Below are 57,062 nucleotides of genomic sequence, written 5' to 3' on the forward strand. Positions count from 1 at the left end.
TTTAGTTAAATAAGACAAAACCTTCCAATCATCAGTTAGTGGAAGGTTATTTGGCATGCATAATTTTAGTATATCATGACTAAATTTTATTTTTTATTGAAAAATATTGACAAACTATTAGCTGGTTTATTTCTATCAACTGCGGAGCTATTCCTGAAACGTTATTTGAAAGCGAATTATTCGGCTATGAACGCGGTGCCTTTTCCGGTGCTGATCATAGAGGAAAAAAAGGAAAAATTGAACTCGCAAAAGGCGGCACTCTATTTCTTGATGAAGTTGGCGAAATGCCTTTAGACATGCAGGTCAAAATGCTTCGAGTGCTTCAGGAAAGAAAGTATTACAAAGTTGGCGGCGAAAAGGAACTGGAAGCTGATTTCCGGGTCATTGCCGCAACCAATAGGGATTTAAAGGAATCAATAAAAGAAGGTCAATTTCGCGAGGATTTATATTATCGGCTCAATGTTGTCAGCTTAAAGCTTCCTCCATTAAGAGAACGCAACGAGGATATCGTTGAACTGATTCATTATTTTTTAAAAGATTTTTCACTGCGCTATCAGCGCCCTATACATCAGTTTCCACAGGAAGTGATGAAGGAATTGTTTCAATATGATTGGCCAGGCAATGTCCGGGAGCTGCGTAATGTCGTAGAACGTCTTGTTGTTTTTGCTACAGATGGCGTCATTCGAAAAGAATATTTACCATTTCATTCGGGATTGATCCACTCGGCTGGGGCTGATAAGGACACTCAGGAAAACTCTATGGAAATGGACACAGAGATTTTGCCGCTTCAGGAGGAAATGGACCAGTATGAGAAGCAGGTGCTTGAAAAAGCATTGACATTAACCCATGGCAACAAATTAGAATGCGCGAAAAAACTGAGAATCACCCGAGCGACCCTCTACAATCGTCTAAAACGTCTCGGCTTAGGCTAATTTTAAATAAGAGCTTCAAAGTTGGTACGATTCTTGCATTATATTTTTACATATAATTAAAGAGGGGGATTTTCCAAATGACTAACAAAGAAGCACTTGTGATCTGTCGTTGTGAAGAAGTTACCTATGGTCAGCTTTTCGCAACAGCGGATGAATATCAATGCACAGCCAGGGAACTAAAGCTTAGAACAAGAGCAGGAATGGGTTTCTGCGGAGGACGTACTTGCCGAGTAACGGTCGATCGGATCATTGATAGTGTCGTACCGGATAAAAAAGAAGCCGAAATCCCACTTAAATATCAGCCTCCAATTCGCCCTGTAACTTTTGGAACAGTAGGTGAAAATAATGACTAGAATTATAGATCATCCTATTTTAGGAAAATTAGACGATAGAAAAAAGATTCCTTTATCATTTGATGGAAAAGAATATGAGGCACATGAAAATGAAACAATCGCAGCAGCCATGCTGGCAAACGGTGTGAGAACACTGCGTGTTCATGAGGAAGGCGGAACACCAAGAGGGTTCTACTGCAATATCGGTCATTGCATGGAATGCCGTGTAAATGTAAACGGTCAGGCCAATGTAAGAGCTTGTTTAACTGTTGTGAAGGAAAATATGGTTATTAACAGTGGGAAACAGCATCCTAATATTGTTAAAAGGATGGTGGAGAAGCAATGATAGATGTAATCGTAATAGGAGCTGGACCAGCTGGTTTAGCTGGTGCCATATCCTGTGCTGAAAATGGCTTAAAAGTAACCGTCATTGATGAATTTGTTAGACCAGGTGGCAGATTACTCGGCCAATTACACCAGGAACCGTCTGGTGAATGGTGGAATGGAATAAAAGAATCAGAGCGTCTGCACAATGAAGCTCAAAAACTATCAATAGATATCCGCTGCGGCGTTTCTGTATACAACCTAGAAAAAGATGAGGTTTCATGGAATGTTCATACCAATATAGGAACACTAACAGCTCCTTATGTGCTAGTGGCAACTGGTGCAGCTGAGTTTCCAATTCCTGTGCCAGGTTGGACTCTGCCAGGCGTTATGTCCATTGGCGCTGCACAGGTCATGACCAATGTACATCGTGTCGAGGTCGGAAAAAAAGGCATCATCATTGGTGCAAACATTCTAGCATTTGCGATTTTAAACGAGCTGCAATTAGCTGGAATTAATGTGGAACGCATTGTTTTACCTGAAAAGAGCCCGCTAAGCAAAAATGCCGGAGAACCAGAGGAAGTCATGAAGTCGCTTCTAAATGCAGCCCATCATGCTCCGTCAGCAATGTTGCGTTTTGGCAGCCGCTTTATGAAGAATGAGGGATTCCGCAAATTAGCAATGAAGTTTTTCCCAAAGAGCGGTGTTAAGGTAAATGGCACACCATTGCAACTTAGAAAAGCAGCTCTTGAAATTCTTGGCAAGGAGCACGTGGAAGGCGTCCTCACTGCAGATATTGATGTGAATGGAAATGTAATCAAAGGTACGGAAAAAGTATATGAAGCCGATTTCGTTTGTATCGCAGGCGGCTTGTATCCATTAGCAGAGCTTACGGCGGTTGCCGGTTGCCCATTCGAATACGTTCCGGAACTAGGTGGACATGTTCCGCATCATTCTGAAAAAATGGAAACTCCACTCGAAGGATTATTTGTTGCTGGAAATATCACTGGTATCGAAAGCGGGAAAATCGCCATGGCCCAAGGAACAACAGCCGGCATTTCGATTGCTAAACACGCTGGAAAAGGTAGCACTGTTATCAACGAAAAGCTTGAACAGGCAATGAAGAACGTTCATACTGTCCGTCAAAACGCTGCCATCCAATTTAATCCTGACATTGCAAACGGCCGCAGAAAAATTTATTTGCTTTGGGACAATCTTTATAGGAAAGAACAGGATTCCTTACAGGAGATAGGATGAATAAAGTGATTCTGGAATTACGAGCATATACTTACCACAAAAAATCTAACCGATAGATGTTACTAACCCACCACGCCTCTTATCAAAGCGGACAAAGGTGGGTCATTTTGTTTTTAGAAGAATGCACAAGAGAGGATTTCTTTCTCTAATAAAACTTAAGTTCTTTTGTTGTTGTAAGTTTGATTGGGTATTTTGCAGCTAATTTTTTGTATTCATCTTCTGTAGCTTCTTCAAAACCTGCTATGGACGATGTACAATCTTCTAAAACATAAATTATATAATCATTGTGATTGACCTTCTCAAACTCTTCTACAATCTGTTTAACCGTCTCTAGAACACAGTGAGACTTAGCCTCTCCACCAATAACTAACCTTTTATAATTCATCAATTGACTTAGCAGATTTTTATCTGTTAAATCTGTTTTTGAATATTCGGGTTTCACAATCCCATACATTTCGGATATAGGATTTAACCCTTTTATCACGTAATGTACATCCTTCTCTTTGTATAAAGAAAAGGCAAATAACAAATTAGATAATTGCGTTTCAATTGCGGCACCAAATGTACCTTGGAGGCAATGGTAACTCCAAATGATTAAGGATTTCTTTCCGGCTGCCTCAAGTTCACGTAGATACTCTATACTTTCCTTTTCTTGGTAAATAGGTTTCCAATTACCTTCCAACGCATCTTGATAGGTAATAACTGTAAAGGACTCTGGGTGCTGTCCTTTATCATTTATCCACCAAGCAGGATGGAATATTTGCTTCGGCTGATGAATATCTAAGCTCATAAATATGTCATCAATCACGTCAATATTTTCATAAACAAACTTGGCAAAGTTTCTTACGTCTTGATAAGAGTTTGCAACACCTAAATTCCCTTCTTCCAAGAAATCATTTTGGAAATCAATACCTATTACAGCCACTTCTTTATTAATTGTTGGATTAGACTTTAAACGAGCTAAATTCGGTTTATTTGTATTCGCCCTCCCAACTTGGTTAACATCAAATAATTCTTCAAATAAAATATTCAATTAGTTCACTCTCCTTAAAAACCTAATGTTATTAACTTCTTCACTTTGCGCCGCTCTTCAACCATTTTTCGCCCATGATACAAAATATTCTAGGGATCTTACACTTTTTCCTTTTTTAAAAAGCTTTGTTATAACTGTTTGTTGATTGCAATATTATAGCGTCCTTTTAAAAGAAAAAGCCCGTCCCAATGGAACGAACTTTCTTAACTATATCTTTTCCCTGCTTCCCAATCTGTTGGGCGGTCATTCGGGCGAATATCTTCAAGTGGCACAAACACCTCTAGGTGGCGATAGAGGTTTTCAAACTCAGCCGGTAACAATCCGCCAAATTCCCCATCCAAGTTTAATTGAACTTTTTCCGTCGCATGAACTTTAATCCGGTTTGCCTGTGTATAAATGACATTTGGATCATGAATATGCTCCCCTCGAAGAGCTAAGGTCGCTATCCGAATAAATTCAGCAAGATTTGTCTTCTTCAAGATCAGAAGCGAAAATAATCCATCGTTAATGGAGGCATCGGGTGCTAGTTTTTCAAAGCCGCCAATGGAATTGGTCAGCCCGACAAGAAACAGCATCGCTTCGCCTTCAAATAACTTCCCATCATACTCAATCGACACCTTCGACGGTTTAATGGAAGGAAGCATTTCCATCCCTTTTAAATAATAAGCCAATTGACCGAGCATTGTTTTTAATTTACTTGGTACTTCGTATGTAATCTCGGTGATTCTACCGCCGCCAGCAATATTAATAAAATACCGATCATTGATGCGCCCAATATCGACTGGAATCATTTCCCCTTTAGTAATGATATCTACTGCCGCTCCAATTTCTCTTGGAATTTGCAGAGCACGGGCAAAATCATTCGTCGTTCCTGCAGGAATAATCCCTAATTTTGGACGATATTCCTGCTCAGCGAGACCGTTAACCACTTCATGAATAGTTCCGTCACCGCCAGCTGCAATAACAATATCATACTTTCGCTCAACAGCTATCCGTGCTGCTTCCGTCGCATCCCCTGCACCTGTAGTCGCGTGACATGATGCTTCATATCCAGCCATTTCTAGCTTTTGAAGAATCTCTGGAAGATTCCGCTTTAGAATTTCACGTCCTGAGGTAGGATTGTAAATCAGTCTTGCTCTTTTCATCGTTTCATCATCCTATTTTTGAAATCAACATCGGTAATAGCTATCCGCTCACTTCAATATTCTACCAATTATTATTCTTACTTACAAACTTCAAGACATGCGTATATACTAAATTACCTTCAAACATCCATCTTATATCATAACGTTTTTTTATTTATTTGCAAAAATAGACTCAAGATTTTTACTGATTCGTTTGCAGACTAATATCATAGGCATCCGTAATACTGATGTGGTACTTTCCTGCACCAGACTGATAAACAGCATCTTTCCGGCCGTTATCTATACCATCAGCTGTCTTCACCTCTGTCACTTTCCAGTCTCCATCTTTCCCTCTAACCTCACCTACACCCACTGCAGCAATCTTTAAATTACCTTTTGCGGGTACATTAATCGCAAGGGATGAGGCTCTCTCGATACTCCAATCGTTCACAAGAGAGCGTGGTTTTAAGATAAGTGAATTATCACTGCCAATCACTTCAAGCTTCACATCATTTGGAATCAACAGTGTCGCCGCAACCTCTCCATTTGCATGGAATGGACCAATTTCGTTAGGAAGTGACTTCATGCTTAAATAAAGTGTATCCCCCTTTTGATTAGCGGAAACCATATCCTCTGCATTTTTTAAAAGTTCTCCTTTTTTGGAGGTTTGCACCCGATAGGTGCCGAACATCGAAACCTGTTTTTCATTAGTGGACTCGACCGTCATCTGATGGTCAACCGTCCTAACCACCACTCGTTTGATACTATCATTCATTTGATAGGAAAAAGCAGGCAATTCAAACGAGCGCTCTTCCCTTGCCATCACTTCTTCCGCTTTATCCAAGATGCCTGTCGTACTGACGATAGCAAATGCAATTCCCGCCATTCCGATGACACCTACAAAGAAGATACTAAGGAAATCATACTTTAGCACCGGCTTTTCCTGTCGCGACAAAAATAGGTAAAGGAGAATCTCTATCCCGAGCACGACCAATAATAGCGGCCACCAAGCCGTCATCACTTGGACAAGTTCTAACCCCAAAAACTTTGAAAAGAAGAGAAAGAGGCCAAGAAATACAAGCGAGGCCCCCATTGAAAATGTCCCAACACGCCAAGTTCTCATGCTTCAATCCCACCCTTTCTTTTTCTAAAAAGGAACCCAATCCCCAATCCGATGATTGCTGCGCCAGCAATGGCTTTTCCCCACTTACTCATGCTTTTTTGCCTCCCGTTTTTGTTTGCTCCCAGATAAAAGCTTAATTCCCCCGCCAATCAATAAGATACAAACAAGCCCTGTTTGAAGATATCCTTGTACCCAATACATTACATCGATATTCACCAGCCTGTTAAGGAATGATGAAAAAGCAGGCAGCAGGACGTTCATCACGAGATAGTAAAGCCCCATTAAGACTAGGCCAATCCCAACCCATTTTTGATGATTAATGAAATACGAAATAATGGGGACATCTTCAATCGTTTCTTCGCCGTACCTTGATACCTTTTGCATCGCATCAAAAAAGCTATAAAACCAGATAATCGGAATTAAAAATAAAAAGATCCCAAGTCGTAACGTATCTAAAATATAAATAGAAAACAGAAACGCGGCCATTAATTGGATTCCGCGGCGCTGTAAGCCAAGATACAAATGTCCTGCTCCCGGAAAGATGGCAAGAAAGGTGGCAATCGATTTGCTCTTTTTACCATCTTCACGGCGCATCTCAAAGTCTTCAAATATTGTACGGTCAACAAGTTCCTCTCCGCGTTGTTTTTTGTTTACCTGCTGGACGGCATCAAAAAATCCATACACCCAGATAATTGGGAGAGCGGCCAGAAAGACCATAAATTCAGCTCGGTTGGATAAGGCTGTCACAAATATGACCATGACTCCTAATCCTAGGAATGTCGCCAAAAGCGTTAATCCCCTGGTCATTAATCCAATTTGGAAGTGGCCTAAGCCCGGTATAAATGATAGAACAATCGTATAAAACCGTTCTGAATCTTGGGTAGCCTGGTTCGGCTGCCCTTCTAGATTAACTGACTTCAGAGCCTTCTTATGTTTGGAAACCTGCACCCCCATATCAATAAAACTGACAAGATAAAGGAATATTCCTAACATAAAGGTCACGATAGCAACTTCCTCGTTATTTGTTAATAACCCAATAACAGTGACGAACGCTAATCCAATCACAGTCAATAGATAAAGTACGCCGCGAAACATATTACCGAAATAAATATGGCCAAGACCCGGAAATAGGGACAAGGTCAATGCCTTTGTCGGATTTTTCATTTCTTATTTGCCTCCTTTTTTTCTAGTGAATCCATCCATGCAAAAGTTTTATTAATAACGCCCTCCGTCACCGAAGGCTTCTTTTCCTGAATTTGCGGCTTATCAATCGAATTCGCATACGCCGCTAGCGACTGAAAGACCCCTGAAAAAGTTAATAATAATGTCGCAGCCGCGGCCAATAAATAATGAAACACCGCTTGCTGATAAAAAGGTTTTTCCTTCATTTTGGTGTCAATTTTGGTGTCAGGCACCGAAGGAACTATTGAGATAGTGTTTAGGTTTCTAACGGTGTCAGGCACCATAGTTTTCTGCTTCGAAACCTCTGCCATGACCAATTCGGTAAAGCCACTGCTGTCTGAGAGAGTTGGAAGGGATGGTTCACCGGCTTCTACAGCTAGTAAATATTGGGTAAGGCATTGATCACACGTGTATAAATGGTTTTCTAAGTCCTCTTTGGTCTTCTCATTGACTTCGTCATTAACGTATTGCAACCACTCTTCAAAACTGTAATGCTTCATGAAAAATCATCCTCCTTCCAATTCTTTCTCATCCAATGGCGGGCCCGGTACAGCTTCGTTTCAATTGTTTTCACCTGTACGTTTTGTTCGTCAGCCATTTGCTGATAGCTCTTTTCAGCGATGTAAAATCCGTATATCACATCACGGTAATTTTCGGGCAGTTCATCAAGCTTTTTCCTAACGAGCCTTCTCCGGTCTAGTTCGAAAATCTCCTCCTCCACACTGTCTTTCGGCGACCCTGCTGACTGCTGCTCGAGGTCTTCTGCCACTTCCTCTCGTCTTCTCACCTGTTTTCGTTTTACATCTATCGCATGATTAACCGCAATTCGCGTTATCCACGTTTTAAATCCTTGATTTTGGTATTGGGGGAGAGAAGTATAGATTTTCATAAATACTTCCTGTGCGGCATCTTCTGCTTCCTTTTGATCACGAAGCACAGCAAAGATGGTCCGGAACACATCGTTGCTGTATTTCTCAACCAAAAGTCGAAAAGCCTGGTCACTGCCGTCCAGCACATTTTCTATTAAGGCTGTATCATTAATCGTTCTCTCCCCCTTTCTTTTTTTTGTTTCTACATAATAGACGAGAGGATCGAAACCTACCCCTACACTATTTTTAAAAAAATTTTTTTCAATTCTCTTCATCATACCATGAGATTGAACCTAAAAACCGTGCGGGCAGCGCCCGCACGGTGTTATCAAATATAAAAGGAGATTACTCCTTAATTTCCAATCCTAACAGCCTCGCAAATCCTATCGCCTGATCGGCAGAAACTTTGCAACCGGCCACACTATCCAGTGATAGATTTAAACGGTTAAACGTACAAGTACTCAGGTCCACACCAGACAATGTCGTTCCAGTAAAATTCACATCATCTAGATCGCAATCTTTAAAGTCAAGTTTATTAAATTTAGCTTCGTAGAAATCTGCACTGCGAAGGGAGCAATTCTCAAACTTCATTTCCTTCAAGTCGGCATAACCAAACGAACCCATATTCAGATTGCAGTTTTCAAACAAGACATTTCTAAGGGTAGCATCTGCAAGATTTAATCCTAATAGTTTGCAGTCACGAAACTCGACCCGATGGATGATTCCATCCGTAAAATCCACATTGGATAGATCGCATCGTTCAAAAATCACATCGGTTAATTGAACAAAGCGAAACGATCCATCGAGGAAGGTCACATTTTTAAATACCACCTCTTCGAATCTCACTTTTTCAACCTCCTCTTGGGAGATCGAACAGTCGCTAATGATCGCCATGTTAATATATGAATCTTCTCTATCGTTATAATCAAATGGAGTTAAATTGGAGGGCATTTTCGGTTTTTGAATTTTTAGCTTCTGACTCAAATCGATCATCCTTTTCATGGGTATTAAAGGTATTTCATCTCAATAGAAGAACTAGACGGCCCATTAAGGCCACCGGAATATCTGCTCAAGAACTTGCATAAGTATTAGCAACTTGGCCGAAATAAATCTATACCATCTCTCAAATGCTCCCTTTTCTTTACAGAAATTGAGAATTCAACAAAATACTACCACTGATATATGATAAAATCTATTAATAATGCAATTTTACTAAAATAATAGCCAAGGGAATGATGCATATGTTGTGGTTGTTGCTTTTGGCTTCCTATTTAATCGGAAGCGTTCCCACAGCTTTGATTGTGGGCAAGTTGATCTTTGGAGTGGATATCCGCGAACATGGCAGTAAAAATCCAGGGGCCACCAATACCCTAAGGGTTCTTGGTAAGAAATCTGCCATTTTCGTCCTGATTATTGATATTGCAAAAGGGGCTTTGGCAGCATCACTGCCCATGTACTTTAACTTAGACGCAAATCCCCTTTATTTTGGCCTCACAGCTGTTGTTGGTCATTGCTTTCCAATTTTTGCAGGCTTCAAAGGAGGAAAGGCAATCGCAACCACCGCCGGGGCTTTGTTAATCGCCAATGTCTATCTCCTGATCATCGCGTATGTTGCTTTCTTTTTAGTTATCTTTATAACTAAGTATGTATTCTTTGGCTCCATTACGGTTGGCATTAGTCTTCTCATCTATTCTTTAGTATCTTCTAAGATCGAAATGGAACTTATCTTTATATTTTTCTCGCTATTCTTGATTTATTTGCATCGCTCCAACATCCGCAATTTTATTTTGGGCATCGAGCCCAAAATAAATGATAAAAATTTGATCAATGACCGCATCCCGCCAAAGGGCGGCGGCTTTAAAATGTAATTAAAAGGATCCCTAGACAGTTATAACTACCTAGGGATCCTCTTTTTTTATTTTGGCTGTGTTAAACTAGTCTGTTGATTTCCGTTCCAGGCACTTCGCTTTCCGCGGGCGTGCCGGGGAGCCTCCTCGTCGCTGCGCTCCTGCGGGGTCTCCCCTGCCCCGTACTCCCGCAGGAGTCTTCGTGCCCTCCACTCCAATCAACAGGGTGCTAAAATCAACATTATCCTTTAACACAGCCTTTATTTTAAAAGTGTCGCCAGGATACTATTGGCAACGGTTTGCCAAATGGAGGCATCTCTTTGATAGGTTGCTCTAAGGCTCTTAAACAATTCTGTTTGTTTCGCTTGAAAATCCTCTGCGTCCTTTTCTGGCAAGGCAGCACGCTTTTCCATTACGAAAGCCTGCAACTCAGGAGCTCTTGGCCCCCAGACACCAACCTCATCCCCTTCTTCATTAATAAAAATAAAGATAGGTATGGCTCTCGATGTTCCATTGGTTAAATATTGGTCCATTAACTCCAAATTCGAGTCGCGGAGTACAAAACGAACTTCTATCCCAGCCGCTTCAGCTATTTTCAGCAAAATGGGGTTATTCAGCATCGCATCGCCACACCAATCTTCTGATAGGACAATCGCACGTAAGTTTTGCGACCTTAATGCCTCGAGCCGATTCTTATCCTCTTCCGTTAAGGTGAAGCCCTCATAGATCGTAAGCATATCCTCTTTATTGGTAGTCATAGCATTTATGTACCCATCAACAGTCAATCCTTTTTGAAACCATTGGTTTAAATCCATTTTTTCTGCACCTCTCTCATTTTCTCCTATGATAGTCGTTTTAAGAACTTGTTACAATAGAACTGCTTATGGATACCCACCGTTGTTATACTACAAGCATTTTTTCCTATTTCAAAAAAACTATATTTTTACACTAGTATTAGAAATTTATAGTTGATAGAATATTTTATATATAGGAAATATTATTATAAATATTTTCTACGATAAGACAATCAAGGAGGAAACCTATGTCTAATGAATCACTACAACTACTTTCGATTGGAATCTATATTGCCGCCATGCTATTTATCGGTTGGTACTCTTATCGAAAGACTAGCAATCTTACAGACTACATGCTTGGAGGGCGGTCTTTAGGACCCGCTGTAACTGCTTTAAGTGCAGGGGCAGCTGATATGAGCGGATGGCTTCTAATGGGATTACCCGGCGGAATTTATGTAACCGGTTTAGCCGATGCGTGGATCGCCGTTGGTTTAACGATTGGCGCTTATCTTAACTGGCTATTAGTTGCACCTCGCTTGCGATCTTACACTCAAGTAGCCAATGATTCAATCACGATTCCAAGCTACCTTGAGAACCGTTTTAAAGACAACACAAAACTACTCCGTATTGTTTCAGGTATTGTTATTCTTATTTTCTTTACTTTCTATGTTTCATCAGGAATGGTTTCTGGAGCTGTCTTTTTTGAAAGTTCATTTGGGACAAGCTACCATACCGGACTTCTTATTGTTGGCGGTGTTACGGTTGCCTACACCTTATTTGGTGGATTCTTGGCGGTAAGCTATACAGACTTTATTCAAGGGTTAATGATGTTGATCGCCCTTGCTCTTGTTCCAGCAATTGGTATCTTCCACACAGGAGGCCCTGCTGAAACGATGGAAACGATTCGCGCGATAGACCCAACAAAACTTGATTTATTAAAAGGGACAACCTTTTTAGGCATTATTTCAGCAATGGCCTGGGGGCTTGGCTATTTTGGACAGCCTCACATCATTGTCCGCTTTATGGCAATCAAAACAATTAAAGAAACAAAAAGCGCCCGCCGGATTGGAATGGGCTGGATGATTATCTCGCTTATTGGTACGATCTTTACAGGATTTATTGGTATTGCCTTTTTCCATAATAATCCGGAGCATATCTTAAAGAATCCAGAAGCAGTTTTCATTGAATTGAGCCAAATTTTATTCCACCCTCTATTCGCAGGATTTGCTTTAGCTGCCATTCTCGCAGCGATTATGAGTACGATTTCTTCCCAATTAATCGTTACTTCTAGTGCACTTGTTGAAGATTTATACAAAATGGTCATGAACAAAAATGCAAAGGACAAGCAACTGGTCTTCCTAGGGAGAATGGCGGTTCTTCTCGTTTCTGTCATTGCGGCTGCACTAGCATTCAAGCAAAATAGCACCATTTTAGACCTCGTTGCATATGCTTGGGCAGGCTTCGGTGCATCATTCGGACCAGTAATCTTGCTAAGCTTATTCTGGAAAAAGATTACGAATTGGGGCGCCCTTTTCGGGATGATCGTCGGAGCGCTTACCGTTATCATTTGGAAGAATGTCGGCCTTGGTGACACGCTTTATGAAATTGTCCCTGGCTTTGTTTTCAACCTTATTGTCGCTTACATTGTGAGTTTACTGACGTATCGAAAAAATGATGAGATTGAAAAGGAATTTACGGAAAGTGTTCGCTTGTTAAAAAGCGAAAAATAATAATACGCTCGGATCCCATTGATCCGAGCGTATTTAATTAATACCTCGCAGCAGTGCAATATACATGGTCATCCGTGTACCTCACTTTTTTAGATATTCACCTTCCTAAAATCTTACCATTTATTCGTTGCTTTAAACTATCAACTATTCCCCGGTTTGAAGGATAATATGAGTCATTGGGAGAAAATTAGATAGATAATCATTTTTTATGGAGGGATTTGCTCATGGTTCCACAAAGAGTTAGTTTGCTTACAATTGGCGCATATGATTTGCCTGTACTTAGGAAATTTTATCAAACGTTAGGATGGGAGGAAACGGAAATAAGCTCGGACCAATTTGCTGTCTTTAAAACGGCGGGCGTCTTGCTTTCGTTATACCCGATTGCCGAGTTAGCAAAGGATGCCGGCATTGAATTCACACGCTCTCCTGAGAGCTTTCATGGGGTGACCTATTCCATAAACGTAGATCAACAGGAACAAGTTGATACAACGATAGAAACCATTCGCTCAGCAGGGGCAAAAATACTGCGGGAGCCAAGTGATGTCTTCTGGGGCGGACGGATTGCCTATTTCGCTGACCCCGAAAATAACCTCTGGGAAGTTGCTTGGAACCCTACAGCCACTTTTGATGAGCGCGGTGCGATGATATCTTTTTAATTTCTATCATTCTACAAACTTTTCAGCGTTTATTTTGAAAAAACCCCATTATACCGGGGTTAATAGCAAAGTTAATCAAACGTTTGATTAGTACCATTTCAAACTAACCAAACGTTTGATTAGTTAGCCATGAAGCCTTATATATAAAGGGTAAAAGCCTTATATTGTGAAAACTTTTTGTCGACCCAGTTATCATTTTCTACGTAAAAAAGAAAAAACGTGTCGATACTAGGATTTCCATAGGGAAATTCTCAAGCATCGACACCATTCCCGATTGTTCCTTACTAACCAAACGTTTGATTAATTAAAGGATAAGCCCTTTTAACATATGGGTTTTTTCCCGGGAAATCGAGAAAAGAATGTCGAATTCTGCTCACCAAAATAAAAAGCTGGCAGACTGTATTCTGCCAGCTTTCGTATTAACGTTTTTGTAGTTCTTGCTGCAACAACTTATTAACAATTTGTGGGTTGGCCTGACCCTTCGTAGCTTTCATTAACTGCCCTACTAAGAAGCCAACAGCTTTATTTTTCCCATTCTTAAAGTCTTCAATGGATTGTGGATTCGCATCCAATACCTCTGAAATGACTTTAAGGAGGGTACCCTCATCGGAAATCTGAACTAGCCCCTTGTCCTTCACAATTTGCTCCGCATCGCCGCCGTTTTCGATTAACTCTTTAAAAACAGTTTTAGCAATTTTCGAAGAAATCGTGCCGTTCTCGATCAACTTAATCATGCTAGCTAGGCCTTCTGGAGTTAAGGCTACTTGGTGAAGTTCCTTTTGTTCCGCATTCAAGTATGCAGAAACATCCCCCATGATCCAGTTCGAGGCAAGCTTTGCATCCGCCCCGCCATTAACGGTCGCTTCGAAGAAATCCGCCATTTCTTTCGTAACCGTTAATACCTTTGCATCGTAAACTGGTAGTCCAAGTTCGTCTATATAACGCTTTTGACGTTGATCCGGCAGCTCTGGAATTTCCGCACGAATGCGGGCTTTCCAGTCCTCATCAATGTACAAATCCATTAAATCCGGCTCAGGGAAGTAACGATAATCATCCGAACCTTCTTTAACCCTCATCAACAGAGTAGCCCCCGTTGCTTCATCAAAACGGCGTGTTTCCTGCTCGATCTTCCCACCTGCAGCAACCACTTCTCGTTGACGTTTCTCTTCAAATTCAAGACCTTTGCGGACGAAATTGAAAGAGTTGAGGTTTTTCAGTTCTGTTTTCGTTCCGAATTCTTTTTGTCCCACGGGACGAATGGAAATATTCGCATCACAACGGAGTGAGCCCTCTTCCATTTTACAATCGGAAACACCTGTATATTGAATAATCGATTTTAATTTTTCAAGATACGCATAAGCTTCATCAGGTGTGCGGATATCCGGTTCGGAAACAATCTCTACAAGCGGAGTGCCCTGACGGTTGTAATCACATAGTGAATACCCTTTGCCATGGTTCAGCTTCCCGGCATCTTCTTCCAAGTGGATGCGCGTAATGCCAATTCGTTTGGTATAGCCATTTACCTCGATATCAATATAGCCATGTTCCCCAATTGGCTTATCAAATTGGGAAATCTGATAGGCCTTAGGATTATCCGGATAAAAGTAGTTCTTCCGGTCAAACTTCGTATGAGTAGCAACCTCGCAATTAATCGCCATCGCTGCTTTGATCCCGAACTCTACGGCTTTTTTATTAAGGACTGGTAATACACCAGGGTAGCCAAGGTCGATCACGCTTGTATTTGTATTCGGTTCAGCCCCAAAATGATTTGGGCTCGACGAGAAAATCTTAGATTCTGTTTTTAACTCTACATGGACCTCAAGTCCAATCACTGTTTCAAATTCCATTTTCTTCACCCCCTATAATTCCGGCTTTTCTTTATGAAAGTCTGTTGCCTGTTCAAATGCATGTGCTGTACGATAAATCGTTGTTTCATCAAAATACTTGCCGATGATTTGTAATCCTAAAGGTAACCCGCCATCAAAGCCGCATGGAACTGATATTCCCGGTAAGCCTGCAAGATTAAGAGGAATGGTTAAAATATCATTAATGTACATCGTTAATGGGTCTTCAATATTTTCACCAATTTTAAAAGCAGGTGTTGGTGTCGTAGGTCCGACGATCACATCATATTTTGCAAAGATATTTTCAAAGTCTTGCTTGATCAATGTACGTACCTGCTGTGCTTTTTTGTAATAAGCATCATAGTACCCTGAGCTTAATGCAAATGTACCAAGCATAATCCGGCGTTTTACTTCATCACCAAAGCCTTCTGCACGGGAATTTTTATATAAATCGATTAATGTTTCAGCATCCTTTGAGCGGTAGCCGTAACGGACTCCGTCGAAACGAGCAAGGTTGGCTGATGCTTCTGAAGAAGAAAGCAAATAGTAAGCAGCCAGTGCATACTTCGAGTGCGGCAAGGAAACCTCTTCCCATGTTGCACCAAGACCCTCGAGTACTTTTAAGGCATTTAAGACGGACTGTTTTACTGATTCGCTGACACCTTCACCAAGATACTCTTTTGGTACAGCAATTTTGAGGCCCTTCACATCACCAGTTAAACCACTCGCAAAGTTTGGTACATCCACATTTGCAGAGGTCGAATCCATCGGATCAAGGCCGGAAATGGCTTGAAGCAGGTAGGCATTATCCTCCACTGTTCTAGTAATTGGTCCAATTTGATCAAGGGATGAAGCAAAGGCAACGAGACCAAACCGGGAAACACGTCCATAGGTTGGTTTCAATCCTACGACACCACAAAAAGAAGCTGGCTGACGGATCGAACCGCCCGTATCAGAACCAAGCGAAAATAGGACCTCTCCTGCTGCTACAGCTGCCGCTGAACCGCCTGAAGAGCCGCCTGGAACTGTCTCAAGATTCCATGGATTACGTGTCGTTTGGTAATGGGAATTTTCGTTGGAAGACCCCATGGCAAACTCATCCATATTTAACTTCCCAATCGTTACTGTTTCTGCTTGTTGCAGTTTCTGAACAACGGTCGCATCATAAATCGGATCAAAGTTTTCAAGGATTTTACTCGCACAAGTTGTCCGAAGTCCCTTTGTAACTAAGTTATCTTTTAAGCCAATCGGCATCCCAAATAGCAAACCTTTGGCAGCCTCACTATTGATTTTCTCATCTAATGCTTTCGCTGATAGACGTGCCCGCTCTTCATCTAATGTTAAAAACGCCTGAACTTTATCTTCAACTTGTCCAATTCTCTTATAGGATTCATCGACAAGATCGGAAACTTTTAGTTCCTTCTTTGTAAAAAGTTCATGTAGATCTGAAACTTTATAATCAAATAAACTCACCTTTTAATCCTCCTTCCCCATAATCGATGGTACTTTAATTTGTCCGTCCTGATGCAGAGGTGCATTTTTTAGTACCTCTTCACGTGATAATCCAGGTTTGGATTTATCTTCACGCAAGACATTTTTCATATCCAGCACATGGTATGTAGGCTCCACATTTTCCGTGTCCAATTCATTTAACTGCTCAGCAAAGGTAATAATCGCATCCAGTTGCTTCGTAAACATGTCTGTTTCTTCTTCGGTTATGGCCAATCGTGCCAGATTGGCTACATGCTTTACCTGATCCTTTGAAATTCGTGACATAGTATAACCCCCTATCCCTTCCATCTTGTCATATCAATACTAATGATGATACCAAACTTTTCCGCTTCACCGCAATGATTCCTTCATCAGTATGGGCAAGGGAATGAATTTTTGTTCCTAATTCTTGAAATTTCAGTCTATTTTTCTCTTAATAATGCAAATTTTTTCTAAAAAGTTTATCACAGACTTTCTTGGCAACTTCCCTTATAATGGTCATGGATGGGAGGGCTTCTGAATGAAAAAACGTAAACGAAAGAAATTCAAAACCTTTTTTGTGCTGTTCATCCTTTTTTGCGCGTTAGCTTGGTTCCAAAATTATTTTCAACAACAAGGCTCCCTTGATATAGTGAATAACGATCCATTTGCTGATGTAAAAAAATATCAACCCCTCATACATGATGAATTAGCGAAATATCATCTCGAAAATCATACAACAGTTGTTGTCGCTCTAATGCAGCAGGAAAGCCGCGGCAAAGGCGGGGACCCTATGCAGGCGTCCGAATCGGCAGGGTTGGCAAGAAATACAATAACAGATCCGCAAAAAAGTATTCAGGTTGGTGTGAAACATTTTCAGCGCGTCCTCAGTTATGGGAATAAGAAAAAAGTAGATTTCCAGACCATTATCCAGTCCTATAACATGGGAATTGGCTACATTGACTTTGTAGCCCAGCATGGAGGGAAGCATAGTGAGGCGTTAGCGAAGGAATTTTCTCTCCAGCGGGTAAAAGAAAAGCCGACCATTTATACATGTGGCGGCAATAAAAATAATTTCCGCTACCCGTACTGTTATGGTGATTTCACCTATAGCACAAAGGTAACCAAAAATATTCAACTGTTAGCAGACAGCGTTCCTGTTACGGGTGAAGAAAAAACCACGGGTGAATCGTTTTAAGGATTCATCCGTGGTTTTTTAATTGATATTTTCGGTCATATTCTTCTTTTTAAAGCGGCTGAACAGAAGAACAAGTTTAATTGGCAAAAGCCCTAGGATTCCTCCCAGCGTATTTAATATTAAATCGTCTACATCAAAGCTGCCGAATTCAAATATCAGCTGCAGGAGCTCAAATGCCAGACTTAAGCCGAAGGTGGCAAGCATGACGGCGCTAAGTTTTTGAAACCTCTTCGCCAGCAATGGTAAGATAAATCCAAACGGCATAAAACCGATGATATTCCCTGCCAGGTTTTCAATCCGAATAATTAAATTGATGTCCGCTAAGAAAAGGTAAAAATTAATCGTTTTAAAAGGGACGAAATTATTCGACCGCCAATGATATTCATCATAAGTAAAGTTGAAATGATTGATAATCTCAGATAACGGTATGTATTTAAACAAAATTAATTTCGAAAGAATCGCTAAATATAAACAAAGAATTAGGAAAAGGGTCATTTTATAAATAATTTTCATTCATCACTGCTCCATTTATTACATATCAAAACTAACCTTACCATATTTTTTATGCGTCGTGGGGTCAAAACTGGAATTGGAGGAATTTAGAATGGCAGAGCATATATTTCACTTAAAGGCGAACTGGCCAGGTTTACGGAACGATGTTGGAGAGATTGAGGCAGGGAATTTGGTCACAAAGATTTCCATACCGCCAGAAATGGATGGACCTGGTATTGGCACAAATCCAGATGAGATGCTGCTGGGGGCTGCCGCGACCTGCTATATTATCACTCTTGCTGCGATGCTGGAACGGAGCAGTTTAATGAAGGAAAGCCTAACAATGGAGTCGGAGGGCATTGTCGATGTTACCAAGGGGGTTTTTACCTACAAAAAGATTATTCATCGACCGTATCTTGTCCTGAAATCAGGTGCAACGAAGAAAGATGTCGAGATGGCTGTGAGGCTTGCCAAAAAGGCGGAGACATCCTGCATGATCAGCCGGGCGATTCAGGGGAATGTGGAGATTGAGCTGCAGGCTGCGGTGGATGTGGCAGTTGAGTGAAAAAAGTGAAGTGATAAAAATAGTTTGTTCTCTGGGACGTTGCTTTTGGTCCTCATGACTACTACATGAGGACCATCGTTTCAGCGGTTAAATAATTTTGAAAAGAATCCCTTGCTCTTTTTACCTTCATCCTTGATTATATTTGGTTCCTTGTTAGTAATATATATATCTTCCTTATCAATTGCGTGGTCCATGGCTAATACTAAGCCGATTTCCGAGTCGTGGTCTTTATTGGTCACCAGAGTATGTTCAACTTTATATTTTGTGGCTAGCTTTACATATTTCGAAAGGGTTTCATAGCTCATATTTCCATTTAAGAAAAGGTGGGACTGCGGTTTTTCCTTCATCTGCTTCTCAACTTGGGGATATATGTTTGCTTCTCCTACTTGGCTTTTTGTCAGAGCTAAGACAATCCGCTCTCGGAGCGTACCTAAGAATTTCCGCCGCTCATCTGGTTTTGTTTGTAGCGGTCCATAGATTCCCTGCTGTAAAACCTCGTCAACGGTTGGCTTTTTCAAATAAATCAACTCCATATAAATACTATTATTAACTATGATGATACCCTAAAAAAAGTTCCATACCAAAAAGGGGGGTTCCATGGCGGGCGAATTAGTTTATTCGAGAGTAAATTTGGCCTATCCGCCAGTAAATTCAGCCCATCCGCTAGTAAACTTGGCTTATCCGACAGTAAACCGATCCCATCCGCCAGTAAACTTGGCTTATCCAACAGTAAACCCACCCCATCCGCTAGTAAACTTGGCTTATCCACAGTAAACCCACCCCATCCGCTAGTAACCACTCCTTATCCGACAGTAAGCTCATCCATCACCGCTAAAGTGAACCCAGCAAAAAATCCTTCCCCCCCAAAAAGGAGAGAAGGATCGACTCTTAGTTTTTGCCCGTAAACTGTTCGGCTTCCGTTGAGCCTTTTAATGCGGTTGTTGATGAAGTCCCGCCTGTAATAACCATGGAAACTTGGTCAAAGTATCCTGTACCTACCTCACGTTGGTGACGTGTGGCCGTGTAGCCGTATTTTTCGCTGTCAAATTCAGCTTGCTGCAATTCGGAGTATGCTGCCATGCCGCGCTCTTTATAACCGCGGGCCAACTCAAACATGCCGTGGTTTAGAGCATGGAAGCCGGCAAGAGTAACGAACTGGAACTTGTAGCCCATTTTACCAAGCTCGACTTGGAATTTTGCAATTGTTTCTTGATCGAGTTTCTTTTTCCAGTTGAAGGATGGTGAACAGTTATATGCCAGCAGCTTACCTGGGAACTGTTCATGAATGGCTTCTGCAAATTGTCTTGCTTCCTCAAGATTCGGCTCTGACGTTTCGCACCAAACAAGATCTGCATATGGCGCATAAGCCAGCCCACGGGAGATCGCTTGGTCAATCCCCGCTTTCACGCGGAAGAAACCTTCGCCTGTACGTTCACCCGTAATAAACGGGGCATCATTCATATCAATATCACTGGTGATTAAGTCGGCTGCGTTAGCGTCAGTCCGGGCAACGAGTACGGTTGGAACCCCCATAACATCAGCAGCGAGACGAGCAGCAATCAGGTTGCGAACCGCTGTTTGTGTTGGCAGCAATACCTTCCCGCCTAAGTGACCACATTTTTTCTCAGAAGAAAGCTGGTCTTCAAAATGGACGCCTGATGCACCTGCTTCAATCATGCCTTTCATTAACTCGAAACAGTTTAATTGGCCGCCAAAACCTGCTTCTGCATCAGCGACAATCGGGGCGAACCAATCGACTGAGTGATCGCCTTCTGCATGGTGGATTTGATCTGCACGCTGCAAGGCCTGGTTAATCTTTTTGACCACATTTGGTACACTGTTGGCTGGGTATAAGCTTTGGTCAGGGTACATGTGTCCAGACAGATTGGCATCAGCTGCTACCTGCCAGCCGCTTAAGTAGATGGCTTTTAGCCCAGCTTTTACTTGCTGAACCGCTTGATTACCGGTTAACGCACCTAGCGCATTTACATAGTCTTCCTCATTTAATAGCTTCCAAAGCTTTTCGGACCCTTTTCGAGCCAATGTGTGCTCAATATCAATCGACCCTCTGAGTTTGATAACATCCTCAGCAGTGTAAGGCCTCGTAATCCCTTTCCACCGGCTATCCATTTCCCAGCTTTCTTGTAATTGCGCAGCTCTTGAATTTGTCATTTTCATATTCCCCCTATTAATCTATTAAGTATATTTTTAAAACTAGATAAGCTTATACCCAGACAAAGTTAAAAATTCAGCAAACTCCTCATTCAGAATCAACCGATCAAACAATTCAACAGCTTCGTCGAATCGGCCGCCCTCAAATGCCGGTTCACCCATTTCCTGTTTAATTTTTTCTAATTCCTCCAGTTTATATTTCTCATACATTTCCACTGTGACTTTCCGTCCGTCGTTCAGAATCCCTTTGGGGTGGCGAATCCACTGCCACAGCTGGGCCCTTGAAATCTCAGCGGTTGCGGCATCCTCCATCAAGTTGTGAATCGGGGCTGCACCATTGCCTCTAAGCCACGAAGCTACATATTGAATCCCGACATTGATGTTCAAACGAACTCCCTCTTCTGTAATCGTCCCTCCTGGTGACTCAAGCAAATCTTGAGCGGTCACGGTAATCTTCTGTTGTTTACTCGTATGGATTTGGTTGGCCATCGGCATTTCGCGGTTAAATACCTCCAGAGCAACTGGGACCAGGCCTGGATGCGCAACCCATGTACCATCATGACCGTCACGGGCTTCGCGCTCTTTATCAGCACGAACCTTAGCAAAGGCTTCTTCATTAGCAGCCGGGTTATTGCGAATTGGAATTTGGGCAGCCATCCCGCCAATTGCTGGTGCATTGCGGCGGTGACAGGTTTGAATCGTTAGTAACGAATACGAACGCATAAACGGGACGGTCATCGTTACCTGTGAGCGATCGGGTAAAATAATATCCTTGTGTTGACGCAGTTTTTTCAGGTAACTGAAAATATAATCCCATCTTCCGCAATTCAAGCCTGCGGAGTGGTCTTTTAGCTCAAATAAAATCTCATTCATCTCAAAGGCACCCATGATGGTTTCTAGTAATACTGTCGCTTTAATGGTTCCATTCGGAATCCCCAGTTTCTCTTGTGCAAAAACAAATACATCATTCCAAAGCTTTGCTTCCAAGTGACTTTCCAGCTTTGGCAGGTAAAAATACGGACCTGTTCCCCTCGCAAGCAGTTGGTTCACATTATGGAAAAAGTACATGCCAAAATCAAAGAAACTTCCTGAAATAGGCTTGCTATCTAGCAAAATATGCTTTTCTTCTAAATGAAGGCCGCGTGGTCTCACAAACAGCACGGCTGTCTCGCCCTTTAGTTCATACTTCTTGCCATTGGCATTTTCAAAAGATATCGTCCGATTAACTGCATCTCTTAAGTTGATTTGTCCTTCGACGATGTTTTCCCAGGTTGGTGAAGTGGCGTCCTCGCAATCGGCCATAAATACTTTTGCGCCCGAGTTCAAAGCGTTGATTACCATTTTCCGTTCAGTCGGTCCGGTAATTTCTACCCGGCGATCTTGGAGATCATCAGGCAAAGGAGCAATCGTCCAGTCCCCGTTTCGTATATGCTTTGTCTCCGGGAGAAAATCGGGCAATGTTCCATTATTTATTTCCGCTTGGCGTTTTTGCCTGTACTGTAACAGTTCAACTCTTCGTCCGCCAAACTTTCGCTCCAACTCTTCAATAAAATTTAATGCCTCAGCTGTTAAAATCTCTTCGTACTGGGCTTTCATTGCCCCTACCACTTCAATACCTGTTGTTTGCGTCGACATGAACTACATCACCTCTTTGTTATAATACAGAAACAATCTACGTTTTGTATTATATAACACACTTTTTAAAAATGGAACTACTTTTCTGAAAATTTTTATAAAAATAGGTAAAAACTACCTAAGGCTTGTACCAAAAGGATAAAATCCCCATAAAAAAAAGAACGTCCGCAGACATCCTTTTAATTGCTATTATGCGTTTCTTTACAACACGCTTCATATAATCGGATAAAATCCTCTTCCCGATGATCACTAGTTAAGAACTCCGGACTCACAATAGATTTTAAAAGTTCTCTCTTCAAAGTTGGATTAGCTACTTCCTTCAAAATCCATTTTCGTTTCGAGGCGAGAAAGTCAAGATAGCCCTCATAGGAAACATCAAACTGCTGCTCAAGCTGGTCTCGAATTTGGCTCGCCAGGGTTGGACTCGCCCCGCCTGTTGAGATAGCAATGCTCAAAGACCCTCGTTGAACGTGTGCGGGGACATGAAAATTGGAGCCATCTGGATCATCAGCAATAGTTACCAATTGATGGGTACCTGCTGACTCCTGAATCGACTGATTGATCTCCCGACTATTTGTTGCCGCAAAAATTAGGAAGGCATTGGCAATGTCACTGGCCGAGAAGGTCTTTTGTTTCCATATGATTCTTCCCTCATGACTAAGCCTTTGGATTTCATCTGTTGCATCCGGGCTGATAACAACCACTTCAGCACCTGTTCCTAGCAGGCCAACCACTTTCCGTTCAGCTACTTTCCCGCCTCCTGCCACCACTACGCTTTTCCCTTCTAATCTTAAGATCACTGGATAGCCTGTTTTCACCATTTACACTTCCCCAACAGGTCGTTCGGCTAAATATTCAACCAAAGCTTCCTTCGTTGCGAATGCCGGCATGCCGTGTGAAGGAAGGCCTGAACTGACAACGGCCTTTTCCGTTTGTCTTCCCATACTGACCACCTGCAGCCCTTTCAATAGTTCAAAGGCGTTCAAATCACACTCTCGTAACGCGTTTATAAACAATTCAACCGAGGCACTGCTCGGGAATATCATCGTATTCAACTCTGCTTCATCTAACATTCTTTTAAAAAGAGGCAAAAACTGCTCATCTAGCTCTTTTTTGCTAGTCACCATGACGTCTCTCGCATCCGTCTTTTTTTTCAAAATGCTATCATCTCCGACAATAAGCAATGAGCTGGATTCTTGCATCTCCTCTGCATGGGCGGCTATAAAGCCATGCTTCTTAAGTGCATTTTTCGATTTAAGAGAAGCTCCATAGAAGTCCGCACGAATGGTTCGGATATCAACTCCATGATTGACTACCGCTGTAAAAAATTCATCGACACTTTCTGGAGAAGTGAAGAGAATTTTTTCGTAAGAAGCCACCTTGGTTAAATCAACCGGCAGCACGGTTTTTTTCCATTTTGGAAACTCTATTACATCAGCTCCGCCATCCATTAATGCTTTTGCTAATTCACTAGAGCCCTCACTTGTACGGGCCAGCAGAATTTGCCTGCCATAGAGGGGCAATTTTTCAAACCAACTGATTTTTTCACGGAGGGATATGACTTTACCTACCAGAATAATCGACGGATTACTAAACTTAGCCTCTACGACCTTTTCAGAAATATCAGCCAGCGTCCCTTGCAATGTTTTTTGGCGGCCGAATGTACCCCATTGAATCAAAATAACAGGGGTCGACGATGGCTTCCCGTACGTGATGAGATTTTCGCAAATAAATGGTAAGTTGCCGACGCCCATATAAAATGCGATCGTATCGACACCGCGGGCCAGTCCTTCCCAGTCGAGCACTGGTTTTCCCTCTTTCGATTTATCATGGGCAGTGACGACTGCAAATGATTCCGCATATTCACGGTGGGTAACAGGAATGCCTGCATAAAGAGGGGCAGCAATCCCCGATGTAATACCAGGAATGATTTCAAAAGGAATCTCATGTTGGGCCAGGGCTTCTGCTTCTTCGCCCACTCTGCCAAACACACCAGGGTCTCCGCCTTTTAAGCGGACCACCCGATGACCTTCCAGCGCCTTCTCCACCAATAGTTCATTGATATTTCCTTGGCGAATAATATGGCGATTCGGTAATTTTCCGCAGTAAATCAGTTCGCAATCGGCTGGAGCATATTCCAACAATTTTGGATTGGCAAGCCGATCATATAATATGACCTCTGCTTGTTTAATGGCTTCCATGCCTTTTAAAGTGATTAAACGTACGTCCCCTGGCCCTGCTCCTACTAAAAATACTTTTCCTGTCTTCATCCTGCAGCAATCCTTCCCATTTCCTTCTTATCTGACAATAAACACGATATCGTCCTCTAATTCTACCTTAAATGTCCGCACTTGACCTTCATCCGGTGCCTGTACTTTACCATCTTTTAAAGAAATTTTCCAATCATACACGGGGCAATATACATATTCGCCGCTAATAAGCCCTTCTGAAAGAACGCCGCCTTTCGGATGTGGACTGCGATTTTCAATCGCATATACTTCTCCGCTCGTTACTTTAAAAAGCGCAATATTGGTTTCATCGATTTTAAGTGTATAGCCTGACCGAACTTTTATATTTGAATAGTTTGCTACTGGAATCCGAGTAATTGTTTGAAGCATAGTGAATCACTCCCCCACCTTGATTGTATGTTGTGCATAATATTTATCTTGGATTTCCACACTTTGAATCGCTTCATTCCAAGGCTCAATATATTTTTTCAATGTTTTATCCATGCGCTCGTTTAAAGCTCTTCGCGTTTCTTCGTTAGTAAGCACTTCTCTGACATGTTCTAAACCAACACGTTCTATCCATTTTGACGTACGCTCCAAGTAATTGGCCGTTTCTCGGTAGTATTGAATATAAGCACCTGTCATTTCCATCACTTCGTCCTGTGTTTTCACCGTACATAACAGGTCACCTGCACGGAGGTCGACGCCGCCGTTACCTGCCACATAAATCTCCCAGCCGCCGTCAATACCGACAAAACCAATGTCTTTAATGCCTGCTTCGGAGCAGTTTCGCGGACAGGCAGATACGCCCATTTTAACTTTATGCGGGGTATCAAGGCGCTCAAATTTCTTTTCTAATTCAATTCCAAGGTCCATCGAATCTTGTGTGCCATAGCGGCAGAATTGTGCACCAACACACGTTTTCACCGTACGAAGTGTTTTACCATAGGCATAACCTGATGGCATGTCCAACTCTTCCCACATGGCTGGCAGGTCTTCTTTTTTCACCCCGAACAAGCCAATTCGCTGCCCGCCTGTCAATTTCACGAGTGGTACCTCATACTTTTCGGCAATCTCAGCGATTTTCTTCAAATCAGCTGCTGTTGTTACCCCGCCATACATCCTTGGGACAACAGAATAAGTTCCATCTTTTTGGATATTAGCATGCATTTTTTCATTAACGAGACGAGAGTCACGATCATCTTTGTATTCATCCATGTGAATCATACCTAAGTAGTAGTTGATGGCAGGACGGCATTTGGTACAGCCCTCCTCATTGTTCCACTCAAGTACGTGCATGACTTCTTTCACACTTGTTAAGCCTTTTTCTTTGATTTCAGCCACCAATTCTTCACGGCTTATTGTAGTGCAGCCACAGATACTTGTTTTTTGAGCTGCCGCTGCATCAAATTGATCTCCAAGTGTGTATGCGAGAATACTGCTAACCATTGGCTTACAGCGACCGCAAGAACGGCCGGCGTTCGTGCAATGGCTCACTTGGTCTAAAGTAGTTAATCCCTGTGTTTTAATCGCTTCAACAATGGCACCTTTTGTGACTCCGTTACAGCCACAAACCAATTCGTCATTTGGCATAGAGGCCACATCATCAGTGCCGCCTTCACCAGTGCATTCGGTATGGAATATTGATACACCGCTGATGTCCTCTTTTTTAGTCAGCATTCGATATAATCTAGTACTGTCTTTTGTGTCACCATATAGGACGATCCCTACAATCAAGTTGTTTCTAGTAAGCACTCGTTTATAGAGACCTTCGTACTCATTGTAGATCATGATCGATTTGGTTGTACCATCCTCAAAGATTTCTCCAGCAGAGAAAAGATCAACGCCCGCTACCTTTAACTGAGTACCTGTAACAGAGCCTTCATATGGGTTCATTTCGGCACCACAAATGCGGCTGGCAAGGATTTTTCCTTGTTCATATAAAGGCGCAACCAAACCATAAACAATTTCCCGATGCTCCGCACATTCTCCGACTGCATACACATGTGGGACACTCGTTTCCATAAAGTCATTGACGACAATACCGCGATTTACATAGATGCCGCTGTTTTTTGCCACTTCCGTATTCGACTTAATTCCAATCGCCATGACAACCAAGTCTGCTTCCACTTGTGAGCCATCTTTAAAGCGAAGGCCAGTAACACGTTCGTCACCAAGAATTTCTACCGTTTCTTTTTCCATTAAGAAATTCATGCCTTGTCCTTCAAGTTCCGCCTTAAGAAGTGAGGATGCAACTGGGTCCAACTGGCGCTCCATTAGATGCGGCATTAGATGAACTACATCAACGGTCATTCCTAAGTTCAGCAAGCCTCTTGCAGCTTCTAGTCCGAGTAGTCCTCCGCCGATGACGACAGCCTTTGTATATTGCTGCGCTGCTTTGATCATCATTTCACAATCATGGATATCACGAAACCCTGTCACACCTTGTTTGTCTGCGCCTGCAATTGGCAGAATAAAAGAATTCGAGCCAGTAGCAATGATCAAATCATCATACTCGACTACCCGGCCAAGATGACTAATTACTCGTTTTGTGTCCACATCAATGCTAACAATGGATTCGCCAGTGTATAATTGAATATTATTTTCTTTATACCAATCTATTGGATTAATAATGATATCTTCAAAGTTTATATCCCCTTGAAGGATATTTGATAGTTTGATCCGATTATAGTTTGGATACGGCTCTTGGCCAAAAATTGTGATCTCTAAGGGTTCAGCAGATACTTTTAGAATCTCCTCAATTGTTCTAACTCCTGCCATCCCGTTCCCGATCATCACTAGTTTTTTCATTTTTGGATCGCTCCTTATATGTTAAATCTATATTTTTAAATATTATAAGATACTCTTTATAGTTACATTGTAAAGGCTAGTGTTGATAAAAATTGTGAAGTACGTCACATTCTAACTTTAACTTGTGAATAAATTCACATAACTGTCAAAATCTCGCTGTAAACAAAAAAAAATAGCACACATTGTATGCTATTTTGGTTAAACAACTTTTTTCTCTGTTTTTTGTAAAGGGTATGGTTTAACCCATAAATTTATTGATGGTACCAGTACTCCAATGACAGCGACCGGAACAAGTTCCCATAATTCCAGCGGCGGTGTGATGAGTATTCCTGAGATATGAATCAGATACAGGGCGATAAAGTAAGCGATGCTGCCCACCACCCCGGCTAATCGAGAGTATTTTCTAATTAATAAGAAGCTTAATGGAATGAATAATAGCGTGATTGGAACATAGGAGGTAGGGTAACCAACGGAGTAAAAAATGGCTTTTCCGACAAATCGAAATAAGATATATAGTGCTGTCGCCATAACTGGGATCGTATAATCCCGGCAAAAGCGAATAATTAAAATCGGTAGGAGAGCAACCATTAGGATGGAATAGATCGGATATACCCATTCTGGAATGCCGCCAAAAATCTGGGAGGCCGGGTCTGAGATTAATTCAAGGATTTCTTTTGAAGCAATTGACCTTCCATGAATGTATTGATCATAGGAGATCGCACCATTTTCCTGCTGCATATTCGGAAACATTAAGCATTCAAGGAGATACATCGCAAACCAAGTATGAAGGGACTTCCATGACGGTTGAATTTCTCTCGTATGGATAAAATACCCGCGCCATACGCCGATGATCATCATACTCGTTCCGATATAATAAATAAAATGAGTCGGACTCCAGGTAGTTAAATCAATTCCATACGCAATATGGTACGTAAAATCTAAGGGAATGCCAATTAGAAATAAAACATATCCAATTGTAATAAGATTCCTTGAAAATCGGTCCATAAAGTGTGGACTCCGCCACTCTTGTAATAACAAAAAGGCCCCTAAGATAAATCCAATCGTATTGACAATATGGGGAATAGAGTATTCCTCAAATAAATATCTAAAATGATAGGAAGCATCCCATGCAGATCCTATGAATTTCAATAGAAAGGCAAGTACCCACAAACGGTAATATTTCAATGATAACATCTCCCCTCTTTCCCTCATCCAAGCAGGTCGAATATATCCCCAAAGATGGCAATTAGGATATAATTGATGGCTAAAGCAATTGCAAACGTTATTCCCGAGGCTCGAACAGGCTTCTGTCGAAATAATTTATAAATAAATACAATCCCTGCTGTAACAACAAAAACATTACAGAGTAAAAAGGTCCACAGTAAACTTTCACTGTGTTCGACGGTTGTGACGTGAAATAGATACAATGGAATCAATTCTATAATCCCCCATACTTTACTTCCTTTTGCCTACTCCTATTTTATCATTATTTATATGCTAAGGAACTTACTAATTACATAAAATTCTTGCAATGGTTGAATTAGGTAATGTATTTTATAGAAAGTAAGTTTGTTTATGAATGGAGGAATTCCAACTGAAAAAGTCCATAATCGTTATTTCCCTTTTGTACATGGCACTTTTATCTGCTTGTAATCCGATTAGAGTCCCGAAGTCGTCGGGGATGGACCATGGAATGAGTGCCACTCCAACTGATGTCATTCCCACAAAGTCTGAATGGAAAATCGAGGATCATCCCAACGCAAACAAGGAAATACCCATTTCAGTGTTCATTAAGGATGAATCAAATAAACCAATTCAATCGTTTGATACGGTTCATGAGAAAAAAATGCATCTCTTTATTTTTAGTAAGGATTTAGCTTATTTTTCTCACATCCATCCAAATTATAAGGGGAAAGGCGAATTTGCTTTTACCACAAAGTTCCCTGCCGGCGGAGATTATATGCTTCTGTCTGAATTTACTCCTAAGGGTGGAGGGGACCCTAGCGTAGAAAGTCATTGGGTCGAAATTGAGGGGAAGACCACAAAAGAGCAGCCCCTCGTCCTTGATCAGAAGCTGACCAAAGTCGTCGATGGAAAAAAAGTGGCGCTTTCCTTTGACCATTTGATGGCAGGAATGACGGTTCACATGAATTTTACAATAAGTGACGCTGCCAGCGGCCAACCGATTAAAAACTTACAGCCTTATTTAGGCGCCTTGGGGCATGCCGTTGCCATAAGTGATGATGTGGAAAAATATTTGCACATCCATCCGATGACAACGGAAGGAAACGGTCCAAAGGTCACCTTTATGACCGTGTTTCCTGAAAAGGGGATCTATAAGGTGTGGGGCCAGTTTCAACAGGATGGGAAAGTTTTTACCGTTCCGTTTGTGATAGATGTGGCAAAGTAAAAACAAACCCCTTCTCGTTCTCGAGAAGGGGTTTCACTTTTATAAATTAATACATTTCAGAAGTTGTTTTTGCCTGCATATGAAGCAATAAGTAGTCAGGACCGCCTGCTTTGGAGTCAGTTCCGGACATATTAAAGCCGCCAAATGGCTGATAACCAACAATCGCTCCAGTACAAGAACGGTTGAAGTAAAGATTACCAACATGGAAGTCTTCACGAGCTTGTTCTAGGTGTTCACGATTCGTCGTGATTACCGCACCAGTTAAGCCATACTCTGTGTTGTTGGCAATTTCAATAGCATGAGTGAAATCTTTCGCTTTTGTAAATCCAACAACTGGACCAAAGATTTCTTCCTGCATGATGCGCGCATCTGGAGCAAGGTCAGCAATTACAGTTGGCTTGATGAAGTAACCCTTAGAATTATCTCCTTCGCCTCCAGCCATTAACTTACCTTCTTGCTTGCCGATTTCAACGTATTCCATGATTTTTTTGAACGCATTATTGTCGTTTACTGGACCCATGTATGTTCCTTGTTCTGCAGGGTCACCCACCGTTAATTGGTTCGTTAATTCAACCACGCGGTTTAAGACTGTATCATAAACATCCTCAACGATGACTGCCCGTGAACATGCTGAACATTTTTGACCTGAGAAGCCAAATGCACCGGCAACAATAGATTGTGCTGCAAGTTCAAGATCTGCCTCACTGTCAACGACAATCGTATCTTTTCCGCCCATTTCAGCGATTAAACGCTTCATCCATACTTGACCTGGGTTCACTTTTGAAGAACGTTCGAAAATGCGAAGTCCAACATCACGTGAACCAGTAAAGCTGATAAAGCGAGTATCTTTGTGGTCAACTAAATAATCGCCCACTTCAGCACCACTGCCTGGTACAAAGTTTAAGACGCCCTTAGGAAGACCTGCCTCTTCCATAACTTCCACAAACTTCGCTGCAACTACTGGAGTTGTAGAAGCTGGTTTTAATAGAACCGTGTTCCCAGCTACAATCGCTGCCACCGTCGTACCCGCCATAATCGCTAATGGGAAGTTCCAAGGTGAAATGATAATTCCCACGCCTAGTGGAATATAATTGTAACGGTTAAATTCGTTTGGACGGCTATTTACTGGCACACCATCTTTAATGGCCAGCATTTGGCGTCCATAATATTCAAGGAAGTCAATCGCTTCTGCTGTATCTGCATCTGCTTCTCTCCATGGCTTACCTGCTTCTTTTGTTAAAAGAGCAGAAAACTCATGCTTGCGGCGGCGAATGATCGTTGCTGCTTTAAAAAGTACATCAGCACGAACTTCTGCCTTTGTTTTTTTCCAAGTTTTAAATGCTTCAACGGCTGCTTGCATCGCTTTTTCAGCTAGATCTTGGCTGGCTTTTGACACGCTGCCAATGATTTCTTGCGTATTGGAAGGGTTATAGGAAACGATTTTATCTTCAGTTTTAATTCTTTCTCCGCCAATAACTAGATCGTAATCCTGACCTAAATAACTTTCAACTGTTTCTAATCCTTTTAGATAGGCCTGGCGGTTTTCCTCAATTGTAAAATCTGTAAAGGGTTCGTGTTTGTAAGGTTGGACCATTTCTTAAACCTCCTATGTATTAAAAACGTTTACAATCCACTTTTCATTCTAACATGTTTCTTTTCTTTGTAGCAATTGATAGTCAATTCTAAAAAATAGAAGACTTTCCTTGCACAAAAGGCAGTGATTTTCCTCAAATTTTGTTGTTTTTCCATGTACATCTCCTTCTAATTACTCTGAAATCGTAGAGAAATATGTTCTATCGGCGAATTATTAGGTCCTATCGGCGAATTCTGTAGTCAATCAGCGAATACTTAGGTTTAATCAGCGAATTTCCATGTTTAATCAGCGAATCGAAATTGGGGCCTCAATTAATGGGGTTGGCGCTAAAAAAAATCAGCTGTACTATGGCCCCATGTACATTTAATCAATCGTTTGATTAGTTTCTTTATCATGCTTGGAAATAAAAAAAGAACCAGCATAATGCCGGATCTTATTGATAAATATGGACAAATGGTTCGGTTTCATTCGCCTTGCGTACAATCAAGGCTTCTGGTCCGTCTACTGATGTAACACTTACCGAAACGGATAAATACTTAGGAAAATGTTCCATGACAAGTCCGGTGACATATTGAGCAAAGCCAATCCCTTCTGTTTTTCCATAGAATTGAATCGGGATATTAATATTCAAATCCTGCAGTTGATCTCCGATATAAAAGGCCCTGCCGATTACTCCATTATAATTAGGAAAGTACTCTTCCACATCCTGCTTAAAGTTTAAAAATGCAGTCAGGTCATCACGGTGTGCATTCTTTGCTTCGTTGGAAGGAAAAAGAAAGTACTTTTCATTTACCTTTTCCCAGCTGTTTAAGGCGGCACTGCCTTCGTCGATAGTGGCATAAGTAATGAAGTTACCAGGAACAACAGATGATTTGCTTGCCTGCTCAAACAGGGCAATCGTAATCGGAACATTCTTTAAGTTTTTCATGTTCCTCATGCGCTTCACTACTTCTGCGGCAATTTTCTTTCCTTCCCTGACCAGTTCTGAATGAGGAATTTTTTGCTCAAAGGTATCCCCGTCTGCTGTTTTTTTATAGTAATAAACGGAATTTAAGGCAAGACCAATCGTAACACCACCAAGCGTTACATTCCCTTTATCATTTTTTATTAAATAGTCGTGCTCTAAGATATGAGCTAAATAAATCGGCGAGCTCGGTTCACCCTTTTTACCAGTATTCACCGGGTTTAACCCGATGTTTTCAGCCTCTTTTAGTCCTTCATCCTTTAATTGAGCTTTTGTAAATTTACGGTTTAACCAAAGTCTGATGTATTTTTCCTTAATTTCCTGTCCTTCTCGAAATAAATATTTTTCCGTATCAAACGAATTTTGGGCAATTCGCATGAGGCCCATTTCAAACTCGTTTAAGTCATATCTTGTATTTATATTATTTACGACCAATCCGCGCGCTTCCCCTGGTTCAAACGGCAATATTGTCCGATAATAGCTGTCTGAAATATTATATTTTGGAATAATTGCCTTCCCTTTCACTTTCTCCTTTGTTTGCACCGTTTCATTTTGCTTCTCAAAATTTGGTGCACAGGCACTCAGCAAAAAGACAAGGGAGAGAGCGAGCAATGAGAATTTTCTCACGTTGATACACCTCTTATTTATTTAATTCAGCTAGGAGTTTCTCCTCGTCCCACACTTCAATTCCTAGTTCTTGTGCTTTGGTTAATTTAGATCCTGCATCCTCACCTGCAATAACCAGATGTGTCTTTTTGCTGACACTGCCAGCCACATTTCCACCAAGCGCTTCGATTTTATCCTTCGCTTCATTTCTGGATAATTGTTCGAGCTTTCCAGTGAGAACCACTGTCTTACCTGCAAAAATGGAATCAGACTCATCCGCAGCAACGGGCCTTGCACCCTTATATTCCATATTGACACCGGCTGCGGCTAATTCGTTGATTAACTCGACTGCTTCTTCTTTTTCAAAATAGGCAACAATCGAATCCGCCATTTTATCACCGATTTCATTAATGGCTAGTAAATCATCTTTAGATGCCTGTGCAAGTTTGTCCATTGTACCAAATTGCTGCGCGAGCGTCTTTGCAGCTTTGGCCCCTACATGACGAATCCCTAATCCAAATAAAAGTTTTTCTAGTGAATTTGCTTTTGAAATTTCGATCGCTTTGATTAGATTCGTTGCAGATTTCTCCCCCATTCTTTCAAGGGCTAACAGCTGTTCACGGGTCAGTTTATAAATGTCAGCAACATCTTCAACCAATTTTTCAGCAAAAAGCTGGCTAATTACTTTTTCACCAAGGCCATCGATGTTCATAGCGACTCTTGAAACAAAATGAATTAAGCCTTCCCGAAGTTGTGCCGGGCACTTAGGATTGATACAACGCAAGGCTACTTCGCCTTCCAAACGGACTAGTTCACTTTCACACTCCGGACAATGCGTTGGCATGTGGAATTCCACTTCTTCGCCCGTACGCTGATCTGCCAAGACATTGACCACCTCTGGTATAATATCGCCTGCTTTTTTAACAACGACTTTGTCACCTAGTTTAATATCTTTTTCACGGATTAAATCTTCGTTATGCAGAGAGGCACGTTGAACGGTTGTTCCTGCCACTTTAACAGGCTCAAGAATCGCCGTTGGAGTAATCACACCTGTTCTGCCTACACTTAACTCGATATTTAAAAGGGTAGTGACCACTTCTTCTGCAGGGAATTTATATGCAATTGCCCAACGCGGGCTTTTTGCAGTCGTTCCGAGTGCTGTTTGATGGGCATAGGAATCTACTTTAATAACAATCCCGTCTATTTCATAAGCAAGATGCGGACGCTTCTCCACCCAGCTGTTTACATATTCAATGACTTCATCAATGGAAGCACATTTTTTTCGCTCTTGATTGGTTTTAAACCCGAGACGATCTAGGTAATCTAGACCTTCGCTATGTGAATCGATTCCACTGCTTTCACTTATATTACCGATTCCATATAAAAAGACATCCAGCCTTCTAGATGCTGCTATTTTAGGATCCAGTTGTCTCAGCGACCCTGCCGCTGCGTTCCTTGGATTCGCAAACAACTCCTCACCGCGTTCTGCTCGCGCCTGATTCAAGGCCTCAAACGAACGTTTTGGCATAAAGGCTTCCCCGCGTACTTCCATGGACACATTTTCACGCAAACGCAGCGGGACAGACTTAATCGTTTTTATATTAGCCGTGATATCTTCACCAATGGTCCCATCTCCACGGGTTGCACCTTGGATAAAGACCCCATCCTCATACCGTAAAGAGACAGCAAGACCGTCTATTTTCAACTCACATACATAGGAAAAATCCTCACCGACCGCTTGACGTGTACGGCGGTCAAAATCCTTTAAGTCTTGTTCATTAAAGGCATTGCCGAGACTAAGCATTGGCGTACGGTGCTCGACTTTTTCAAACAAATCGAGTACGGCCCCGCCAACCCGTACTGACGGGGAATCGGCTGTTTTTAATTGTGGGAACTTTTCCTCAAGCTCCAATAACTCTTGCATTAATTGGTCATATTCAGCATCTGGTACGGAAGGTTTGTCTAACACATAATATTCATAGCCATAGTGGTTTAGCAGGCTGCTTATTTCTGCAATTCTCTTTTCTGCAGTTTGAAGGTCCATATATCCAGTCCTTTCTAAAAGGATTTTCATGAGCCGATCCCGAGCGGCTCATGAATTTTTCTCTAGGTATTTATGCTTTCGTAATCGGAGCAAATTTAGCTAACAGACGTTTGATTCCAACCGGACTCGGAAAAGCAATATCGAGTTCCGTTCCCTCCCCTTGTCCTTTTACACTGACAACGGTTCCTGTGCCCCATTTTCCGTGCTGGGCTTTATCGCCCACCTTCCAGCCGAGTTCCTCTCCTCCAGCAGACGCAGCGGAAACAGGCCGCATAACTGGTTTTCTTGCCGAAGCCGGTGTACTAAATGAGGTCTTCGGCATTCCGAATGAGGCGCTTCGCGCAGAACCAAATGATTTACCAGTTGATCCAAATGGCGAACTCAGCTTTTTCTCTGCCAGTTCAACTCCCTCGATCAGGTCCGCAGGGATTTCCTTAATAAAGCGGGAAGGCGGGTTCATGTTGGTCCGTCCAAATAATGTCCGCATTTGAGCATTGGTCAGGAACAGTGTTTGCTCCGCTCTAGTGATCCCTACATAGGCAAGACGGCGCTCCTCTTCCATTTCTACTTCTTCCATCAACGAACGGCTATGCGGGAAGACTCCTTCTTCCATTCCGATTAAGAAGACTACTGGGAATTCAAGACCTTTTGCCGAGTGAAGGGTCATCAGCGTAATCGAATCAACCTTTTCTTGGGTATCTTCATCAAGGGCATCAATATCAGCAACAAGGGCCAAATCAGTTAAAAAGGCGACTAGACTCTTGTCTTCACTTGCATCTTCAAAGCTTTTTGTTACTGACAATAATTCCTCAAGGTTTTCAAGACGGCTTTGTGCTTCCAGCGATTTTTCCGCCTTCAGCATTTCACGGTACCCTGTTTTATCTAGAACTTCTTCAACGAGTTCTGTAACAGAAAGATACTCTTGCATATTGGTATAATTACCAATTAAATCGCGAAATTCCCTAGCTGCTTTTGTGATTTTCGGGCTTAGTCCTAATAATTCAACAGATTCAAGTGCTTGATAAATGGATATATCATGCATATCAGCAAAATTGGCGATTTTATCGAGAGAGCTTGATCCGATACCGCGTTTAGGCACATTGATGATTCGGCGTAAACTGATATCATCATCAGGGTTCGAAATTAAGCGTAAATAAGCAAGCATGTCCTTAATTTCTTTTCTGTCATAGAACTTTGTCCCGCCGACGATGGAGTATTCGATATTCGATTTAAGAAGGACTTCCTCCATCACACGGGATTGAGCATTCGTACGATAAAGAATGGCAATGTCGGTCAATTTGTGCTCATTATTCCGAGTTAATTCTTTAATTTTCCCAGCAACGAATTGCGCTTCACTCTGCTCGCTGTCGGCTCGGTAATAAACCAGTTTGTTTCCTTCTGGGTTTTCGGTCCAAAGATTCTTCGCTTTCCGGTTCAGGTTGTTTTCGATCACTTTGTTGGCTGCTAGAAGGATTCTTTTTGTGGAGCGGTAGTTCTGCTCTAGTAATATAACTGTTGCATTCGGATAGTCTTTTTCAAACGATAGGATATTGGCAATATCCGCTCCGCGCCACCGATAAATGGATTGGTCTGAATCCCCGACCACGCATAAATTTTTAAAACGACTCGCCAGCTGCTTTACGAGCAGATACTGGGCTTTGTTCGTATCCTGATACTCATCAACATGGATATATTGAAATTTACGCTGGTAATATTCCAGAACATCCGGAACGCGTTTGAATAATTGAATCGTCATCATTATGAGGTCATCAAAGTCTAGTGCCTGATTTTTTCGTAATCTCTTTTGGTATTCTTCGTACACCTTAGCGACGACATCCTCAAAATAGCCTCCGCCTGCTTTCTTATATTCTTCCGGGTCAATCAACTCATTTTTAGCTGAACTGATTGACCCTAGAATCGCACGGGGATCAAATTTCTTCGGATCAATATTTTTTTCTTTTAAAATGGTTTTCACCACGGATTGCTGATCGGTAGAATCAAGAATCGTAAAATTCCGGTTGAAACCAATTCGGTCGATATCCCTGCGTAAAATTCTTACACACATCGAGTGAAAGGTGGAAATCCATATTTCTTCGGCAGCTCCGCCCATCATTTTTCCAATCCGTTCTCTCATCTCTCGAGCGGCTTTATTTGTAAATGTAATTGCCAAAATATTATAAGGATTCACCCGTTTTTCTACAATTAAATATCCAATTCGATGGGTAAGTACCCTAGTCTTGCCACTTCCGGCTCCGGCCATTAGTAACAGCGGCCCATCTGTTGTTTTCACAGCACTTTGCTGTTCTGGATTCAGTCCGTTTAATAGTTTATCACTTAAATATTGCATATTATCCACCACCAATACAAACATTTGTTCTTATTTTTATCATAACGTTTTTCAGCTATATAAGCAATGATCTATCGATTGACCTTTACGGTTTCTAGCGCTAGATCAAAATTTTCATAAATTGCATTACCCACGACAATCACGTCTGCATGCTTGGCCATTTCTGCAGCCTGTTCAATCGATGTTATTCCTCCTCCATAAAAAAGAACCGTCTTTTCAAGCGACTTTTTCACGTCAGCAATCAAGTTAACATCCCCATATTTGCCGCTATATTCGATATAAAAAATGGGCAGATGAAACATTTTTTCTGCCATAATGGCGTAGGCAGTTACTTCTTCATTTGTTAACTTGGTATTTGCATTTGTCAGTTTTGCAGCTTTGCATTCTTCGTTCAATATGCAATAGCCTTCCATGACAATTTCCTCCCAATCCATGATTTCACCAAATTCCCTAACTGCTTGTTGGTGAAGTCCAGTAATCCATTTGACATCACTGCTATTTAAGATGGTTGGAATAAAGTAAAGGTCGAACCCTGGTGTAACTGTCTCAATTGTTGAAACCTCAAGGACACACGGCACTGAATATCTACGAATTCTCGCCATTAAATCGAGGACATTTTCTAGTGTAATCCCATCTGTCCCACCTACAATTATTGCATCCGTTCCAGACTCACAAATGATTTCTAGATGATCATCCGATAGTTCTTTATTTGGGTCGAGTTTGAACACATGCCGCCACTCGCGAAAATCATACATCAAAAAAATCCTCCCACACTCATCAATTCCATTACACCATTATAGCACTAGCCGAATCGATAAAAAAACAATACATTAAATCTAAATTTAACCAAATAAAAATGCGGAAGTGCCTTGACCAGGGGCTTATGACCCGAGCCCCTAGGCGCTGTAGCTAGATTCCAAAAAAGAAAAACCGAAGAGCAGTCTCTCCGGCTTGTTTATTCTTGTTCAGTTTGTACTTTTTCATTTTTCACACGTTCTAGCACCATTTCGTAGGTATCATTTCCATAGTTTAAACACCGCTTTACCCTAGAAATGGTAGCTGTGCTGGCTCCGGTTTCTGTTTCAATTTTATGATAGGTATTCCCTTCGCGAAGCATTCTTGCTACATCCAGACGCTGTGCTAATGATTGTATTTCATTTATCGTGCACAAATCATCAAAAAAACGATAGCATTCTTCTAGATTTTTTAATGAAAGAACTGCCTGAAATAACTGGTCAAGTTCTTTTCCACGTAATTTATTAATTTGCATTTTATTACTCCTTTAGTTGTTGACTGTGTTTTAAATGTCTGTTGATTTTCACTCCAGGAGCTTCGCTTTCCGCAAAAATCAACATGTTTATAAATTAGCAATGTTCTTTACTAATCAAGCGAGATGCTTTTCTCGAGACCTGGATTGGTTGGAATTACGTTGATCCATGTTTTTCCTTGTACCAGTGGAACATCTGCGCCATTTTTGACGGGAACAATTTCTCCGTTCTTATTCTTCCATTCCACTTGGTTAACCTTCCCCTTTTGCAGCAGATAGGCTTTGCCGCCGGACTCAAGATCAATTTCCCTACGCCCATACGAATCGATAAGTCGATGCTTAGCTTCAACAATAAAGATATTATCCACTAACACAGGATCTTTTGTTTCTAAATCGACCGTTTGCTCATCTCCTGAAAACCGCTTATATTTGCCAGTGGCTGCATCAAATTCAAACTTGGAGTTAGAAATGCCGCCATTTGAATATTTAATTTTCACAGATTTTGCATCGGCACCTGTGATATTCTTCAATTCATCCTCTGTCAAAAATGTAAATGGGGCTGGACCTTTTTCCATCGAATATTTCTTCTGCTTTGCACCTTTTAAAATATTTTCATACGTAATATAGGAATTATGAGGTGCTTTACGGGTCTTCGAACGTTTAAAGAGCGTACCGTCATAGACCATTCCATTTAGGTTATCAATATAGTTCCTATTAAGGAGTTTCTTTGCCTCCGGGCTATATCCATGAGCAATGTAGAGAGCATTAAGTCCCTTGGCCAAGAAAATATAATAGTCCCTCGCACTCCTAACAGGACCGATATTCTTAGGTTTTTCACTCTGAAAGACGGCTAAGAAGCGTGTAATATCCCCTTCTGCAAGAATTTCATAAACTAGATCCGCTTTAGTTAGACCTGATTGGGGTCTAGCTTTTGGGTGGTTATTAATCATAACTGCTACAGCTCTTGTATCTGTACTTGTTTCAGATCCCACCCCGGTTAATGGATAGGAATAGGGGGCAACTGTTTTCTCTTCTGGCTGCTCTTTCTCTGTTTCTGTTTGTGTCACTGTTTTTTCCTTCTCAACAGGTTTCTTTTCCTTTTCCTTGTTACTACATCCAGAAAGTAGTAACAGGAAAACCAGCATGAAAACAGTCCATTTTTTCATTTTCATGAACACCCCTATTTACTTTCTTTTCACTTTCACACTTTAACCCTTTACTCACTTACAGTTTAACGCATTATTGACGGAAAGAGTACTGTTTTATTCATTACATCGTACATTCCCTGTGGAGTAATCCGAATGTACGGCAAATGTGTCGCAGAAAAGAAGGCAAGACTATAAATAGGATCAGAAAATCCATAGCCCCGCTCTCTTAACTCAATCAGCAGCTGCTTTTCTTGGCAGATTAGCTCTTCAATCGGAACGTTTGACATAATTCCATGTAAAGTTAATGGCAGCTCGCAAACTACGTGACTATTCTCAACCATCACAATACCGCCGCCTAATTCTTTTATTCTATTAAAGGCATGAAGCATATCTTGTTTATTTTTACCTATTAAAATAATATCCCCTGTGTTGGAATAGGAACTTGCCAAAGCCGATAAATTGTTAGCAAATCCTTTTAATAATGTATTAATTCTCCACTTCCCATTTCGGTCCATCAAGGTAAAATAGCATTCATCATGATTCGATGATAATTCATCTCCTGAAGCATCGATTGAAATCGAATAGGGCTTTGTGATGACCGCATTTTCCATCTTGATTCCAAAGGGCATTGAAAATTGCAAATCATCTAACGTCAAGTCCCAATCCACTTCCAATGGTTTTAGTCCATATTCGTCCCATGTAATTGGAGGATAGGCATCCAAAATTGGGTTTCCATCCCTTTTCACCCATTTCCCTTTTGCGAGAACGGATTTAGGTGTTGGATCCTCAATACTCGTTAAAAAGTTAATATTGGCTACCCGGCCAGTCGCAATTGTACCATGGAGATGCTCAATCTTGTAATATCGAGCAATATTAACCGTGGCCATATTATAGGCATCAATGACTGGAACACCTTTTTCAATGGCAATACGAATCGTCATATCGGTGACTCCCTGCTCGTAAAAAGTCGAGGAAGCACCGTCTGTATTTAGCATTAATCGATCATAAGCATCAATACCCATACGCTTCATATCGTCTAATATATTTGGTAAATCCGGCCGAATCGAGGAATGCCTTAAGGACACCATATACCCCTGCATTAAGCGATTGTATACCTCTTCACCCGTCATCGCTTCGTGGTCACTGTCTGCCCCAAGCAGCATCATTTTTGCCAATGTTTTTTCCGAAGCTCCAGGGAAATGTCCTTCAATTTGCTTGCGCATCCGTTTCGCTTCTTGAATCCAATGGAGCATCATATCATCGCCATCAAGCAGTTTCGGCCAGCCTGTCAATTCCCCGCCCTGCAGGACCGCATCGTGCTCGAGCCATGATTTAACATTACTATGTGAAAAGATTTCTTCTTCATTCAAAATTTCAGTTTGAGAATCAAAACGGCTCCACCAAAACATCGTTGTTGGAATTGAACGAAGATCCTTCAGCAATGAAAACGCTTTCGTTTTATTTAAATGTAAAATAAGAGCCATATTATCATTGATTAATGTTGTCGTCCCAAACTGGGATGCATATGCTGCAAGCGTTAGGGGATTATATAATTGAAACGGATGAGCGTGTGGTTCGATATAACCGGGAACAAGAATCTCATTGGTACAATCGATGATTTCACAGTTCTCAAGTTGAGCTGGTAAGTTTTCGCCCACATAAATAATCCGATCTTCATATATCCAAATATTTGCTCTCAACCACTTTCGAAACGTCTGATTTAAGTACAAGGCGTTTTTCAATAAAATGGTTGGAGACGCTTTTCCATCTAAAATGGAAACATGCATGCGTAAGTGTTTATTTTTCCAGCGGTAGCGTTGTTCTAGCATACGTCTTCCTCCCTTTTCAAAAAACTGTCTAATCTATATAAGAATAAGTTGAATTAACACTAAAGAAAGCCCTTACAATAAATTCTTTAGATACTATACTATCATATTTTGCTGTTTAACGCATTAAAGAATTGCTAAGAATGGTAAATATTTTGTGAAGGAGTGAACAAAATGAATGTGAGACCAAATATTAGTATTATTAATGCTTTAATTCGTATCACCCTTGGATTAACAATTCTTTCTTGGACTACCTCCAAGCTTGTCAAACACCCTTGGCGCGATTCTTATTTATTTGTTGCTATGTGCGGGGCTATGAAGGTGGCGGAAGGAATTGTCCGCTTTTGTCCCCTTACTGCCTTATTTGAAAAATGCCAATGCATGATTTCTGAACACGATCAGGCAATGGATTCAATGGACGGCATGGAAGGGTTAACTAGCCAAAATGGCGAGGAAATGTTGCCTTATAATCCAACTTAAAGTGAATTAGCGGTTATTCTAAAGGGCTGACCCTCAGTGGTCAGCCCTTCATAGGAGTTGAGTATTCATGTTTTTGGAGTATCTAACGGATATGTCGTTCGTTTTAATTGCCATTATTGGCAGCATCGTGGCACTTCTTTATACATTTATCCGTCGAACTAGTAAACGACGAGCTCGTTAACTCTTCACGGGGTGAATTGCTTTTGCCCCGATATCTTTTCTATAAAAAACATCCTGTGACGTTAACTTTTCAAGTTCATGATACACTTTTTCACGTGCTTCCACTAAGCTTTCAGCCTTCGCCCCAACTAGAAGCACCCTGCCTCCTGCAGTCACAAACTCACCTTCTTCATTTCTGGCGGTTCCAGCATGAAAAGTATACACCTCAGCGGAATTGAAATCAGTCAATCCAGTTAGCACTGCCCCTTTTTCATAAGCCTCAGGGTACCCTTTTGCAGCAACTACTGTACCAATCATTGTTTGATCATCCCATTCTAAAACCGGTGTTTCACAAGCTAATAATTCTAAGATGACTTGAACAAGATCCGATTTTAATCTAGGTAACACAACTTGTGTTTCTGGGTCACCAAAACGAGCATTAAATTCAATTACCTTTGGCCCAGATGTAGTTTTGATCAAGCCGGCATAAAGGACTCCACAAAAACTTCTTCCTTCTTCGACCATCGCTTTAGCTGCGGGAAGAAGGACCGTTTCAACCGCCGTTTGAATCGTTTCCGCACCTATCTGAGGAACAGGGGAATAGGCTCCCATTCCGCCTGTATTTGGACCAAGGTCCCCATCATAGGCCCGTTTGTGGTCCTGAGCAATTTCAAGTGGAACGACTACTTCTCCATTTACAAATGCCATCAATGAAAATTCTTCACCTGCTAAAAACTCTTCAATTACCACCCGAGAAGAGGCAGCCCCAAATTTTGCATCAACGAGCATTTCCTCTATGCTCGAAAGCGCTTCTTCTTTCGTAAGCGCAACCGTGACACCTTTCCCCGCTGCCAATCCGTCTGCCTTAATGACAATCGGTGCCCCTTTTTCTTCGATATAGTTACGGGCTTCCTCATAGTTAGTGAACACAGCATAGTCAGCGGTAGGAATTTGATATTTCTCCATTAGTTCTTTCGCAAATGACTTACTGCCTTCAATCTCGGCTGCGTTAGCACGCGGACCGAATACAGCCAAACCAGCTGCTTCAAATTTGTCGGCCAAACCTTCAAGCAAAGGAACTTCAGGTCCAATAATCGTCAAGCCGACACGGTTTTCCTTGGCAAATTGAAGCAGTAATTCATGTGCTGACTCTTCAATTGAGACAAGCTCCGCTACATCGGTCATTCCGACATTCCCCGGTGCAACAAATACTTTTTCTACATTCACACTTTCACTTACTTTTCGGCAAATTGCATGTTCTCTACCGCCGCGGCCGATAATCAGTACGTTCATTCGAAAGCCCTCCAACCAATTAATGTTTGAAATGTCTTACGCCCGTAAATACCATGGCGATTCCATATTCATCTGCTTTTTTAATTGAATCTGCATCACGGATTGATCCGCCTGGTTGAATAATTGCTGTAATACCAGCTTTTGCTGCTGCTTCAACGGTATCGTCCATTGGGAAAAAGGCGTCGGATGCAAGGGCTGCTCCCTCTGCTTTTGAACCGGCTTGCTTAAGGGCAATTTCCGCTGCTCCTACTCGGTTCATTTGCCCTGCGCCAATCCCAATTGTCATATCCTCTGCCGTCACAACAATAGCATTGGATTTCACATGTTTAACAACCTTCCAGCCAAGTTTTAATGCTGCCCATTCCGCATCTGTTGGTTGTCGTTTTGTTGCGATCGTAACATTCGCGTCTTCCAACGTGTAACGGTCCTGCTCTTGAACAAGCAATCCGCCTTCTATTGTAGTCATTTTAAACTCAGGTTTTTTGGCATCATTAAATGGAATAGTTAACAGGCGAAGGTTCTTTTTCGCTGTTAAAATCGTTAACGCTTCTTCCGAGAAAGATGGTGCAATAATAATTTCTAGGAAAATTTCATGAAGCTTTGCAGCTGTTTCGGCATCCACTTCCCGGTTAAAGGCAATAATTCCGCCAAAAATTGAAACAGGATCGGCCTCAAATGCTTTTGTGAATGCTTCAAATCCAGTTTCACCTGTTCCGACACCGCATGGATTCATATGCTTTACAGCTACTGCAGCTGGGTCTGAAAACTCTTTAACAATCTGCAGAGCTGCATCCGCATCATTAATATTGTTATAGGAAAGTTCTTTTCCATGAAGCTGAACCGCATTGGCGATCGAGAACGTCGAACCAAGTGGCTTCTTGTAAAAAGCAGCTTTTTGATGTGGATTTTCTCCGTAACGGAGTGTCTGCTTAAGGTCATAAGTAACCGTTAAGGTTTCAGGTGTCTCTTCTTGTGCTAGGTTTGTCATGTATTCAGCAATCAATGCATCATAAGCGGCTGTATGACGGAATACCTTAGCTGCCAGCTTTCTTCTTGTTTCTAGTGTGGTTGCACCATCTGCTTTTAACTCCTCAATAACCGTTGCGTAATCGGCAGGATCAACGACAACTGTTAAATATTGATGGTTTTTAGCTGAAGCGCGCAGCATTGATGGGCCGCCAATATCAATGTTCTCAATCGCATCTGCTTCCGTTACATCTGGTTTAGCGATGGTTTGCTGGAAAGGATAAAGATTGACGCAAACTAGCTGTATAGGCTGAATTCCGTGCTCGTCCAGCTGTTTTAAATGATCAGGATTGTCATGCTTAGAAAGCAGGCCGCCATGGATAAATGGATTTAACGTTTTTACACGGCCTTCTAAAATTTCCGGAAAACCTGTTACATCACTAACACTCATTACAGGAATTCCCTGCTCTTGAAGAGCTTTTTTTGTACCACCGGTTGAGATTAGTTCAAACCCTAGGCTGACTAGTTCTCTCGCAAAGTCAGTAATTCCATTTTTATCAGAAACACTAATTAACGCGCGCTTTTGTGTCATTGATTACATCTCCTTGTGTCAATAGCATTTGAAGTATGGATGGATAAAGCTTATGTTCGCTTTTCTGGATTTTTTGCTGCAGACTCTCTCTTGTCTCATTTTCTTCAATACGAACCCGTTCCTGAACGATAATGGGACCTGTATCCATTCCCTCATCAACAAAATGGATAGTAATTCCGCTCCACTTCACTTGAGCGGCCAATGCCTGCCCGATTGCATCCTTCCCTGGAAAGGCTGGAAGCAGGGATGGGTGGACATTGACGATTCTTCCCTTATACTCGGCTAACAATTTAGGACCAATCAAACGCATGTATCCGGCTAGGACAATGAATTCTACACCATAGGACTTTAATTGAGCTAAAATTTTTTCTTCATAATGTTCTTTACTAGGATAATCCTTTGCGCTAAAAATAAAACTTGGAATTTTCGCTGTTTTGGCTCTTTCGATTGCATAAGCGCCCGGTTTGTCACAAACTAAAAGAGAAATGTCTGCATCAAGGTCGCCCGACTCGACTACATCAATAATCGCTTGAAAATTACTTCCGCTCCCTGATGCAAACACCGCGATCTTTTTCATAGGCGGCCACCCTGAGCTTTGATGTTGATTCCTTGATTACTGGTAACAATGCCAATTTCGCAGGCAGTTTCCCCAGATTGTCTAAAGTGTTCTAACACTTCAGCTGCATCTTCACGATTTACAGCAATTACCATACCAATACCCATGTTAAAAATATTATACATCTCTTGGTAATCAATTTGTCCATGGGAAGAGATTAGTTTAAAAATGGGTGGAATCTCCCAGCTTTTTTCATACAGCTCGGCTCCTAGACCTTCTGGTAACATCCGAGGAATATTTTCAATAAACCCGCCGCCTGTAATATGAGCCATTCCCTTTAACTGGAACTTTTTCAATGCGGACAAAATCGGTTTTACATAAATTTTTGTAGGCTTGAGTAACTCTTCTCCTAATGTACAGCCAAGCTCATCGACGAAATCTAATAACGACCAGTCATTAAACACTTTTCGTACCAATGAATAACCGTTGCTGTGAATGCCGCTTGAGGCTAAGCCAATCAGGACATCACCTTCTTGAATAGTTTCACCCGTGATAAGCTGTGATTTCTCACAAGCACCAACCGTAAATCCGGCAAGGTCATACTCATTTTCACTATATAATCCAGGCATTTCCGCTGTTTCACCGCCAATGAGTGCACAACCAGCCTGCTCACATCCGTCCGCAATCCCTTTAACGATTGCCTCAATTTTTTCAGGCTGTGCTTTACCACAGGCAATATAATCTAGAAAGAACAAAGGCTCTGCGCCTTGAACGACAATATCATTGACACACATGGCGACCGCATCGATCCCAATCGTATCATGCTGATCCATCCAAAAAGCAATCATTAGTTTCGTGCCCACCCCATCGGTGCCTGACACCAAAACAGGTTCTTTTAATTGCAGTGCGGATAAGTCAAACATACCGCCAAATCCGCCTAGGCTGCCAAGGACGCCAGCCCGGGCTGTTTTTTGAACATGCTTTTTCATTCTCTCTACCGCTTCATAGCCGGCTTCGATATTAACTCCTGCTTGTTTATATGCATTTGCCACGCTGCTCGCTCCTTCCTACTTCTGATAATAATATTGGAGTGTATCTGGATAAATTTCCGTTGGATAATTCCCTGTGAAACAGCCTAGGCAATAGCCATTCGTGCCTTCTTGGCCTAAGGCATGCATCATGCCCTCCACACTGATAAAGGTTAATGAATCCGCACCAATAAGTTCTCTTATTTCCTCGACACTTTTATCAGAGGCAATTAATTCTTCTTTTGTTGATGTATCTATCCCATAAAAACATGGATTCTTAATAGGCGGGGAGCTGATAACCACATGTACTTCTGTCGCCCCTGCTTCTTTCAAAAGATTAACAATTCTTCTACTCGTCGTCCCGCGTACGATTGAGTCATCAACCATGATAACTCGTTTCCCTTCCACAACTCCACGAACAGCTGAGAGTTTCATCTTAACCCCTTGCTCTCGTAACGATTGAGAAGGTTGAATGAAGGTTCTACCGACATAACGGTTTTTGATTAAGCCCATTTCATAAGGAATTCCTGCTTCTTCAGCATAGCCAATCGCCGCTGAAATACTTGAATCAGGAACACCCGTAACAACATCGGCTTCGATTGGTACTTCTATTGCTAATCTTTTACCCATATTTTTGCGGGCGGTGTGGACATTGATTCCTTGAATATTGCTGTCCGGTCTTGAGAAATAAATATATTCCATCGTACAAATCGCTTTTGTTGAACTTACCGCAAATTGTTCAGACACTAGCCCCTGATCATTGATTATTAATAGTTCTCCTGGTCGAATATCGCGAATATATTCCGCACCCACGACATCAAAGGCACAGGTTTCCGAAGCAACAACATAGGCATCACCTAGGGAACCAAGTGAAAGAGGTCTTAATCCGTGTGGATCTAATGCCACCATTAATTCGTTTTCAGTCATAATCAGGTATGCATAGGCGCCTTTTAACATAGAAAGCGCGTTTTTAGCACGGTCCTTTGAATCAGTGTAGCCGCTTCTTTTCATTAGATGTGCTAAAACCTCGGTATCTGAGCTTGTTTGAAAAATGCTCCCTTGAGCTTCCAACTGATGTTTTAATGAATTAACATTCACTAAGTTTCCATTATGGGCAAGCGCAAGGCTGCCAGTTTGTGAATGGAACAAGAGCGGCTGAACATTCTCATAACCGCCGCCTCCTGCCGTTGCATAACGAACGTGACCGATGGCTGATGTGCCTGTCAGTTCCTTCATCGCTTCCGTGGTAAAGATCTCAGCAACTAACCCTTCACCTTTTACCCCTTTAAGCTGTTTGCCATCTGAGACCACAATTCCGGTCCCTTCCTGGCCGCGATGCTGCAAGCTGTGAAGTCCGTAATAGGTTAACTGGGCTGCATCCTGGTGCCCCCAGACACCAAAGATGCCACACTCTTCATTTAATCCCTTGATTTCAGGTAACATGGGATCGCCCCTTTCCAGGCAGCTTTTAATTCTTCAATCGAAGCTTCAAGTACAGTTGACTCACCATTTGTAATCTGCAGTTTTGCTGTCTCGTTCACTGTTCCAATTTGTACTGCATCTACTAAACTTTCAAACTCATCTTTATGTTCAGGTTTAACAGTCAATAAGAAACGAGATTGTGTTTCACTGAATAAAGCTGAAACTGAATTTCCAGCGATGGTTACTTCTGCACCAAGTTGTTCATTTGTGAATAGACATTCAGCTACCGCAACGGCTAAACCGCCTTCTGATAAATCATGCGCAGATTCTACTACTCCAGCACGAATTGCAGCAAGAACCTGGTTTTGTCTCTCTTTTTCGATTGTTACATTTAATTCAGGGGCTTTACCGAATACTTTTCCGTTCAGAAGCTTTTGCAGCTCACTGCCGCCAAATTCGTCCTTCGTTTCCCCTACTAAATAAATAAGGTCACCGTTCTGTTTGAAGTGTTGTGTTGTAATATGATCAAGATCCGTTACTAAACCAACCATTCCTACTACAGGTGTTGGATAGATCGCTGTGCCGCTAGTTTCGTTATATAAAGAAACGTTTCCGCCGATAACTGGTGTCTCCAGGACGCGGCAGGCTTCGCTCATGCCATCGGCAGCTTTTTCAATCTGCCAGAACACCTCAGGCTTTTCTGGGTTACCGAAATTTAGGTTATCTGTAATCGCTAAAGGCTCTGCACCAGAACATACAATATTACGCGCAGCTTCAGCTACGGCGATTTTCCCGCCTACTTCAGGATCCAAATAGACATAACGTGAATTACAATCCGTTGTCATTGCCAGTGCTTTTCGTGTGCCGCGGATTCTTACAACCGCTGCATCAGAACCTGGTGAAACGACCGTGTTTGTACGCACCATATAGTCATACTGCTCATAAACCCATTCCTTGCTCGCCACCGTTGACTGGCTTAACAGACTTACTAACGTTCCTTTTAAATCGTCCACCTGAGGAACTTCATTTTCCATCGCTTGGAATTCAGCGTAATAGCTTGGTTCTTTTGATGGCTTATGGTAAACCGGTGCTTCTTCCGCTAGGGCATCAGCCGGAACATCCGCCACGATTTCTCCTTTATGGAAAAGGCGCATCTGTTTATCGCTAGTAACCGTTCCAATCCCTACAGCCTCTAAACCGTATTTTTCAAAAAGCTCAACGATTTCTTGTTCTCTACCCTTTTTAACAACGATAAGCATCCGTTCTTGGGACTCAGACAGCATCATTTCGTAGGCAGTCATGCCTGTTTCACGCTGTGGCACCAAGTCTAAATTCATCTCAATACCCATCCCAGCTTTGCTGGCCATTTCTGCAGATGAACTAATAAGTCCGGCTGCACCCATATCTTGAATACCAACAAGGGCATCACAATGAATCAGTTCTAAGCAAGCTTCTAACAACAGCTTCTCCATGAATGGATCGCCAACCTGAACCGCTGGACGGTCTTCGCTTGATTGCTCTGTCAATTCTTCAGAAGCGAATGTTGCACCATGGATACCGTCACGGCCGGTTTTTGCCCCCACATACATCACCGTATTTCCTTCACCATGTGCCTGCCCTTTTTTGATGTCTTTATGGTCAATTAAACCAACGCACATCGCATTAACTAGAGGATTTCCATCATAGCAAGGATCGAACTGGATTTCGCCGCCAACCGTCGGAATACCAATACAGTTTCCATAGCCAGCAATACCAGCAACAACCTCTTTGAATAAATAGCGTACGCGGGCAGAATCTAGTTCACCGAAACGCAGTGAGTTCAACATGGCAATTGGACGTGCTCCCATCGAGAAAACATCACGGATAATTCCGCCTACACCTGTTGCTGCGCCTTGATAAGGCTCAATTGCGGATGGATGGTTATGACTCTCAATTTTAAAAACAACCGCCTGCTCATCACCGATATCAACGATACCAGCACCTTCCCCTGGCCCTTGAAGAACCTTTTCACCTGTAATCGGGAATTTTTTTAGGATAGGCTTTGAATTTTTATAGCTGCAGTGTTCCGACCACATAACCGAGAAAAGACCTGTTTCGGTATAGTTTGGTGTGCGGCCAAGAATGTTTTCAATCATTGCAAATTCTTCATCGGACAAACCCATTTGCTGATATATTTTTTCTGCTTTGATCTGAGTAGGATTTGGTTCAAGCGTTGACAACATGTGCTTCCCTCCAAGCTTTTACAATCGATTGGAACATCTTTAAACCATCGGCGCTGCCTAGTAATTCATCTACGGCTCTTTCCGGGTGTGGCATCATTCCAAGGACATTTCCTTTTTCATTGGTAATTCCTGCGATATCTGAAAGACTTCCGTTCGGGTTCTGGTTATAAGTAAAGACAATTTGATTATTTGCTTCTAATTTTTCTAGTGTTTCCTCGTCACAATAGTAATTTCCTTCGCCATGGGCGACAGGGATTACGATGCTTTCACCTGCACTGTATTCAGTCGTAAACATCGTCTGATTGTTTTCTACCTTTAACTCCACTGGCTTGCAAATAAAAGATAGGCTTTCATTACGTCTCATTGCACCTGGCAGTAATCCTGCTTCGAGCAGAATTTGAAATCCGTTACAAACGCCAAGGACCGGCTTTCCTGCTTCTGCCGCTTTAATGACTTCCTTCATGACATTACTAAATCTAGCGATGGCTCCCGTACGCAAATAGTCGCCATATGAAAAGCCGCCTGGAAGCAGAACTCCATCAAATTCTTCTAAACTCTCAGAATCATGCCAAACATATTCAACCTGCTCGCCAAGTTCATCTTGAATGGCATGGAACATATCAATGTCACAATTCGATCCAGGGAAGACGATTACTGCAAATTTCACAGAGTAACACACTCCTCTACTTCGTAACGGTAATCTTCGATAACAGGATTAGCTAAAAGATTGGTACAGATTTCATTGATCACTTCATTAATATCACGCTCGGATTTTTCAATCGTTAATTCCATATATTTACCGATTCGAACATCGGCTACTTCCTTATAGTTTAAAGAGTGTAATGAGTTGGTTACGGCTTTCCCCTGCGGGTCTAAAACACTTTCTCTTAATGTGACAAATACCTTTACTTTATACATGCTGACGTCCTCCCAATCTCGCTAAAATATTTTCATAGGCATCTGTTAAGCTTCCTAAATCACGTCGGAATACATCCTTATCGAGCTTTTCATTTGTTTCTTTATCCCACAGCCTGCAAGTATCAGGAGAGATTTCATCGGCTAGTAATATTGTGCCTTCAGCGTCTTTACCAAACTCAAGTTTAAAATCGATGAGACGTATGCCAAGGTCATTGAAAAAGCTTACTAAAACGGTATTAATTTGGAGTGCCTTTTCTCGTAAAATCGCTGCCTCCTCGGTAGTTGCCACTTGCAATTCAAGGATGTGATCAATTGTTAAGAGTGGATCACCTAGTTCGTCGTTTTTCAGGTAAAACTCAACGATCGGAGTAGTTAACTCGTGTCCCTCTTCAATTCCCAATCGATTGGCGAGGCTTCCTGCCGCAATATTTCGTACAACCACCTCAAGCGGAATGATCGATACTTTTTTCACTAATTGTTCCCTTTCGGATACACGTTCGATAAAGTGAGACTCAATTCCCTGTTCTTTAAGCTTTAAAAATAGCAAACTAGTAATCTCGTTATTTAAACGCCCTTTTCCAGTTATGTCGGCCTTCTTTTGTCCGTTATAGGCGGTTGCTGAATCCTTATACTCAACCAAAACAATCTGTTCATCGTCAGTTGCGTAAATTCGTTTTGCTTTTCCTTCGTATAAAGGTTGTTTCATTGGAAAACGCCTCCTGTTTTGCAATATTGGGAATCTTCAGGATAGTCCAGATGTCAGATACCCTAAAATAAGTGAACTATTTTTTTCGAATGACTATTGGCTTTTTAACTGATCCATTATTATCGAGTTTGGTAGCCAATAACCCTTATTGGCTACCCTTACCCTGCTTTTTTCATTTGTTCGGTCGTCAATGGACCTTATTGGCTACCCTAACCTTGCTTTTTTTGCTTGTTCGGTCGTCAATAGCTCCTATTGGCTACCCTAACCTTGCTTTTTTTTGCTTGTTCGGTCGTCAATGGACCCTATTCATTCAACCCTAAACGGTCAAAAATGGTATCTACATGTTGCAAATGGTAGTTATAATCAAAGCAATCATCAATTTCAACTTCTGATAGCAGTGAAGTAATCTTTTCCTCTGCTTCAATCAAGCTGCGGAAAGGAACTTGCTTTTCCCAAGCTTCCATAGCTTTTGGCTGAACCGTATCATACGCTTCTTCACGTGATAAACCTTTGTCAATTAACGCCAGCAATACACGTTGGGAATAAATTAAGCCCAGTGTCCTGTCCATATTACGCTTCATATTCTCTGGATAAACCGTCAAGTTCTTCACAATGTTGCCAAAACGATTCAGCATATAATTCAAACCAATCGTTGCATCAGGTAAGATGATCCGTTCTGCTGATGAATGAGAAATATCGCGCTCATGCCAAAGCGGTACATTTTCATAGGCAGTAAGCATATACCCGCGAATCACACGGGCAATCCCCGTCATATTCTCGGAACCAATCGGATTCCGTTTATGTGGCATTGCCGAAGATCCCTTCTGGCCTTTTGCAAAAAACTCTTCCACTTCACGCGTTTCACTCTTTTGCAGCCCACGGACTTCAACAGCAAACTTTTCAATGGAAGTAGCAATCAACGCAATTGTTGACATGTAGTGGGCATGACGGTCACGCTGTAAAGTCTGCGTAGAGATTGGCGCTCTTTGCAGTCCTAATTTTTCACAAACATACTGTTCCACAAACGGATTAATATTTGCATAAGTACCAACCGCACCAGAGATTTTCCCAAACTCGATTCCTTCTGCTGCCTGCTTAAATCGCTCGAGGTTCCGTTTCATTTCTTCATACCATAGTGCAAGCTTTAAGCCAAAAGTTGTTGGCTCAGCATGGACCCCATGTGTCCGTCCCATCATGACAGTAAGCTTATGTTCAATTGCTTTATTTCTTAAAATCTCAATGAAGTTTTCTAGATCCTTTTGTAATATCGCATTGGCCTGTTTTAAGATGTAAGATAGGGCCGTATCAACAACATCCGTTGACGTTAAACCGTAATGAACCCATTTCTTCTCTTCCCCTAATGTTTCAGATACCGCGCGGGTAAAAGCAACCACATCGTGCCGTGTTTCTTCTTCAATCTCTTTAATGCGGTCAATATTGAAGGAAGCATTTTCGCGTAACTTCTTCACATCTTCCTTTGGGATGTCACCTAGTTCTGCCCATGCCTCACAGGCTAGTATTTCTACCTCAAGCCAGGCATTAAAGCGGTTTTCCTCTGTCCAAATTGCTCCCATTTCCGGTCGTGTATAACGATCAATCATGTTTTATCCCCCGATCTTTTCTTTTACTGGTTTCCAGATGCTGCTCTCGTTAATTTCTGCAAGGGCCTCCTCGACACTTTCGCGCAATATAGTCACATGCCCCATTTTTCGTTTTATCTTTGCTTCTTCTTTTCCATATAAATGAATCTTCCAGTCATTCAAGGCCGGTATTTCCTTATACAGTTGTTCAAGATGCTCTCCTAATAGGTTGACCATAACAGCCGGTTTTAATAGCCCCGTTCTCCCTAAAGGCCAATTACAAATGGCGCGAATATGCTGCGCAAACTGTGACGTTTCGCAAGCTTCGATCGAAAAATGCCCAGAATTATGCGGTCGTGGTGCTAATTCATTAATATAAATGGTCCCATCATTAGTCAAAAACATTTCGACAGCAAGCGTCCCGACTAATTGTAACGAATCGACCAGCTTATTTGCCAGCTGAACAGCTTCACTCTGTAAAACTTCTGATATTCTAGCTGGAACAATCGTTGTATCTAATATATTTTCTTTATGAATGTTTTCAGCCACTGGAAAAAATGTCGTTTCCCCATCAAGCTTACGTGTCACGATTACTGATATTTCTTTTTCAAAGGATATCCATTTTTCTAATACACAAGCCCCATGTTCCAGTAATGGTTCACCCTTTGACAAATCCAGCGGTGTTCTAATCACCAGTTGACCCTTTCCATCATAACCGCCTCTTGCCGTTTTCAGGACTGCCGGATATCCGATGGTATTTATCTTTAAAAATAAATCCTCGATGTTATTAATCACTTCATATGGAGCAACCTCCACACCCGCTTGTTGGATTGCTGCTTTTTCTTTAATCCTGTCCTGCGTGATGGTTAATAACCGTGGACCTTGCGGGACATTTGCTTGATTACATAGCCACTCCAGTGTATCTGCATCAATGTTTTCAAATTCATAGGTTATGACATCACTAACTTCCGCTAATTTACTAATAGCTTGGCGATCATCATAGGCACCAATGACCTCAATATCGGCAACCTGTCCACACGGAGAGTCTGTCGTTGGTTCTAATACCGCAATCCGAAAGCCTTGAGCCTTTGCTGCTAGAGCCATCATTCTGCCAAGTTGACCTCCGCCGATAATTCCAATCGTTGATCCTGGTAGAATCGTTTGGTTAGACAAGTTGATCACTACTTTCTAGTACTTCTTGTTTAGTGGCTTCTCTTCTTGCTGCTAATTTTCCAGCTAATTCAGTGTCACCCGTTGCTAAAATTTGTGCTGCTAGTAAACCAGCATTCGTTGCACCTGCTTTGCCTATTGCTACAGTTGCTACGGGTACACCACCTGGCATTTGGACGATAGACAGTAATGAGTCTAACCCCTTTAAGGCCTGTGTTTGGACAGGAACCCCGATTACTGGCAAAGTGGTTTGGGCTGCTACCATCCCAGGAAGATGGGCCGCTCCTCCAGCTCCGGCAATAATCACCTTTAAGCCTCTTTCTCTGGCCTCCTTTGCATATGTAAACATCAAATCAGGTGTCCGATGAGCAGATACCACCTTTTTTTCATAAGCAATTTCAAACTGGTCGAGAACCTCACACGTATGTTTCATTGTTTCCCAATCCGATTTACTTCCCATGATTACTCCAACAAGAATGGACATCGCAAATCCCCCTTTTTTTCCCAAATAAAAAACCCGAAACAAATAGCTTCTCATGTAAGAGAAAGCCATTTGTTCGGGCATAGTGGCAGTGGATACCAAATTAAGGGCCCTGCCCTTAATTATACCGAACATATTGACTTTCCCTCATAGTCCAATAATTTACGGTTATTGGGTAGAAACTTATGGGCCATATTCCCATGGATATACGAGGGTAAAGATAAATTGTTATTGATTAATTCACTTCTATATCTTACAATCATCTTCGGTAGGTGTCAACCAATAAATCGAACATTATTTTTAAATACCACCATAATGTTCGTGTTTTACTCTATTAAAGTGCCCTCGAAGATAATTTGGCGGGCAATTGGTTCATAAATAGTCTCATTGCCTTTTTTTATTTCTTGAAAAATCGGCTTTTCCGTTCGTCGTACAGGCGTATAGCCCAACTGTTTCATTCTATTCAAGCAGTCCTCAATATTTTCATTTGATTGTACCTCAAATTGCATTTTCTTTTTACCCATTACCATTAAGTACCTCTCTTTCCACTGTTATTTTCCCTCTTTTAAAAAAACATCGTCAACTGGCTTTACTAACATTGTGTCCTCTGCCAATTTTATTTCATAATCAAAAAGTGTTTGAGCTATAATCCTCCTCGCTTCTTTTGCTGCATCCCAATATAGAGTATCATCAACAAGGCCTGTAACCGTATATTCAATCCCTCGGTATCCTGAATTGATAGTGGTCATCCCATATACTTGGAATGGTTCTATTGGACAATTAGCGAGGTCTAACTTTAAACATGCTTCGTGCAGCTCATTGATTTTTTCACAGGCGATCTCAAGAATTTCAAACACCCTTTCAGGATTTTCCCGATAGCTTACCACTATTCTTTCAATCACCCGCATTTCTTCAATATTGTAGTTATGAATCTGTTTTATTTCACCATTGCTGATCGTTAAAACCTTGCCGGTCCATTCTCGAATCTTTAGGAATCTTAGTCCTATATCAACAACTGTCCCATTGAAGGTATTATTGATGGTGATGAAGTCACCTTTATGCAGCTGCTTTTCATAAATCAAGAAAATACCTGATAGAATATCCTTAATGATGCTTTGCGCTCCAAACCCAAGGATTACCCCGAGTATACCTGCTCCAGCCAAAATTCTTCCAAAATTACTAACGTATTGAGATATGGCAAAAAAGATGAAACAGAGAGTTGCCGTATATTTGGTTAAAGAGCGAATCATACTTTCAATCGTCTGCTCTATCCGTTCTTCAATGAAATCGGTTTTTAGAAAAAAATTATGAACAGTTTTATTTATGATAAAAACAATGATCCTTGCAATAATAGCTGCTAAAAAAATGCTTGTCAGTTTATAGTGATGAAGTAAATCCATCCAATCCATTAAACCACCCACTTGTCTTCCAATCATACCTAGTGTTAGTGTTTGCAATATTTGATGTTAAAAACTATCGGTGGAAAAATAATTTAATTTAAACCAAAAAAGAACAACCTTTTCAGGTTGTCCTTAATGTGCCTGGCAACGTCCTACTCTCACAGGGACGCGTGTCCCAACTACCATCGGCGCTGAGAAGCTTAACTTCCGTGTTCGGTATGGGAACGGGTGTGACCTTCTCGCCATTGCTGCCAGACTATTTAAT

56 protein-coding genes, 1 rRNA gene, 1 pseudogene and 1 riboswitch are annotated in these 57,062 nt (G+C 41.7%); of the genes and pseudogenes, 12 read left to right on the forward strand and 46 right to left on the reverse strand.

The genetic code is table 11. The features are described from left to right. Positions 1–125 precede the first annotated feature (125 nt). The 4 genes and pseudogenes from ACE198_RS23775 to ACE198_RS23790 all read left to right on the forward strand — a co-directional run. A pseudogene (locus tag ACE198_RS23775) lies at positions 126–932 on the forward strand (sigma-54 interaction domain-containing protein); the annotation flags it as partial. A 77-nt stretch (positions 933–1,009) separates the two neighbouring features. After that, on the forward strand, positions 1,010–1,285 hold the full coding sequence (locus ACE198_RS23780; RefSeq protein ID WP_251461294.1) for a (2Fe-2S)-binding protein: 276 nt from the start codon (positions 1,010–1,012) through the stop codon (positions 1,283–1,285). Continuing rightward, entirely contained in the window at positions 1,278–1,610 is a 333-nt protein-coding gene (locus ACE198_RS23785; protein WP_375377283.1) for a (2Fe-2S)-binding protein, read from the forward strand. The genes ACE198_RS23780 and ACE198_RS23785 overlap by 8 nt, the downstream gene beginning before the upstream one ends. After that, positions 1,607–2,845: an NAD(P)/FAD-dependent oxidoreductase gene (locus ACE198_RS23790; RefSeq protein WP_375377284.1), complete on the forward strand. Its 1,239-nt coding sequence runs from the start codon at positions 1,607–1,609 to the stop codon at positions 2,843–2,845. Before ACE198_RS23785 ends, ACE198_RS23790 begins: the two co-directional genes overlap by 4 nt. Before the next feature lie 145 nt (positions 2,846–2,990). Here the strand turns inward: ACE198_RS23790 and ACE198_RS23795 are convergent, their stop codons facing one another. The 7 genes from ACE198_RS23795 to ACE198_RS23825 all read right to left on the reverse strand — a co-directional run bounded on the left by ACE198_RS23795 (position 2,991) and on the right by ACE198_RS23825 (position 9,160). After that, the gene (locus ACE198_RS23795; protein WP_375377285.1) at positions 2,991–3,878 is read right to left on the reverse strand and encodes a cysteine hydrolase family protein; all 888 of its coding nucleotides are present in this window, start codon (positions 3,876–3,878) and stop codon (positions 2,991–2,993) included. A 203-nt stretch (positions 3,879–4,081) separates the two neighbouring features. Further along, entirely contained in the window at positions 4,082–5,023 is a 942-nt protein-coding gene (locus tag ACE198_RS23800) for a diacylglycerol kinase (protein WP_098571052.1), read from the reverse strand. Positions 5,024–5,204: 181 nt separating this feature from the next. Then, positions 5,205–6,125: a hypothetical protein gene (locus ACE198_RS23805; RefSeq protein ID WP_375377286.1), complete on the reverse strand. Its 921-nt coding sequence runs from the start codon at positions 6,123–6,125 to the stop codon at positions 5,205–5,207. An 84-nt stretch (positions 6,126–6,209) separates the two neighbouring features. Beyond that, entirely contained in the window at positions 6,210–7,289 is a 1,080-nt protein-coding gene (locus ACE198_RS23810) for a DUF6677 family protein (RefSeq protein WP_375377287.1), read from the reverse strand. After that, entirely contained in the window at positions 7,286–7,807 is a 522-nt protein-coding gene (locus tag ACE198_RS23815; protein WP_251461290.1) for an anti-sigma factor, read from the reverse strand. Before ACE198_RS23815 ends, ACE198_RS23810 begins: the two co-directional genes overlap by 4 nt. Further along, complete coding sequence (locus ACE198_RS23820; RefSeq protein ID WP_375377288.1) at positions 7,804–8,454, reverse strand: RNA polymerase sigma factor; 651 nt, start codon at positions 8,452–8,454, stop codon at positions 7,804–7,806. The genes ACE198_RS23815 and ACE198_RS23820 overlap by 4 nt, the downstream gene beginning before the upstream one ends. A 67-nt stretch (positions 8,455–8,521) precedes the next feature. Beyond that, the gene (locus ACE198_RS23825) at positions 8,522–9,160 is read right to left on the reverse strand and encodes a pentapeptide repeat-containing protein (RefSeq protein ID WP_257148361.1); all 639 of its coding nucleotides are present in this window, start codon (positions 9,158–9,160) and stop codon (positions 8,522–8,524) included. 257 nt (positions 9,161–9,417) lie between these two features. On the opposite strand from ACE198_RS23825, the gene plsY reads away from it, so the two are divergent. Next, positions 9,418–10,044, forward strand: coding sequence for a glycerol-3-phosphate 1-O-acyltransferase PlsY (gene plsY, locus ACE198_RS23830; RefSeq protein ID WP_375377289.1), 627 nt, complete (start codon positions 9,418–9,420; stop codon positions 10,042–10,044). A 66-nt stretch (positions 10,045–10,110) separates the two neighbouring features. Here the strand turns inward: plsY and ACE198_RS23835 are convergent, their stop codons facing one another. Further along, positions 10,111–10,278, reverse strand: coding sequence for a hypothetical protein (locus ACE198_RS23835; protein ID WP_375377290.1), 168 nt, complete (start codon positions 10,276–10,278; stop codon positions 10,111–10,113). Positions 10,279–10,283: 5 nt separating this feature from the next. After that, positions 10,284–10,838, reverse strand: coding sequence for a thioredoxin family protein (locus tag ACE198_RS23840; RefSeq protein WP_375377291.1), 555 nt, complete (start codon positions 10,836–10,838; stop codon positions 10,284–10,286). 227 nt (positions 10,839–11,065) lie between these two features. On the opposite strand from ACE198_RS23840, the gene putP reads away from it, so the two are divergent. Further along, a complete protein-coding gene (gene putP / locus ACE198_RS23845) occupies positions 11,066–12,547 on the forward strand; it encodes a sodium/proline symporter PutP (protein WP_251461288.1) in 1,482 nt (493 codons plus the stop codon). A gap of 224 nt (positions 12,548–12,771) precedes the next feature. Further along, positions 12,772–13,203: a VOC family protein gene (locus ACE198_RS23850; protein ID WP_098571059.1), complete on the forward strand. Its 432-nt coding sequence runs from the start codon at positions 12,772–12,774 to the stop codon at positions 13,201–13,203. A gap of 419 nt (positions 13,204–13,622) precedes the next feature. On the opposite strand, the gene gatB is transcribed toward ACE198_RS23850, so the two are convergent. Genes gatB through gatC form a run of 3 tightly spaced genes read right to left on the reverse strand, consistent with a single transcriptional unit; the run spans position 13,623 to position 16,823 of the window. Continuing rightward, the gene (gene gatB / locus ACE198_RS23855) at positions 13,623–15,050 is read right to left on the reverse strand and encodes an Asp-tRNA(Asn)/Glu-tRNA(Gln) amidotransferase subunit GatB (RefSeq protein ID WP_375377292.1); all 1,428 of its coding nucleotides are present in this window, start codon (positions 15,048–15,050) and stop codon (positions 13,623–13,625) included. Positions 15,051–15,062: 12 nt separating this feature from the next. Continuing rightward, complete coding sequence (gatA, locus tag ACE198_RS23860) at positions 15,063–16,520, reverse strand: Asp-tRNA(Asn)/Glu-tRNA(Gln) amidotransferase subunit GatA (protein WP_375377293.1); 1,458 nt, start codon at positions 16,518–16,520, stop codon at positions 15,063–15,065. Between the two features lie 3 nt (positions 16,521–16,523). Continuing rightward, positions 16,524–16,823: an Asp-tRNA(Asn)/Glu-tRNA(Gln) amidotransferase subunit GatC gene (gatC, locus tag ACE198_RS23865; protein ID WP_026564693.1), complete on the reverse strand. Its 300-nt coding sequence runs from the start codon at positions 16,821–16,823 to the stop codon at positions 16,524–16,526. Between the two features lie 235 nt (positions 16,824–17,058). Between gatC and ACE198_RS23870 the strand changes: the two genes are divergently transcribed. Further along, positions 17,059–17,715 carry a lysozyme family protein gene (locus ACE198_RS23870; protein WP_375377294.1) on the forward strand — a complete coding sequence of 219 codons (657 nt, stop codon included), beginning with the start codon at positions 17,059–17,061 and terminating at the stop codon, positions 17,713–17,715. A gap of 18 nt (positions 17,716–17,733) precedes the next feature. Here the strand turns inward: ACE198_RS23870 and ACE198_RS23875 are convergent, their stop codons facing one another. Continuing rightward, positions 17,734–18,228, reverse strand: a complete 495-nt coding sequence (locus ACE198_RS23875; protein ID WP_375377295.1) for a VanZ family protein — start codon at positions 18,226–18,228, stop codon at positions 17,734–17,736. Between the two features lie 91 nt (positions 18,229–18,319). Between ACE198_RS23875 and ACE198_RS23880 the strand changes: the two genes are divergently transcribed. After that, the gene (locus tag ACE198_RS23880) at positions 18,320–18,772 is read left to right on the forward strand and encodes an OsmC family protein (RefSeq protein ID WP_375377296.1); all 453 of its coding nucleotides are present in this window, start codon (positions 18,320–18,322) and stop codon (positions 18,770–18,772) included. A gap of 80 nt (positions 18,773–18,852) precedes the next feature. Here the strand turns inward: ACE198_RS23880 and ACE198_RS23885 are convergent, their stop codons facing one another. From ACE198_RS23885 to ACE198_RS23930, 10 genes are all read right to left on the reverse strand, one after another. After that, entirely contained in the window at positions 18,853–19,290 is a 438-nt protein-coding gene (locus ACE198_RS23885) for a YueI family protein (protein WP_375377297.1), read from the reverse strand. Positions 19,291–19,322: 32 nt separating this feature from the next. Beyond that, positions 19,323–19,541, reverse strand: coding sequence for a hypothetical protein (locus tag ACE198_RS23890; protein WP_251463343.1), 219 nt, complete (start codon positions 19,539–19,541; stop codon positions 19,323–19,325). 119 nt (positions 19,542–19,660) lie between these two features. After that, the gene (gene aceA, locus ACE198_RS23895; RefSeq protein WP_098571066.1) at positions 19,661–20,944 is read right to left on the reverse strand and encodes an isocitrate lyase; all 1,284 of its coding nucleotides are present in this window, start codon (positions 20,942–20,944) and stop codon (positions 19,661–19,663) included. 42 nt (positions 20,945–20,986) lie between these two features. Continuing rightward, the gene (aceB, locus tag ACE198_RS23900) at positions 20,987–22,579 is read right to left on the reverse strand and encodes a malate synthase A (protein WP_098571067.1); all 1,593 of its coding nucleotides are present in this window, start codon (positions 22,577–22,579) and stop codon (positions 20,987–20,989) included. Positions 22,580–22,758: 179 nt separating this feature from the next. Beyond that, a complete protein-coding gene (locus ACE198_RS23905) occupies positions 22,759–23,400 on the reverse strand; it encodes an NAD(P)-binding protein (RefSeq protein WP_375377298.1) in 642 nt (213 codons plus the stop codon). Next, a complete protein-coding gene (cobA, locus tag ACE198_RS23910) occupies positions 23,401–24,849 on the reverse strand; it encodes a uroporphyrinogen-III C-methyltransferase (RefSeq protein WP_375377299.1) in 1,449 nt (482 codons plus the stop codon). A gap of 27 nt (positions 24,850–24,876) precedes the next feature. Next, on the reverse strand, positions 24,877–25,197 hold the full coding sequence (nirD, locus tag ACE198_RS23915; protein WP_375377300.1) for a nitrite reductase small subunit NirD: 321 nt from the start codon (positions 25,195–25,197) through the stop codon (positions 24,877–24,879). A 6-nt stretch (positions 25,198–25,203) separates the two neighbouring features. After that, entirely contained in the window at positions 25,204–27,618 is a 2,415-nt protein-coding gene (gene nirB, locus ACE198_RS23920; protein ID WP_375377301.1) for a nitrite reductase large subunit NirB, read from the reverse strand. 198 nt (positions 27,619–27,816) lie between these two features. Then, a complete protein-coding gene (locus ACE198_RS23925) occupies positions 27,817–28,803 on the reverse strand; it encodes a hypothetical protein (RefSeq protein WP_375377302.1) in 987 nt (328 codons plus the stop codon). A 23-nt stretch (positions 28,804–28,826) separates the two neighbouring features. Next, positions 28,827–29,054, reverse strand: coding sequence for a hypothetical protein (locus ACE198_RS23930; RefSeq protein ID WP_098571072.1), 228 nt, complete (start codon positions 29,052–29,054; stop codon positions 28,827–28,829). A gap of 257 nt (positions 29,055–29,311) precedes the next feature. On the opposite strand from ACE198_RS23930, the gene ACE198_RS23935 reads away from it, so the two are divergent. Further along, on the forward strand, positions 29,312–30,028 hold the full coding sequence (locus ACE198_RS23935) for a hypothetical protein (protein ID WP_375377303.1): 717 nt from the start codon (positions 29,312–29,314) through the stop codon (positions 30,026–30,028). A gap of 46 nt (positions 30,029–30,074) precedes the next feature. On the opposite strand, the gene pruA is transcribed toward ACE198_RS23935, so the two are convergent. The 8 genes from pruA to ACE198_RS23975 all read right to left on the reverse strand — a co-directional run bounded on the left by pruA (position 30,075) and on the right by ACE198_RS23975 (position 41,827). Next, positions 30,075–31,622, reverse strand: a complete 1,548-nt coding sequence (gene pruA / locus ACE198_RS23940; protein ID WP_375377304.1) for an L-glutamate gamma-semialdehyde dehydrogenase — start codon at positions 31,620–31,622, stop codon at positions 30,075–30,077. A gap of 433 nt (positions 31,623–32,055) precedes the next feature. Next, positions 32,056–33,213 (reverse strand): CamS family sex pheromone protein, encoded by a 1,158-nt coding sequence (locus tag ACE198_RS23945; RefSeq protein ID WP_375377305.1) that lies wholly within the window; start codon positions 33,211–33,213, stop codon positions 32,056–32,058. A 13-nt stretch (positions 33,214–33,226) separates the two neighbouring features. Then, positions 33,227–35,236 (reverse strand): NAD-dependent DNA ligase LigA, encoded by a 2,010-nt coding sequence (gene ligA, locus ACE198_RS23950; protein WP_251463359.1) that lies wholly within the window; start codon positions 35,234–35,236, stop codon positions 33,227–33,229. A 70-nt stretch (positions 35,237–35,306) separates the two neighbouring features. Next, positions 35,307–37,583 carry a DNA helicase PcrA gene (gene pcrA / locus ACE198_RS23955; RefSeq protein ID WP_375377306.1) on the reverse strand — a complete coding sequence of 759 codons (2,277 nt, stop codon included), beginning with the start codon at positions 37,581–37,583 and terminating at the stop codon, positions 35,307–35,309. Positions 37,584–37,654: 71 nt separating this feature from the next. Beyond that, complete coding sequence (gene pcrB, locus ACE198_RS23960; RefSeq protein ID WP_375377307.1) at positions 37,655–38,338, reverse strand: heptaprenylglyceryl phosphate synthase; 684 nt, start codon at positions 38,336–38,338, stop codon at positions 37,655–37,657. Between the two features lie 200 nt (positions 38,339–38,538). Next, on the reverse strand, positions 38,539–38,853 hold the full coding sequence (locus ACE198_RS23965; RefSeq protein WP_375377308.1) for a YerC/YecD family TrpR-related protein: 315 nt from the start codon (positions 38,851–38,853) through the stop codon (positions 38,539–38,541). Positions 38,854–38,963: 110 nt separating this feature from the next. Next, the gene (locus ACE198_RS23970; RefSeq protein ID WP_375377309.1) at positions 38,964–40,016 is read right to left on the reverse strand and encodes a DUF3048 domain-containing protein; all 1,053 of its coding nucleotides are present in this window, start codon (positions 40,014–40,016) and stop codon (positions 38,964–38,966) included. Positions 40,017–40,081: 65 nt separating this feature from the next. Next, positions 40,082–41,827 carry an adenine deaminase C-terminal domain-containing protein gene (locus ACE198_RS23975; protein ID WP_375377310.1) on the reverse strand — a complete coding sequence of 582 codons (1,746 nt, stop codon included), beginning with the start codon at positions 41,825–41,827 and terminating at the stop codon, positions 40,082–40,084. A gap of 171 nt (positions 41,828–41,998) precedes the next feature. Between ACE198_RS23975 and ACE198_RS23980 the strand changes: the two genes are divergently transcribed. Next, on the forward strand, positions 41,999–42,304 hold the full coding sequence (locus ACE198_RS23980; protein ID WP_375377311.1) for a YgaP family membrane protein: 306 nt from the start codon (positions 41,999–42,001) through the stop codon (positions 42,302–42,304). 67 nt (positions 42,305–42,371) lie between these two features. Then, the gene (locus ACE198_RS23985) at positions 42,372–42,485 is read left to right on the forward strand and encodes an EYxxD motif small membrane protein (RefSeq protein ID WP_375377312.1); all 114 of its coding nucleotides are present in this window, start codon (positions 42,372–42,374) and stop codon (positions 42,483–42,485) included. Here the strand turns inward: ACE198_RS23985 and purD are convergent. From purD to rrf, 15 genes are all read right to left on the reverse strand, one after another. After that, positions 42,482–43,756: a phosphoribosylamine--glycine ligase gene (gene purD, locus ACE198_RS23990; protein WP_375377313.1), complete on the reverse strand. Its 1,275-nt coding sequence runs from the start codon at positions 43,754–43,756 to the stop codon at positions 42,482–42,484. The two genes, ACE198_RS23985 and purD, sit on opposite strands and share 4 nt — an antisense overlap. Positions 43,757–43,775: 19 nt before the next feature. Then, positions 43,776–45,314 (reverse strand): bifunctional phosphoribosylaminoimidazolecarboxamide formyltransferase/IMP cyclohydrolase, encoded by a 1,539-nt coding sequence (purH, locus tag ACE198_RS23995; RefSeq protein ID WP_251463354.1) that lies wholly within the window; start codon positions 45,312–45,314, stop codon positions 43,776–43,778. Then, positions 45,289–45,891, reverse strand: coding sequence for a phosphoribosylglycinamide formyltransferase (purN, locus tag ACE198_RS24000; protein ID WP_375377314.1), 603 nt, complete (start codon positions 45,889–45,891; stop codon positions 45,289–45,291). The genes purH and purN overlap by 26 nt, the downstream gene beginning before the upstream one ends. Next, entirely contained in the window at positions 45,888–46,922 is a 1,035-nt protein-coding gene (gene purM / locus ACE198_RS24005; protein ID WP_251463356.1) for a phosphoribosylformylglycinamidine cyclo-ligase, read from the reverse strand. Before purM ends, purN begins: the two co-directional genes overlap by 4 nt. 15 nt (positions 46,923–46,937) lie before the next feature. Continuing rightward, positions 46,938–48,341 carry an amidophosphoribosyltransferase gene (purF, locus tag ACE198_RS24010; protein WP_098571084.1) on the reverse strand — a complete coding sequence of 468 codons (1,404 nt, stop codon included), beginning with the start codon at positions 48,339–48,341 and terminating at the stop codon, positions 46,938–46,940. Next, positions 48,317–50,542: a phosphoribosylformylglycinamidine synthase subunit PurL gene (gene purL / locus ACE198_RS24015; protein WP_098571085.1), complete on the reverse strand. Its 2,226-nt coding sequence runs from the start codon at positions 50,540–50,542 to the stop codon at positions 48,317–48,319. Before purL ends, purF begins: the two co-directional genes overlap by 25 nt. Then, positions 50,526–51,209 (reverse strand): phosphoribosylformylglycinamidine synthase subunit PurQ, encoded by a 684-nt coding sequence (gene purQ, locus ACE198_RS24020; RefSeq protein ID WP_375377315.1) that lies wholly within the window; start codon positions 51,207–51,209, stop codon positions 50,526–50,528. The genes purL and purQ overlap by 17 nt, the downstream gene beginning before the upstream one ends. Beyond that, on the reverse strand, positions 51,206–51,460 hold the full coding sequence (gene purS / locus ACE198_RS24025) for a phosphoribosylformylglycinamidine synthase subunit PurS (protein WP_098934680.1): 255 nt from the start codon (positions 51,458–51,460) through the stop codon (positions 51,206–51,208). Before purS ends, purQ begins: the two co-directional genes overlap by 4 nt. Continuing rightward, a complete protein-coding gene (gene purC / locus ACE198_RS24030; RefSeq protein ID WP_375377316.1) occupies positions 51,453–52,166 on the reverse strand; it encodes a phosphoribosylaminoimidazolesuccinocarboxamide synthase in 714 nt (237 codons plus the stop codon). The genes purS and purC overlap by 8 nt, the downstream gene beginning before the upstream one ends. A gap of 302 nt (positions 52,167–52,468) precedes the next feature. Beyond that, a complete protein-coding gene (gene purB, locus ACE198_RS24035; RefSeq protein ID WP_375377317.1) occupies positions 52,469–53,767 on the reverse strand; it encodes an adenylosuccinate lyase in 1,299 nt (432 codons plus the stop codon). 3 nt (positions 53,768–53,770) lie between these two features. Continuing rightward, positions 53,771–54,919, reverse strand: coding sequence for a 5-(carboxyamino)imidazole ribonucleotide synthase (gene purK / locus ACE198_RS24040; RefSeq protein WP_375377318.1), 1,149 nt, complete (start codon positions 54,917–54,919; stop codon positions 53,771–53,773). Next, positions 54,912–55,400, reverse strand: a complete 489-nt coding sequence (gene purE / locus ACE198_RS24045; protein ID WP_375377319.1) for a 5-(carboxyamino)imidazole ribonucleotide mutase — start codon at positions 55,398–55,400, stop codon at positions 54,912–54,914. Before purE ends, purK begins: the two co-directional genes overlap by 8 nt. Before the next feature lie 127 nt (positions 55,401–55,527). Next, positions 55,528–55,629, reverse strand: a riboswitch (purine riboswitch). Between the two features lie 94 nt (positions 55,630–55,723). Continuing rightward, positions 55,724–55,921 (reverse strand): NETI motif-containing protein, encoded by a 198-nt coding sequence (locus ACE198_RS24050; protein WP_373561645.1) that lies wholly within the window; start codon positions 55,919–55,921, stop codon positions 55,724–55,726. 27 nt (positions 55,922–55,948) lie between these two features. Further along, positions 55,949–56,806: a mechanosensitive ion channel family protein gene (locus ACE198_RS24055; protein ID WP_375377320.1), complete on the reverse strand. Its 858-nt coding sequence runs from the start codon at positions 56,804–56,806 to the stop codon at positions 55,949–55,951. A gap of 130 nt (positions 56,807–56,936) precedes the next feature. Continuing rightward, positions 56,937–57,053 (reverse strand): 5S ribosomal RNA (gene rrf, locus ACE198_RS24060). Positions 57,054–57,062 lie beyond the last annotated feature (9 nt).

It is taken from the genome of Neobacillus sp. KR4-4, assembly GCF_042136325.1.
Lineage (GTDB): Bacteria > Bacillota > Bacilli > Bacillales > Cytobacillaceae > Neobacillus.

Coding starts and splice junctions, on each gene's coding strand:
- ACE198_RS23780 (WP_251461294.1), top strand. CDS start 1,010: ATGACTAACAAAGAAGCACTTGTGATCTGTCGTTGTGAAGAAGTTACC.
- ACE198_RS23785 (WP_375377283.1), top strand. CDS start 1,278: ATGACTAGAATTATAGATCATCCTATTTTAGGAAAATTAGACGATAGA.
- ACE198_RS23790 (WP_375377284.1), top strand. CDS start 1,607: ATGATAGATGTAATCGTAATAGGAGCTGGACCAGCTGGTTTAGCTGGT.
- ACE198_RS23800 (WP_098571052.1), bottom strand. CDS start 5,023: ATGAAAAGAGCAAGACTGATTTACAATCCTACCTCAGGACGTGAAATT.
- ACE198_RS23805 (WP_375377286.1), bottom strand. CDS start 6,125: ATGAGAACTTGGCGTGTTGGGACATTTTCAATGGGGGCCTCGCTTGTA.
- ACE198_RS23810 (WP_375377287.1), bottom strand. CDS start 7,289: ATGAAAAATCCGACAAAGGCATTGACCTTGTCCCTATTTCCGGGTCTT.
- ACE198_RS23815 (WP_251461290.1), bottom strand. CDS start 7,807: ATGAAGCATTACAGTTTTGAAGAGTGGTTGCAATACGTTAATGACGAA.
- ACE198_RS23820 (WP_375377288.1), bottom strand. CDS start 8,454: ATGATGAAGAGAATTGAAAAAAATTTTTTTAAAAATAGTGTAGGGGTA.
- plsY (WP_375377289.1), top strand. CDS start 9,418: ATGTTGTGGTTGTTGCTTTTGGCTTCCTATTTAATCGGAAGCGTTCCC.
- ACE198_RS23840 (WP_375377291.1), bottom strand. CDS start 10,838: ATGGATTTAAACCAATGGTTTCAAAAAGGATTGACTGTTGATGGGTAC.
- putP (WP_251461288.1), top strand. CDS start 11,066: ATGTCTAATGAATCACTACAACTACTTTCGATTGGAATCTATATTGCC.
- ACE198_RS23850 (WP_098571059.1), top strand. CDS start 12,772: ATGGTTCCACAAAGAGTTAGTTTGCTTACAATTGGCGCATATGATTTG.
- gatB (WP_375377292.1), bottom strand. CDS start 15,050: ATGGAATTTGAAACAGTGATTGGACTTGAGGTCCATGTAGAGTTAAAA.
- gatC (WP_026564693.1), bottom strand. CDS start 16,823: ATGTCACGAATTTCAAAGGATCAGGTAAAGCATGTAGCCAATCTGGCA.
- ACE198_RS23870 (WP_375377294.1), top strand. CDS start 17,059: ATGAAAAAACGTAAACGAAAGAAATTCAAAACCTTTTTTGTGCTGTTC.
- ACE198_RS23875 (WP_375377295.1), bottom strand. CDS start 18,228: ATGAAAATTATTTATAAAATGACCCTTTTCCTAATTCTTTGTTTATAT.
- ACE198_RS23880 (WP_375377296.1), top strand. CDS start 18,320: ATGGCAGAGCATATATTTCACTTAAAGGCGAACTGGCCAGGTTTACGG.
- aceA (WP_098571066.1), bottom strand. CDS start 20,944: ATGACAAATTCAAGAGCTGCGCAATTACAAGAAAGCTGGGAAATGGAT.
- aceB (WP_098571067.1), bottom strand. CDS start 22,579: ATGTCGACGCAAACAACAGGTATTGAAGTGGTAGGGGCAATGAAAGCC.
- ACE198_RS23905 (WP_375377298.1), bottom strand. CDS start 23,400: ATGGTGAAAACAGGCTATCCAGTGATCTTAAGATTAGAAGGGAAAAGC.
- cobA (WP_375377299.1), bottom strand. CDS start 24,849: ATGAAGACAGGAAAAGTATTTTTAGTAGGAGCAGGGCCAGGGGACGTA.
- nirD (WP_375377300.1), bottom strand. CDS start 25,197: ATGCTTCAAACAATTACTCGGATTCCAGTAGCAAACTATTCAAATATA.
- nirB (WP_375377301.1), bottom strand. CDS start 27,618: ATGAAAAAACTAGTGATGATCGGGAACGGGATGGCAGGAGTTAGAACA.
- ACE198_RS23935 (WP_375377303.1), top strand. CDS start 29,312: ATGAGTGCCACTCCAACTGATGTCATTCCCACAAAGTCTGAATGGAAA.
- pruA (WP_375377304.1), bottom strand. CDS start 31,622: ATGGTCCAACCTTACAAACACGAACCCTTTACAGATTTTACAATTGAG.
- ligA (WP_251463359.1), bottom strand. CDS start 35,236: ATGGACCTTCAAACTGCAGAAAAGAGAATTGCAGAAATAAGCAGCCTG.
- pcrA (WP_375377306.1), bottom strand. CDS start 37,583: ATGCAATATTTAAGTGATAAACTATTAAACGGACTGAATCCAGAACAG.
- pcrB (WP_375377307.1), bottom strand. CDS start 38,338: ATGTATGATTTTCGCGAGTGGCGGCATGTGTTCAAACTCGACCCAAAT.
- ACE198_RS23965 (WP_375377308.1), bottom strand. CDS start 38,853: ATGCAAATTAATAAATTACGTGGAAAAGAACTTGACCAGTTATTTCAG.
- ACE198_RS23970 (WP_375377309.1), bottom strand. CDS start 40,016: ATGAAAAAATGGACTGTTTTCATGCTGGTTTTCCTGTTACTACTTTCT.
- ACE198_RS23975 (WP_375377310.1), bottom strand. CDS start 41,827: ATGCTAGAACAACGCTACCGCTGGAAAAATAAACACTTACGCATGCAT.
- ACE198_RS23980 (WP_375377311.1), top strand. CDS start 41,999: ATGAATGTGAGACCAAATATTAGTATTATTAATGCTTTAATTCGTATC.
- ACE198_RS23985 (WP_375377312.1), top strand. CDS start 42,372: ATGTTTTTGGAGTATCTAACGGATATGTCGTTCGTTTTAATTGCCATT.
- purD (WP_375377313.1), bottom strand. CDS start 43,756: ATGAACGTACTGATTATCGGCCGCGGCGGTAGAGAACATGCAATTTGC.
- purH (WP_251463354.1), bottom strand. CDS start 45,314: ATGACACAAAAGCGCGCGTTAATTAGTGTTTCTGATAAAAATGGAATT.
- purN (WP_375377314.1), bottom strand. CDS start 45,891: ATGAAAAAGATCGCGGTGTTTGCATCAGGGAGCGGAAGTAATTTTCAA.
- purF (WP_098571084.1), bottom strand. CDS start 48,341: ATGTTACCTGAAATCAAGGGATTAAATGAAGAGTGTGGCATCTTTGGT.
- purL (WP_098571085.1), bottom strand. CDS start 50,542: ATGTTGTCAACGCTTGAACCAAATCCTACTCAGATCAAAGCAGAAAAA.
- purS (WP_098934680.1), bottom strand. CDS start 51,460: ATGTATAAAGTAAAGGTATTTGTCACATTAAGAGAAAGTGTTTTAGAC.
- purC (WP_375377316.1), bottom strand. CDS start 52,166: ATGAAACAACCTTTATACGAAGGAAAAGCAAAACGAATTTACGCAACT.
- purB (WP_375377317.1), bottom strand. CDS start 53,767: ATGATTGATCGTTATACACGACCGGAAATGGGAGCAATTTGGACAGAG.
- purE (WP_375377319.1), bottom strand. CDS start 55,400: ATGTCCATTCTTGTTGGAGTAATCATGGGAAGTAAATCGGATTGGGAA.
- ACE198_RS24050 (WP_373561645.1), bottom strand. CDS start 55,921: ATGGGTAAAAAGAAAATGCAATTTGAGGTACAATCAAATGAAAATATT.
- ACE198_RS24055 (WP_375377320.1), bottom strand. CDS start 56,806: ATGGATTGGATGGATTTACTTCATCACTATAAACTGACAAGCATTTTT.